Genomic DNA, 56929 nt, shown 5'->3' on the forward strand with positions numbered 1-56929 from the left:
ACTCGCTGGCGCTGCGCCGCTCCTGCCGCGAAGGCGTGTGCGGCTCGGACGCGATGAACATCAACGGCAAGAACGGCCTGGCCTGCACGACGAACCTGAACGAGCTGACGCAGCCGATCGTGCTGCGTCCGCTGCCGGGCCTGCCGGTCATCCGCGACCTGATCGTGGACATGACCAACTTCTTCAAGCAGTACCACTCGATCAAGCCGTACCTGATCAACGACTCGATCCCGCCGGAGAAGGAGCGCCTGCAGTCGCCGGAAGAGCGCGAAGAGCTGGACGGCGTGTACGAGTGCATCCTGTGCGCGTGCTGCTCGACGTCGTGCCCGTCGTTCTGGTGGAACCCGGACAAGTTCGTGGGCCCGGCCGGCCTGCTGCAGGCCTATCGCTTCATCGCCGACTCGCGCGACGAAGCGACGGCCGAGCGCCTGGACAACCTGGAAGACCCGTATCGCCTGTTCCGCTGCCATTCGATCATGAATTGCACGGACGTGTGCCCGAAGGGTTTGAACCCGAACAAGGCGATCGGCAAGATCAAGGAATTGCTGGTGCGCAGGGCGATCTAAGATCGTTTCGACGACGCATGCGTTTGGTGGGCACCCGTGTTTGATGCCCCCGGCATCAAACACCCACCATTCGTATCAAAGACCGCTGACGAACGCGTCGACCAACCGGTTGAATTCCGCCGCGTGCGTCACGTTCATCCCATGCGAGGCGCCCGCGACGGTCCGTTGCGCGGCGCCCGCGATCCATTCCCCGAGCATCGCCACATTGTCGCGATACATGCGCGGACTTTTCGCGCCCGCGATCAGCAAGGTCCGGCACCGGATGCCTTCCGCCGCAGTCCGCATGTAGGCCGGCAGCGGATCGCGGAACTGCTTCGGCAGCGTATCCGCGTTGTCGATCGCCATCGTGCGAAACGCGGCGGGGCTCTTGCGCCAGATGCCCGGCATGCTGACCGAGTCGACGAACATTTCCAGTCCCGCGTCGATCTCGCCGTCGTCGATCAGGTCCGCGACCCGCGCGCGGAGGGCGGTGGTCGCCGGCGGCAAGGCGGCTTCCGGCACCCCGTCGAGCCGCAGCGGGCCGCCCGGATCGGCGAGCGTCAGCGATTGCACCAGGTAAGGATATTCGCGCGCCAGGTGGAAGGCGACGCAGCCGCCGCGCGAATGGCCCACCAGGTGCACCGGGCCGACGTCCATCGCCGTGATGAATTCCGCCAGTTCCGCGACGTGCGTGCTCCAGCCGAACGTGCCGGCGATCGACATGTCGTCGACGGGCCAGTAATGACTGAGGCTGACGGACACGCACTGGAAGCGCCGCGACAGCACGTCCATCTGGGCGTTCCAGTAGCGGTAGTCGCACAGCGAGCCGTGGACGAACAGCAGCGGCGCGCCGGATCCGCGCGTCACGTACGGCATGCGGACGCCCGAGGGGAGGGTGGCGAAGTAGACTTCCGGCGTGGCGAGGACTTGTTGATCGGTGCGTGCGTTCATGGTGGGCTCCTTTTGCGCTACTATGCCGCACGGCGAATCTCAAGAAAATCGCATAATATTGATCGCATCGATCAGATTTTCTGAAACCTATGAAAGCACTCGACCTCGACGTCCTCACCATGATCGTGGCCGTTGCCGACACCGGCAACATCAGCCGCGCGGCCGAAGTCGTGCACCGCTCGCAATCGGCGGTGAGCATGCAGATCAAGACGCTGGAGACGGCACTGGGCAAGCCGCTGTTCGTGCGCGGGCCGCGCAGCGTCACGCCGACGCAGGACGGCGAAGTCCTGCTGACGTACGCGCGGCGTATGCTCGCGTTGCGCGACGAGGCCTGGGCGGCCGTCGTGCGGCCTGACATCACGGGCCGCGTCGTCATCGGCGTGCCGGACGATTACGCGTCGTCGCTGCTGCCGTCCATCCTCAAGAAGTTCTCCGCCACGTATCCCAAGGTCGAGATCCAGGTGGTGGGATTGCCGAGCGTGGCGCTGGCGCCGATGGTGAAGGATGGCTCGGTCGACCTGGTGTGCGCGACGCGCGTGAAGGGGCTGGCGGGGGAATTCATCCGCTTCGAACCGATGGTGTGGGCCGCGACGCCCAGCGCGCGCGGCATCTGGAACGAGAGGCCGCTGCCGATCGCCGTCTTCCTGCCCGGCAGCGTGGCACGCGAGAACGCGATCCGCAGCCTCGAACGGGCGAAGATCCCGTACCGCACGTCGTACGAGAGCCCCAGCCTGATGGGGCTACTCAGCATGGTCGAAGCGGGGCTGGCGGTGGCACCCCTCGCGCGCTGCGCGGTGCCTGCGCACCTCACGTTGCTGGGCCAGGCGCAGGGGCTGCCGGAGATCGACCCGCTGGAGGTGATCCTCGCGCGCAGCACGAAATCGAAGCGGCCGCCGTGCGACTTTCTGGCCGAGAAGATCATGGCCGAGCTGCGGCGCTGACGAGTCGTACCTACTGCACGAGCGGCGTCGCGCTGCCTTCGAGCGTGATGCCCTCGATGTTCGCGCGGCCCACGAGGATCTGCAGGTATTGGTGGACGCCCCGCTGCAGCGCGGCCGCCGTGAGCATCGCGGCGATCTGTGACTTCACCGCGTCGAACGGCAGCAGCGAACCGTCGATGCGGCGCAGGACTTGCACGATGTGCAGGCCGAAGCGCGTCTCGATCGGCCGCGCCGCCAGCTCGTTCTCGCCGAGGCGGAACAGCACGGCGTCGAATTCCGGCACGCAGTCGCCGCGGCTCAGCTGTCCGAGACTGCCGCCGACGGCGCCGGACGGGCAGTTCGAATACTGCGCCGCGAGTTCGCCGAAGCGCTCCGGCGCGGCCTGCAGCGCCGCGATGATGCCTTCGGCCGTGTCGCGCACGAGATCCAGCGGCACGGTCGGCGTCACCTGGAACAGGATGTGGCGCACCTCGACCATCTCGCCGCGCGTGAATCGCTGCGGGTGGTTGCGGTAGTACGTGAGGCACGCCGCGTCGTCCGCCTGCGGCACGGTCACTTCGCGCGTCAGCAGCGCCTCGACGCGCGCGTCGTCGTCGGCGCCTTCGATGCCGAGGCGGTCCGCTTCCTGCAGCAGCACGGTGCGCAGCACGACTTCGTGCACCGACTGCTTGAGGGGATTGGCGGCGTCCCGGTGGTATTGCAGTTCCTGCTCGATCTGGCGGTCGTCGATCTCGACGCCGTTGACGGTGATGCTCATGACGACTCCTTAGCGCGGACGGACCAGCTGGAACGCGCGGCCCAGGTAGGTCACCGCGCCGAAACCGCTCCAGATGTGGACGAGGCGGGTGAACGGGAAGATGACGAACAGCGACATCCCCATGAACAGGTGCAGCTTGAACACGAGCGGCGCCTCGAGGATGAAGCTGGCGGCGTCGCCGCGGAACGTCACGATGTGCTGGGCCCACGTCATCAGGAGGACCATTACGTGGCCGTCGAGGTGGCCGGCCGACACGTAGATCGACGACAGGCCGAGCAGCAGCGTGACGAAGATCCACAGCAGCACGACCTTGTCCTTGAGGTTCGTGGCGGCGCGCAGGCGGTCGTTGCCGAGGCGGCGGGTCAGCAGCAGCAGGATGCCGACGAGGCACAGGGACCCCATCACGCCGCCGGCCGCCATCGCGAACAGCTGCTTGGCGCCGTGGGTGACGCCCAGCGTGTCCCAGACCACCACGGGTGTGAGCAGGCCGACGAAGTGGCCGCCCAACAGGCCGATGATCCCGACGTGGAACAGGATGCTGCCGAGCCGCAGCTGACCGCGGTGCAGCACCTGCGTGGATTCCGAGCGCCATGTGTATTGTTCGCGGTCGAAGCGGATCAGGCTCCCGAGCACGAAGACCGCGAGCGCGATGTACGGGTAGATCCCGAAGAAGAATTGGTTCAGGTAGTTCATGCTGTCTCCTCGTGCGCGGCGGCGGCGGACCGCGTGCCGCGCGGGTAAAAATTGATCGGCTGCGGTCCGAGGGCCTGCGGCTTGAGCAGGGGCTCGACGCCGTCCGCACCGGGGCCGAAGGTTTCCAGCGCCTCGTCCATGTCCTTGATGGGCGGCTCGCTCAAGGCTTCCGCCGCGACCGGCGACAGCGCTTCCAGCACGTCGAACACGCAGGCATACGGGCTGCCGTTGGCGGCCAGCTTGCGGCCCAGGTGCGCGAGCACGTGGACGGCGTCGCCGAGCAGGCGGCCCGCTTCGCCCTCGTCGCCCAGCTGCGACAGGAATTCGAGGAACAGCGGCACGAAGTCCGGCAATTCGTCGCCCGTCATTTCCAGCCCGTGCTTCTTGTACTCTTCCATCAGGTCGACCATGGCCTGGCCGCGGTCGCGCGATTCGCCGTGGATGTGCTCGAACAAGTGCAGCGAATGCGACGGCGTGCGGTCGAACGTCTGCACGTATTCCTGCTGCAGCGTGATCAGGTCGTTCTCGGCCAGGTGCGTCAGCAGCGGCGCCACGCGGGCGCGCATCTGCGGGATCAGGCCGGACTCCAGCTCGGGCAGGGCGGCGACGAGGTCGACCTCCGGATACAGCAGCAGCGCCGACAGGATGCGGTAGTGGGTCATGTCAGGCTCCTTCCGTTTCTTTCTTCTTGCGCGATTTCGGCATCGACACGAAGATCGTCGAGCCCTGTTTCTTCTTGCCGAACAGCGAGGCGTCGCTGGTGCCGTCCGAGCAGCCGTTCCCGAACGAGAAGCCGCACGAACCCTTCTCGTTGAAGCTGTCCTCGGCCATCTCCTTGTGGCTGCTCGGGATCACGAAACGGTCTTCGTAGTTGGCGATGGCCATGATCTGGTACATGTCTTCCACGACGGCCTTCGTGAGGCCCACATGGCGCAGCACGTCCAGGTTCTCGGTCTTGTCGACCGACTTGGCGCGCATGTAGGCGCGCATCGCCAGCATGCGGTCCAGCGCGCGCAGGACCGGCGCCTCCTTGCCCGCAGTGAGCAGGTTGGCGAGGTAGCGCACGGGGATGCGCAGGCTCTTCGTATCCGGCAGGATGCCGTTCATGCCCATCTTGCCGCTCTCCGCCGCTGCCTGGATCGGCGACAGCGGCGGGATGTACCACACCATCGGCAACGTGCGGTATTCCGGGTGCAGCGGGAACGCGATCTTCCACTCGACCGCCATCTTGTACACGGGCGAGCGGCGGGCCGATTCCAGCCACGAATCCGGGATGCCCTGGCGGCGCGCTTCCGCGATCACTTCCGGATCGTGCGGATCGAGGAAGAGGTCCAGCTGCGCTTCGTACAGGTCCTGCTCGTCCGCGACCGACGCGGCCTGCTCGATCTTGTCGGCGTCGTACAGCAGCACGCCCAGGTAGCGGATGCGGCCCACGCAGGTTTCCGAGCACACGGTCGGCTGGCCCGCCTCGATGCGCGGGTAGCAGAACGTGCACTTCTCGGCCTTGCCGGACGACCAGTTGTAATAGATCTTCTTGTACGGGCAGCCCGAGATGCACATGCGCCAGCCGCGGCACTTGTCCTGGTCGATCAGCACGATGCCGTCGTCCTCGCGCTTGTACACGGAACCGGACGGGCACGACGCCACGCAGGCCGGGTTCAGGCAGTGCTCGCACAGGCGCGGCAGGTACATCATGAAGGTGTTCTCGAACGTCGAGTACATCTCCTTCTGCACGTGGTCGAACAGTTTATCCTTGCTGCGCTTGGCGAATTCGCCGCCCAGGTCGTCTTCCCAGTTGGGGCCCCATTCGATCTTGTCCATCTTCTTGCCGGTCAGGACGGAGATCGGTCGGGCGGTCGGCGGCGTCTCGGACAGCGGCGCGTTCTGCAGGCGCTCGTAGTCGTAGGTGAACGGCTCGTAGTACTCGTCGATCTGCGGCAGGTTCGGGTTGGCGAAGATGTTGGCCAGGATCTTCAGGCGGCTGCCCTGGCGCGGCTCGATCTTGCCGTTGGCGTTGCGTTTCCAGCCGCCGTTCCACTTGTCCTGGTTTTCCCATTCCTTCGGATAGCCGATGCCGGGCTTCGTCTCGACGTTGTTGAACCACGCGTATTCCACGCCGTCGCGGCTGGTCCAGACGTTCTTGCAGGTCACCGAGCAGGTGTGGCAGCCGATGCATTTGTCCAGGTTCAGCACCATGCCGATCTGTGCTCTGATTTTCATGTCGATTCCTTCGTTAATTCTTCAAGCACCCTTCGGGGCATGCATCCGCGCCAGCGCGGGCTCGCGTGTGTCCGTCTCGCGCTTCGGCGCACCGGCCGGTTTCGCCGTGGCGGGGTTGGCCGCCTGCAGGTCGCCGTTCGGCCGCGATTCGTCGCGCGTGCCTTCCATCCAGTCGACGTTCTTCATCTTGCGAACGAGGACGAATTCGTCGCGGTTGGAACCCACCGTGCCGTAGTAATTGAAACCGTACGACAGCTGGGCGTAGCCGCCGATCATGTGGGTCGGCTTGGTCACGGTGCGCGTCACCGAGTTGTGGATGCCGCCGCGCTTCTTCGACGTTTCGGCGCCCGGCACGTTCACGATCTTTTCCTGGGCGTGGTACATCAGGGTCATGCCTTCTGGGACGCGCTGGCTCACCACGGCGCGGGCCGTCAGCGTGCCGTTCACGTTGAAGATCTCGATCCAGTCGTTGTCGACGATGCCGGCCGCCTGCGCGTCCTTCTCGGACAGCCACACGTGCGGACCGCCGCGCGAGAGGGTCAGCATGCGGATGTTGTCGGAGTACGTGGAGTGGATGCCCCATTTCTGGTGCGGGGTGATCCAGTTCAGCGCGATTTCCTTGTTGCCGTTCGGGCGGCGGTTTTGCGTCGCGTCCGTCGTCTTGGTGTTGATCGCGGCCTTGTACACGCACAGCCCCTCGCCGAAGTCGCGCATCCAGACGTGGTCCTGGTAGAACTGCTGGCGGCCCGTCAAGGTGCGCCAGGGGATCAGTTCATGGACGTTCGTGTAGCCGGCGTTGTAGCTGACTTCCTCGCTCTCCAGGCCCGACCAGGTCGGCGACGAGATGATCTTGCGCGGCTGCGCCTGCACGTCGCGGAAGCGGATGCTGTCGTGTTCGCGCGGGATGGCGAGGTGCGTGTGGTCGAGGCCCGTGATCTTCGACAGCGCATCCCAGGCCTTGACCGCGACGTGGCCGTTCGTTTCCGGCGCCAAGGTGAGGATCATCTCGGCCGCGTCGATCGCGGTGTCCAGGCGCGGCTGGCCCTGCGACACGCCTTCTTCGAGCACCGTGCGGTTGATGCCGCGCAGGACGTCGACCTCGTGCGACGTTTTCCAGTCGATGCCCTTGCCGCCGTTGCCCACCTTTTCCAGCAGGGGACCGATCGACGTGTATTTCTTGTGGATGTCGCGGAAGTTGCGCTCGACGACCGTCATCGACGGCATCGTCTTGCCCGGGATCGGCTCGCATTCGCCGGCGCGCCAGTCCTTCGGATCGAACGGTTGCCCAAGCTCGCCCGGGGTGTCGTGCAGCAGCGGCGTGAGGATCAGGTCCGTGCGCGTGCCCAGGTGGGCGCCGCCGATCTCGGAAAACTTGGCGGCGATGCCCTTGTAGATTTCCCAGTCCGACTTCGCTTCCCACAGCGGCTGCACGGCCTCCGACAGCGGGTGGATGAACGGATGCATGTCGGACGTGTTCAGGTCGTCCTTCTCGTACCAGGTGGCCGTCGGCAGCACGATGTCGCCGTACAGGCACGTGGTCGACATGCGGAAGTCGAGCACGACGAGCAGGTCGAGCTTGCCCTCGGCGGCCGGGCGCACCTTGACGTCGCGCGGTTTCACGCACGCGTCCTCGTCGCTCATCAGCGCGTTCTGGGTGCCCAGCAGGTATTTCAGGAAGTATTCGTGGCCCTTGCCCGAGCTGCCCAGGATGTTGGAGCGCCACACGAACATATTGCGCGGGAAGTTGGCGGGGTTGTCCGGGTCGTCGCACGAGAAATTCAGCTTGCCGGCCTTGATCTGTTCGACCGCGTACCTGGCCGGGTCCTGGCCCAGGCTTTCCGCGGCGCGCACGACCTCCAGCGGATTCGTCTCCAGTTGCGGCGCGGACGGCAGCCAGCCCATGCGCTCGGCCTTGGCGTTGAAGTCGATCAGCGCCATCTCTTCCAGTTTGCCGTCGGCCGTCGGGCACAGGATCTCCGACGTGCGCAGCTTCTCGTGGCGCCACTGGCTCGTGTGGGCGTAGAAGAACGACGTGCCGTTCATCTGGCGCATCGGGCGGTTCCAGTCGAGCGCGAACGCGAGCGGCGTCCAGCCGGTTTGCGGGCGCAGCTTTTCCTGGCCGACGTAATGGGCCCAGCCGCCGCCGCTCTGGCCGATGCAGCCGCACATCATGAGGATGTTGATGATGCCGCGGTACGTCATGTCCATGTGGTACCAGTGGTTCAGCGCCGCGCCGACGATCACCATCGACTTGCCGCGGGTGCGGTCTGCGTTGTCGGCGAATTCGCGCGCGACGGTCACCACGTCGGCCGCCTTCACGCCCGTGTGCTTCACCTGCCAGGCCGGCGTGTACGGGACGTCGTCGCTGTAGTTCTTCGCGGCGTTCGGGCAGATGCCGCGATCGACACCGTAGTTCGCCATCGACAGGTCGTACACGGTGGTGACGAGGGCCGTGGTGCCGTCCGCCAGCGCGATCGACTTGACGGGCACGTTGCGCAGCAGGAGATCGTCCGCGTCCTTGCCGCCGAAATAGGGGAAGCCGACGGTGACGATGCGGTCGTGGTCGTCGATCAGCGACAGTTGCGGATCGATGGGGTTGCGCGTGGCGCCTTCCTTCTGCTCGAGGTTCCACTTGCCGGACTCGCCCCAGCGGAAGCCGATCGAGCCGCTCGGCGCGACGATCTTGCCGGTGTGATGGTCGATGACGAGCGTCTTCCATTCCGGGTTGTTGGTCTCGTCGAGATGGTTGGCGAGGTGCGACGCGCGCAGGAAGTAGTCGGGGACGAGCGTGCCGTCGCGTTCCTTCAGCATGACGAGCATCGGGAAGTCCGTGTACTGCTTGGCGTAGTCGCGGAAGTAGTCGGACTTGCCCGTCGCGTGGAATTCCTTGAGGATCACGTGGCCCATGGCCATGGCCAGCGCGGCGTCGGTGCCTTGCTTCGGCGCGAGCCAGATGTCGCCGAACTTGGCCATCTCGCCGAAGTCGGACGACACGGCCACGGTCTTGGTGCCCTTGTAGCGCACCTCGGTGTAGAAGTGGGCGTCCGGCGTGCGGGTCATCGGCACGTTCGAGCCCCACACCATCAGGTACGTGGAGTTGTACCAGTCGGCCGATTCCGGCACGTCCGTCTGCTCGCCCCACACTTGGGGGCTGGATGGCGGCAGGTCGCAATACCAGTCGTAGAAGCTCATGGCGACGCCGCCGATGAGGCTCAGGTAGCGCGTGCCGGCGGCGTAGCTGACCATCGACATGGCGGGGATCGGCGAGAAGCCGATGATGCGGTCCGGCCCGTATTTGCCGATCGTGTAGGCGTTGGCGGCGGCGATGATCTCGTTGACCTCGTCCCATTTGGCGCGCACGAAGCCGCCCTGGCCGCGCACGGACTTGTAGCTGGCCGCCTTGTTCGGATCGGTGGTGATGTATTCCCAGGCGGCGACGGGATCGCGGGTGGCGCGCGCTTCGCGCCACAGCTGCATCAGGCGGCCGCGCACCATCGGGTGCTTGACGCGCTGGGCCGAGTAGACGTACCACGAGTAGCTGGCGCCGCGCGGGCAACCGCGGGGTTCATGGTTCGGCAGGCCCGGGCGGGTGCGCGGGTAGTCGGTCTGCTGGGTTTCCCAGGTGATCAGGCCGTTCTTGACGTAGACCTTCCAGCTGCACGAGCCCGTGCAGTTGACGCCGTGCGTCGAGCGCACGATCTTGTCGTGCTGCCAGCGCTGGCGGTAGGCCTTTTCCCAGGTGCGGTCTTCGTTGACGACGGCACCGTGGCCATTCGAAAACGTCTCGCCCGTTTTGCCGAAAAATTTCAGGCGGTCCAAAAAGTGACTCATGGTTTCTCCAACGGCGCGCAGGGCGCGCTCTTGATGTTCGGTATGCAGCTGTGTCCAGTCTAGGGGCCGGGCCGGCTCATGAATATTCGTAAGAAGTCGATGCCGGCCCGGATTAGTGAGTAGTCCGGCTACTCCTTTTGGACTAGCACGGCATCTCCGCGCCCTTGCGGGCGTAGCACCACCAGGTGACGGCGATGCAGGTGACGTAGTAGCCGATGAACCACCACAGCGCGGCGTCGGCGCTGCCGGTCAGGGCGATCGAGGTGCCGTAGCTCTTCGGGATGAAGAAGGCGCCGTAGGCGGCGATGGCGGACGTGAAACCCAGCACGGCGGCCGCTTCCTTGTTGGCGCTGGCGACGGCCTGGGCCTGTGCGCCTTCCGACTGGCCCTTCGCGGCGCGCTGGTGCAGGGTCAGGAAGATCACGGGGATCATGCGGAAGGTCGACGCATTGCCGACGCCCGTGCAGGCGAACAGGATCAGGAACATGCCGAAGAAGCCGGCGAAGCTCCCAAGGTTGGACCCATGCGGCAGGAAATGCAGCACGCCCAGCACGGCGGCGATCATCGCGGCGAACGTCCAGACGGTGACGCGGGCGCCGCCCAGCTTGTCGGAGACGTAGCCGCCGCCCACGCGCGCGAGGGCGCTGACGAAGGGGCCGACGAACGCGTACTGCAACGGGTTCACTTGCGGGAACAGGGTGCTGGTCAACAGGGGGAACGCGGCCGAGTAGCCGATGAACGAGCCGAAGGTGCCCACGTACAGCCAGCACATCAGCCAGTTGTGTTTACGCTTGAAGATCACGGCCTGCTCGGCGAACGAGGCCTTGGCGGAAGCGAGGTCGTTCATGCCGAACCAGGCGGCCAGCGTGCTCACGGCGATGAACGGCACCCACACGAAGCCCGCGTTCTGCAGCCACATCTGCTTGGTGTGCCCGGCTTTCGCCCAGGTCTGCGGCTCGCCGCCGAACAGCGCGAAGCCGATCACGAGCGGCACGACGAATTGCACGACCGAGACGCCCAGGTTGCCCAGGCCCGCGTTCATGCCGAGCGCGTAACCCTTCATCGCCTTCGGGTAGAAGAAGCTGATGTTGGCCATCGACGACGCGAAGTTGCCGCCGCCGAAGCCGCACAGCAGCGACAGCACGAGCATGGTCGGGTAGCTCGTGGTCGGGTCCTGCACGGCCAGGCCGATGCCGACCGCGGGGATCAGGAGGGACGCGGTGGAGATCGCGGTCCATTTGCGGCCGCCGAAGATCGGCACCATGAACGAATAGAAGATGCGCAGCGTGGCGCCGGACAGGCCCGGCACGGCGGCGAGCCAGAACAGCTGGTTGGTGCTGTACTTGAAGCCGATGCTCGGCAGGTTGACGACGACGACGCTCCACACCATCCAGATGGCGAACGCCAGCATCAGGGCGGGGATCGAGATCCACAGGTTGCGGCTGGCGGTGGGCTTGCCGCGACTGTGCCAGAAGGCGGGAACCTCGGGTTCCCAGGTCGAGATGAGGTAACGGCTCACGTTGTTCTCCTTGATGATGAAAGTCGGGGTCAGGCGGCCTTGCGCAGCGGCGGGGCGGCGGCGGGGCTGGCCTGCGGTTTGAACGAGAAATGCATCCAGACGAGCGACACGCACACGGTCCCGTACAGCAGCATGAAGGCGCTGGAGCGGACGCCCGTCAGGTCGAGGACGGCGCCGAACATGATCGGCAGGATGAAGCCCCCGAGGCCGCCGGCCAGGCCGACGACGCCCGAGACGGCGCCGATGTTGTCGCTGAAGTCGTCGGCGATGAAGCGGAAGACGGAGGCCTTGCCGATCGCCATCGCGACGCCGACGACGAACAGCAGCAGGGTGAAGACGACGGGGCCCAGGCCCAGGTGCAGGTCGACGGCGCCGCCGACCGTCTTGACGCTCATGGTCGTCTGCGGATACGACAGGATGAAGAAGCACACCCAGCACACCCACATCACCGCCCAGGTGACCTTGTGGGCGCCGAAGCGGTCGGAAATCCAGCCGCCCAGCGCGCGCAGCACGCCGCCCGGCAGCGAGAAGCAGGCGGCCAGCAGGGCGGCCTGCTTGATGCCGAAGCCGTATTCGCCCACGTAGTATTTCGTCATCCACAGCGCCAGCGCGACGTAGCCGCCGAACACGACGGAGTAGTACTGGCAGTAGCGCCACACGCGCGGATCCTTCAGCACGCGCATCTGGCCGGCGAAGCCCGCGCCGGACGGCGTCTTGTGCGCCGGATCGGAATAGGTGCCGAGCCAGAACAGCAGGGCGGTGGCGACCATCACGACGGCGTAGACCTTGGGCAGGCCCTGCCAGCCGAAGGCGGCGATGATGGCGGGGGCCACGAACTTGGTGAGCGCGGCGCCGGAATTGCCGGCGCCGAACACGCCCATCGCGAAGCCGCGGCGTTCCTTGCCGAACCAGCGCGCGACGTACGGCGTGCCGACCGAGAACAAGCCGCCGGCCAGGCCCACGAACAGGCCCAGGACGAGGAAGTGCCAGTATTGCGTGGCGTAGGCGATCAGCCAGATCGGCACGGCGCAGGCCAGCATCAGCGCGAGGAACACGATGCGGCCGCCGAAACGGTCGGTCCAGATGCCCAGCGGGACGCGCACGAGGGCGCCGCTCAGGACGGGCGTGGCGACGAGCAGGCCGAACTCCGTTTCGTTCAGGCCCAGCTTCGCCTTGATGGGGATGCCGAGCACGGCGAACATCATCCAGATCGCGAAGCAGATCGTGAACGCGAACGTACTGCTGACCAGCACTGCGAGGGGCCGTTTGTCGGTGCCCATATTGTTCTCCTTGAAATCGCCATCGATGAGTGGAAGGGTACGTGGCGGGGTCGTGCCCAGCCATTCGCCGGAGGGGTGTTTCCGGATCGGCAAGCGAGCTAGCCCGGCTAGTCACAAAGGCGTAGGACATCTCCACCGGACGGACGCAACCGTGTACGATGTCGGCTATCCATCACGCCGTTCGACATCCGACCCATGCCGCCCCCGCTCAGCCCTGAACAATTAAGCAACATCATCGACATCGCGGAGAACGCCGTCATCTGCACCGACGAGACGCAGCGGATCATCCTGTTCAATCAGGGCGCCGAGCGGATCTTCGGCTGGACGGCGGCGGAGGTGATCGGCCGGGACCTGGCGGTGCTGATGCCGGAACGCTTCCGGCCCGGCCACGCCGAGCGCGTGACCGGCTTCCGCCACGGCGCGCGCACTGCCCGCCGCATGGGCGAGCGCGGCACCATCCACGCCGTGCGCAAGGACGGCAGCGAATTCCCGGCCGAGGCGACGATCTCGAAATCGGAGGCGGACGGACGCGTGATCCTCACCGCCATCCTGCAGGACATCTCCGAGCGCATGGCCTACGAGCGCGAACTGGAGCTGGCGCGCGACCGCGCGGAAGCGGCGATGCAGGCCAAGAGCATGTTCCTGGCCAATATGAGCCACGAGATCCGCACGCCGCTGAACGCCGTGATCGGCATGACGAGCCTCCTGCTGCACACCGACATCGACGACGAGCAGCGCGACTACACCGAGACGATCCGCTCGAGCAGCGAGGCGCTGCTGGCGATCATCAACGACCTGCTCGACTACTCCAAGCTGGAGGTGGGGCGCCTGGACCTCGAGCGCCACGCGTTCGAAGTGCGGCGCTGCGTCGAGGAAGCGCTGGACCTGCTGGCGCCGAGCGCCAGCGAGAAGAACCTCGACCTCGCCTACATGATCGAGCCGGGCGTGCCGGCCACGATCCTCGCCGACGCGACGCGGCTGCGCCAGATCCTCGTGAACCTGCTGTCGAACGCGATCAAGTTCACCCACCACGGCGAAGTGGTCGTCACCGTGTCGGCGGCGCCGTGCGCGGAGGGCGGCTGCCGGCTGGTGTTCGCCGTGCGCGACACCGGCATCGGCATCCCGCCGCACCGCCTGGACGACATCTTCCATTCGTTCACCCAGGTCGACGCGTCGACGACGCGCAAGTACGGCGGCACGGGCCTGGGGCTGACGATCAGCCGGCGCCTGGCCGAAATGATGGGCGGCGGCCTGTCGGTGGAGAGCGAGCAGGGACGCGGATCGACGTTCAGCGCGGCGATCGTCGCCGACCCGTTCGACGACCAGCTGGCCGAGCACGTGCTGCGCGAGCGCGCCGCCGCCGTGCGCGGGCGGCGTATCCTGGTCGTCGACGACAACGCCACGAACCGCCGCATCCTGATGAAGCAGGCCTTGTCGTGGGGGATGGAACCGCAGGCCGCGGCGTCGGCGGCCGAGGCGCTCGACCTCGTGCGCGACGGCCATCCGTTCGACGTCGCCGTGCTCGACATGCAGATGCCCGACATGGACGGCGCCCGCCTCGCGGCCGAGCTGCGCAAGCTGCGCGACCGCGCCGCGCTGCCGCTCGTGCTGCTGACCTCAGTCGGCCAGCGTCCGCACGGCGCGGAGGGCGACGCCGTGCGCGAATTTTCCGCGTGGCTGAGCAAGCCGATCAAGCCGGCGGCCCTGTTCGAGGCCCTGCAGCAGGTCCTGGGCGAGCGCCGCGCGGCCAGGCCGGCGCGCACGACCACGCCGCGCCAGGCGCCGGCCGCCGGGGACGCGGCCATCCTCGTCGCCGAGGACAACACGATCAACCAGAAAGTCATGCGCCAGCTGCTGCGCCACCTGGGGTGGCGCGCCGACGTCGTCGCCAACGGGCACGAAGTGGTGGCCGCGCTGGAACGCCAGGACTATCCCGTGATCCTGATGGACATGCAGATGCCGGAAATGGACGGCCTGGAGGCCACGCGCCGCCTGCGCGCGCGCTTTCGCGGCGCGCACGCCCCGTACATCATCGCCATGACGGCGAACGCGCTGCCGGGCGACCGCGAACGCTGCCTGGACGCCGGCATGGACGACTACGTGCCCAAGCCGATCGAGATGGACGTGCTGGAGCGGGCGCTGGCCGCCGCGTTCGACCACGTGGCGGCGCGCCGGCGCGGCGGGGAGGTGCTCGATGCCGCCCGCATCGACCAGTTGCGCGCCATCGACGAGGACGCGGCGCTGCTGGAGGAAGTGATCGGCGCGTTCGTGGGCGAGGTGCCGCAGCTGCTGCACAAGCTGGAGCACGCCGTGCGCGAGCACGACGGGCCGCTGCTGGCGGCCACTGCGCACTACCTGTTGTCGAGCATCGATTTCGTGGGCGCGAACCGGATGCGGGTGCCGTGCACGAACCTGGAGCTGATGGGGAAGGCGGAGTTGTTCGACGATGCCGGGGAGCAGATGGCGGCGCTCGCGGCCGCGTATGAAGAGGCGAAGGACGCCCTGGAGGCGTTGCGGTAACGCTTGGTGGGCACCCCGTGCCCACGCGGCGAATGCCACGAACCGTGGTCGTTCAGCCCTGCCGGTCCGACCCGCTGCCCAGGCCCTGCTCGACGGCGAACACGGCCGCCTGCACGCGGCTCGACAGGCCCAGCTTCTTGAGGATGTTCTGCACGTGGATCTTGACCGTGCTCTCGGCCAGGTCGAGCACGCGCGCGATCAGCTTGTTGCTCTCGCCGCGCGCCAGGCAGGCCAGGATCTCGCGTTCGCGCGGCGTCAGCTTGTCCAGCTCGGACGGCGGCGCCGGCGCCTTGGGTTCGCGCTGTTTCTGCAACTGGGCCACGAGTTTGCCGGCCATCGATTCGGCCAGCACGGATTCGCCCGCGGCCGCCCGTTCGATGGCGCGTTGCAGGTAGTCGGCGTCGATGTTCTTGATCAGGTAGCCGCGCGCGCCGGCCTGCAGGGCGGTGGCGAGGTCTTCGCCTTCCTCCGACACGGTCAGCATGATGACGGTCGCCTCGGGCCAGCCCTGCAGGATGAGCTCCAGGGTTTCCACGCCGGTCATGCCGGGCATGTGCAGGTCGAGCAGGATGACGTCGGGCTTGAGCTGCATCGCCCGTTTCACGCCGTCGATGCCGTCCGACGCTTCGCCGACGACGGTGAAGCGCGGATTGCGCTGCAGCAGCGAGCGTACGCCGCTGCGGAACAGCGTGTGGTCGTCGACCAGCAGCACGCTGATCGGCTCGGACGGTCCATCCATGCGAAACTCCATTCGATTCAAGCGGCCCGCCGGTGCGCGCTGGCGACGTGCAGGCGGACCGTGGTGCCGGTGCCGTGCCCGGAGTCGACGGCCAGGTCGGCATTGATGTGCCGGGCTCGCTCGCGCATGATGTGCAACCCCACGTGGCTGTCGCCCGCGGGCGCGGCACTGGCATCGAACCCGACGCCATTATCGCTGATCGATAAGGAAAAGTCTCGGCCGTCACGAACCTGCACGAGCACGCTGTCGGCGCGGGCATGCTTGCGGATGTTCGACAGAGCTTCCTGGACGATGAACAGGATCTGCAACTGCTCCTCGCGGGCGAACGGCGGACCGCCGTTGCCGTCCACGGTAAACTTGGCGTCGACGCCGGTCTGGCCGCGGAACTTGCGCACGGCCTTGCGCAGGGCGCTGTTCAAGTCGTCCTCTTCCAGGCGGCTGCGGAAATTCTGCAACAGTTCGCGCACGTCTTCGTAGCTTTCCTGCACGCCCGCGCGCAGCAGGGGCACGATCTCGGCCGCGTCCTGCTGCTGGCCGGTCTGCAGCGATTTTTCCAGCATCTGCACCTGCAGGTTGAGGAAGTTCAAGCCCTGGGCGATGCTGTCGTGCAATCCGCGCGCCACCATGTTCCGTTCCTCGGAAATGGCCATCTCGCGCTCGCGCGCCGCCAGCCGCATATTCTCGATGGCGGTGCCCAGCAGTCGGCCGAGGGTTTCCAGCAAGCCCATTTCTCTTTCGCTAAAACTTTTTTCGGTGCGGAAATGCAGGCTGAACACGCCCAGGTGCTGGTCCTGGGCGAAAATCTGGAACAGCGACACGGTCGCGAAGCCGTCGCGCGCGCAGCGCGAATCGGGCGGGGCCAGGGGCGTGCGCAGCAGGCGCACGACGGGTTGCCGGTTGCGGACCGCCTCGCCGCACACGCAGTCGCCGGCGGGCATGCAGCGCTCGGCCCGGACCATCTCGTCCGACAGGCCCTGGTGGACGACGAGGTGCACCTTGTCGTTGCCGGGATCGACGAGCCGCACCGAGGCGCCGTCCGCGCCGAAATAGCGCATGATGCGTTCGATGAAGCCCTCGCACATGGGTTCGAGCGTCTGGCGCACCTGCAGGAAGGCGGCGCTGTCGTACAGCAGCGCCAGTTCGCGGTTCTGACCTTCCAGCTCGGACGTCTTGTCGCGCACCTTGTCTTCCAGGCTGCCGTAGACCTGCTCCACGCGGTCGGCCATCCGGTTGAAACCGGTGGCCAGCTGGCCGAATTCGTCGCGGCTGGCGACGGTGAGGCGCACACCGAAATCCGTGTCCGCCATGCTGCGCATGCCCGCGTGCAGGCGTTCGACCGGGTCGACGATCAGGCTGAACATCATGTACAGCAGGACGACGGTGCCGCCCATGCCCAGCGCCATCAGGGCCAGTTGCGAGGAGCGCAGCCAGAACATGCGCACCTCGTTGTCGCGCTCGATCAGGCCGACGACGGTGTCGATCTGCGCCACGTAGCCGTCCACGCCGCCGAGGAACTGGCGTAGCAGGGGCGGCCGCTCGTCGCCGCGCGCCTGCAGCACCTGCAGCGCGAGCGGGCGCAGCTCGCGCTGCCAGCGCAGCGTGGCCAGGTCGAAGCTGCTGCGGATGGCGGCCGTCGGCGGCAGGCCGAGGGGACGCTGCGGGTCGCCCCGCGCGATCAGGGCCAGCTTGGCGTCGATGGCGGCGATCTGCGCGCGCGCGTCGCGGGCATGGTCGCCGCCGGGCGTGTAGACGTCGCGCGTGAGCAGCATGGCCAGCCGGTATTCCTGCTTGCGCACGCTGCCCGTCTCGTTGATCGCGGCGGCCGACCCCTCGAGTTGCCACGACAGCCACAGCGTGGTGCCGATGGCGACCAGCGCCAGCAGCAGGAAGCCGACGAGGGCGCCGGCGATGCGGGTCGACAGGCGCAGGTGGCCGGGAATCGGCGGATAGGCCGGCGCCGCGGCGTCGCTCGCGCCCATTCAGCCCCCCGTCTGCGACATGAAGCGGACGACTTTCTCCGGCTGGGCCGTGAAGTCGTGCCGGTGCGGCTTGAGCTCGATGGCGTGGCGGATCGCCGCTTCCAGCTCGGCGTCGCTGGCGCCGCCGCGCAGCAGTGGGCGGAACTCGAATTTCTCTTCCTGGCCCAGGCACAGGTACAGCGTGCCGTCCACGGCCAGGCGCACGCGGTTGCAGGTGGCGCAGAAATGTTGCGACAGCGGCGTGATGAAGCCGATGTTGCCCCTGCCGTCGCGCGTGGCAAGATAGCGCGCGGGGCCGCCGCCCAGCTCCAGCGCCTGGGGCACGAGGTCGAATTTGTCGCGCAGGCGCGCCTGCACGTCGCCCAGGTCCAGGTAGGCCGTGTTGCGGCCGGTGGCGCCCATCGGCATCACCTCGATCAGGCGCAGCACGAAGCCGTGGCCGATGCAGAACTCGGCCATGCGCTCGATCTCGCCGTCGTTCACGCCGCGCATGGCGACCATATTGATCTTGATCGGATCGAACCCGGCGTCCTTGGCGGCCATGAGGCCGTCCAGGACCTGCGCGTGGCTGTCGCGGCCCGTGATGCTTTGCATGCAGGCGCGGTCCAGCGTGTCGAGGCTCACGTTGATGCGGGCGACGCCCGCGCGCTTGAGCGCGGCCGCGTGGCGCCGCAGTTGGGTGGCATTCGTCGACAGCGACAGGTCGGCGACGCCGGGGATCGCCGCGATGCGCCCCGCGAGGTCGGTCACGCGGCGGCGCAGCAGGGGTTCGCCCCCCGTCAGGCGGATGCGGCGCGTGCCGAGCCGGGCGAACACGCGCAGCAGGCGCTCGATCTCGTCGAAGGTGAGCCAGTCGGCCGGCTCCTCGAAGTCCCGGAAGCCCGTCGGCATGCAATACGTGCAACGCAGGTCGCAGCGGTCGGTCACGGACAGGCGCAGGTATTCGATCGTTCGGCCGTAGCGGTCGCGCAGCATGCGGTTCTCCATTCGGTGCATCGGGTGCCATTGGTAGTCGGCTTCGATTGTAGGGGGCGGGAGCCGCGCTGACAGTCGGCACGACGGAGGACGGCGACTAGTTCTTTCGGACTATGCCTGGCGCCGCATCAGCGCGTCGATGCCGGCCACGGTGCCCGCCATGGCCAGCGCCGCGACGGCCGCGCCGGCCCACGTGGCGAGCCGGTCGCCGGCCGCCCATTCCTGCCAGGCCAGGACGGCGGGCATGAGGGCCATCGGGGCCGTCATCGCGGCCGCCAGCCAGGCGTGGCGGGTGTCAGCCACCGCAGCACCCGCCGCAGCAGCCGCCGGCGCGCTCGCCGCGCGCCTCGGCGTAGCCGGCGCCCGCCAGCGCGGCCGTGATGGCTTCGGTCGACGTGGCGTCCTCGTCGAACTCCACGTGCATCTGGCGGCCGCCCGGCGCGAGGTCGACGCCGCGCACGCCGGGCAGCGCGCACAGGGCGCCGGTGAGACGTTCGATGTCGCCGAAGGCGAGGGGGGCCGAGAACTGGAAATCGTGTTGCATGGTGTTCCTTTCGCGATATGTCATTGAGGTGCCGTCAGACTAGGCCCTGGCGGCACCGCTGTCCTTGAACCGGTTTCAGGTTTTACGACGTCACGCGCAGCCGCCCAGGTAGTGGCATGCCGTGCAGCGCGTGCAGCCGTCCACCTTGTGCAGCGCGCGCGCCCCGCATTCCGGGCATTTGGCGCCGGTTGCCTCGGCCGTACCCGCGGGCGCCGCCGCGCCGGCGGGTACGGCGTGCACCGTGGCGCGCTGCGCGAGCAGCCGGTCCAGCCGCTCGGCGCTCACCTGGCCGCCGTATGGTTCCAGGAAGCCGCGCCGGATGAGCATCTGCTGCAGCATGAAGGCGATCGCCGCCACTTCCGAATCGTGGTACATCGGCACCTGTACACCGTCCGCCCGCGTCAGGTGGCCGCAGCGCACGGGACCTTTTTCCCACACGACGGCGCGCATGTCCGCCAGCGCCTTCGCGATCGAGCCGCCGGCGCGGGCGGCCAGCGACAGCAGGCGCATCGTCGACGTGATCCACTGGTGGCCTTCGCTGCGCTGGTTCGCGGGCATGAAGAATTCGAACGGCCGCTCGATCGCCAGGTCGCGCCCGCCCAGCCGCCCTTCGACGCGCATGAAGCTGATCGTCAGGTAGACCGTCTTCTTGCCTTCCTGCGTCGTGTATTCGACTTTCGACGTGACGGACTCCAGTTCGCCCGGCGGCCGGCTTTCGAAGCGCCGGCACAGCGGATCCACGTCGCCCGGTTCCGCCGGCGCGGCGGCGGCCGGCGGCGGCGCGATGCTCAGGACGCTGCCGGTGACGTCGTTCGGCCGGTACGTCGCCAGCCCCTTGAGGCCCGCGCGCCACGCTTCCGTGTACAAGTCGCGGAAGTCGTCGAACGGGTAGTCGGCCGGGACGTTGACCGTCTTCGAGATGGCGCTGTCGACGTACGGCTGCACGGCCGCCATCATGCGCAAGTGGTCCTGCGCGCTCATCTCCAGCGCCGTGACGAATTGCGGGGGCAGCGCCGAGTCGTCGGACACGTCGTTGCCCAGGTGGCGGTACAGGCGCCAGGCGTGGTCGGCCACCTCGTACACGCGCATGCTGTCGTCCGGCATGCGTTTCTTGCGCTGGTAGACCCAGGAAAACGCGGGTTCGATGCCGTTCGACGCGTTGTCGGCGAACGCCAGCGCGATGGTGCCGGTCGGCGCGATCGACAGCAGGTGCGAGTTGCGGATGCCGTGGCGGGCGATGCGCTCGCGCAGGTCGTCCGGCAGGCGCTGCGCGAACGCGCCGTCCAGGTATTGCTCGGGGTCGAACAGGGGGAACGGCCCCTTTTCGCGGGCCAGTTCCACCGACGCGCCGTACGCGGCGTCGCGCAGTTCGCGCGCCACCTCGGCCGCGAAGGCGCGTCCGTCGTCGGCGTCGTAGCGCAGCCCCAGCATGACGAGCGCGCTGCCCAGGCCGAGGAAGCCGAGGCCGACGCGGCGCTTGTTGCGGCCTTCCTCCGCCTGCTGCGGCAGGGGCCACTCGGTGGCGTCCAGCGCCAGGTCGAGCATGCGCACGGCGACGGCCGCCACTTCGCGCAGGGTGTCGAAGTCGAAGCGCGCCTGCGCCGTGAAGGGCTGGCGCACGAAGCGGGTGAGGTTCAGCGAGCCGAGATCGCAGCAGCCGTAGGGCGGCAACGGCTGTTCGCCGCACGGATTGGTGGCGGACAGGGTCTCGGCGTAGTACAGATTGTTCTCGCCGTTGATGCGGTCGAGGAACAGCACGCCCGGCTCCGCGTGGTCGTAGGTCGAGCGGATCACGCGGTCCCACAGGTCGCGCGCCCGCACCGTGCGGTACACCCAGCGGCCGTCCGGACGCAGGCGGATGGGTTCCGCCGGCTCGGCGGCGTGCGTGAGCTCGAACTCGCCGTCGTCCAGCACGGCGCGCATGAAGGCGTCGGTGACGCCGACGGACAGGTTGAAATTGCTGAACGCGCCGCCGTCCTTGGCGGCGATGAAGGTCTCGATGTCGGGATGGTCGATGCGCAGCACGCCCATCTGGGCGCCGCGCCGCGCGCCGGCCGATTCGACGGTGCGGCACGACGCGTCGAACACCGCCATGTACGACACCGGACCGGACGCGCGCGACTGCGTGCCTTTCACGAGGCTGCCGGCGGGGCGGATCGCGGAAAAGTCGTAGCCGACGCCGCCGCCGCGGCGCATCGTCTCCGCGCTTTCCGCGATGGCGTCGTAGATGCCGGGCGTGCCGGCGGCGCGGCCGCTGATGGCGTCGCCGACGGGCTGCACGAAGCAGTTCATCAAGGTGGCCTTGAGGCCGACGCCGGCGGCCGAGTTGATGCGGCCGGCCGGCACGAAGCCGTGGTCCTGGGCCCACAGGAACAGCTGTTCCATCTCCAGGCGCAGCGGCTCGGCTTCGTGGGCGGCGAGCGCGCGCGCCACGCGCGCGCGCACCTGCGCGACCGTCGTCTCGTCGCCCTTGGCGTATTTTTCGCGCAGTACATCGGCCGACACGTCCTGCGTCGGCATGGCGTTGGCAAACAGGGAATCGCTGGCGTTCATTTCGTCCTCGGGGATAGTCGGACGCCCACTATCCCCGGAACACGCCGCGCGCGCCTTAAACTGGTTGAAGCAAAACGCGTTCGGCGGCCAGCGCCTCCACGTCCCACGCCACCTCGTTCGTGATGCCCGCCGCCTCGAACTGGTCGAACTGGGCGTGGTAGCGTTTGCGCACGCCGTGGTCGGCCAGCTGCCAGTGCAGGTCCGCCTTCACGCCGTGGCGCGCGAGGCAGCTGCGGGCGCATTCGAGCGGACAGCCGTCGATGACGACCACGGGGCGGCCGGACTTGGCAAGCTTGACGAGCGAGGGCACGTCGCCCCCCACGCCGGCGATGCACGACATTTCGGCGACGTCGCGCCGGTCCAGCTCGAGCGCGATGTGGTTGGCCATCTGTGCCGCGCTCGAACAGCCGGAACAGGAATACACGAGGGGGAATGCGTTTCGGTCCTTGCCCATGACGGGCCTCCTTTCAACAGGCGCCGCGGCCGGCGTCGCGGCGGCGCGGTCGCAGCAGTGAGAACAGCGCGGAGGGCGCCAGGCGCTGCGGGTCGAGCAGCGCGCCGTCGATGGCGTCCAGCGTATTCTTGATGAGCAGCCCCAGTTCGGTGTCGCCTTCCATGACGAGGCGGCGGCTGAAGAACAGGGTGTCGGGGTCTTCCTGGCGCGTGGCCAGCAATCGCAGGTCGTGCAGCGTCGCGGCGATCACGAGTTCCGGCGCGCCCGCACCGTGCACGGGCGCGAACCCGCGGCCGCGCCAGGCGACGTCGAACGAGACGCCGGCGTCGAGCACGGACAGGCGCACGCGCCGGCCTTCCAGCGCGCGGCGCGCGTCCGCGTCCAGGTGCGCGGGCAGCACGGCGTTCAGGGCCGTCGTGAACAGCCAGGCGCCGGGCCGGCGCGGCAAGCGCGACAGAATGTGCCGGACCGGGGGCGGCAGCAGGCGGGTGGCGGTGCGCGGCGTCATGCGGCCTCCATGGCCGGGACGGCGGTGACGTCTTCCAGGCCCGGCCGGCCGTGCCAGAAGCCGTTGCACGGTGCGCCCGGCATCAGGTCGGCCATGCGCGCGCGCACGTCGCCGGCGGGCAGGGTGCCGGCCAGCACCGCGCGGACGATGCCGACGATCTCCGCCATGCCCGCCGATTGCGGGCTCAGACGGACGACGTCGACGCCCAGCGCGCCCATGGCGGGCAGCGCGTCGACGAGGTTGTAGACCTTGGCCGACTGGGTCTGGATGCCGTTCAGGACGAGGAACGGCCGGCCTTCCTGCGTCTTCAGCACCAGGCCGTCGGGATGTTCCAGGCAGCTGAAGCGGCAATCGTCCTTGGGCAGGTTGTGGCGGCGCGCCGTGAAGCAGCGCGCGGAAAAGGCGAGCGGCAGGCGGCCGTAGGCGAAGACTTCGGTCGCGAGGCCGGCCGGGCGTTCGGCGGTCATGGCCGCGAGGCCGGCGGCGGACATCTCGAGCGGCGCGACCCAGCGCGTGGCGCCGGCCCGCGCGAGGATCGCGAGCGTCGCCGCGTTGTAGACGTTCAGGTGCGGTCCGGCGACGAACGGGCGGCCGTCGACGTGGTGGACGGCGCCCATGTCGTTGGCTTCGACGAGCCAGCGGTCGTTGCCGGCGATGCGGCGCAGCACGTTCAGGTCCGAGCCGGACTCGATCAGCACCTGGGTCGACAGCACGACTTCCTTGCCGGCTTCGGCCAGCCGGTCGGCCAGCGCGAGCCAGTCGGACAGGCGCAGCTCGTGGCGGCGCGAGCACACGGTCTCGCCGAGGTAGACGATGTCGACGGGCGCGGCGGCCATCGCCTCGTAGAACGCGAGCACGGTGGCGCGCGGCCAGTAGTATTGCAGGGGGCCGAGGGCGATCTTCATGGCGGTCTTTCGTTGCGGGTTCATTTCCAGGGACGGTGGTAGGCGCCGAGCGTGTGCTGGCAGCCCTCGGCCACGTTGTCGAGCGCCGCCATCCAGTCGCGCCGGACGGCGTAGCGCTGGTCTTCGGCCAGGCAGGCGTCGATGGCGGCGCGCCACACCCGCGTCACCTGGGCGACGTAGGCTGGACTGCGCTGGCGGCCCTCGATCTTGATGGCGCGCGCGCCGGCTTGCGCCAGCTTGGGCAGGATCTCGAGCGTGTTCAGGCTCGCCGGTTCCTCAATCGCGTAATACGTTTCGCCGTCCACGTCGAAGCGGCCCTTGCACAGGGTGGGGTAGCCGGCCTGCTCGCCGTCGGCGTAGCGGTCGATGAGGACGTCGTACAGGCGCGCTTCCAGGGCGCGCGGCGTGCGCTGCCAGCGCACCGCCTTCGCCGGCGAGCACACGCCATGTGTATTGGGTGACTCGCCGGTGGCGTACGACGACAGCTGGCAGCGGCCCTCGGCCATCACGCACAGGCTGCCGAAGCCGAACACCTCGATCTCGACGGGTGTGTTGGCGATCACCTGTTCGACCTGGGCCAGCGACAGCACCCGCGGCAGCACGGCGCGCGCGATGCCGAAGTGGCGGTGGTAGAAGGCGATGGCGTCGATGTTGGTGGCCGAACCCTGTACCGACAGGTGCAGCCGCATCTGCGGGTGCACCCGCGCCGCATATTCCATCAGGCCGGGGTCGGCGAGGATGACGGCGTCGATGCCGTGCGTCGCGGCGCGGTCCAGCGCGCGCTGCCACAGGTCGCCGGCCCCGGGTTGCGGGTAGGTGTTCAGCGCGAGGAAGACCTGGCGGCCGCGCGCGTGGGCGTAGCGGATGCCTTCGGCGATGGCGTCTTCGGAGAAATTCAGGCCGGCGAAGTTGCGGGCGTTGGTGGCGTCGCGAAAGCCCAGGTAGACGCAGTCGGCGCCGTGGTCGACGGCCGCCTTGAGGGCCGGCAGGCTGCCGGCGGGACAAACGAGGTCGAGGGAGTGGGAGGTCATGGGAAGCGTGTGAGCGGTAACCCGATGAGGTTAGCGGCGGTGCGTGCGCGCCGCCTTAAACCGGTTCAAGCAAATCGCATGACGTCGCCTTGCGCGTCGAACGCGAGAAAGCGCTCGACCGCGCCGCGGTGCACGGCGTCGACCATCGTCCGCAAGGCCCGTTCGATGCCGGCCGGCTGCGGCGCGGCGCCATGTTCGCCCGCCAGCGCCGCGACGAACACCATGTCCCACGGCTGGCCCGTCGCGCGCGACTCCTGCGCGAGCGCGGCGAAGCCGGTGAGGTCGTCCGGCCCCTTGTCGACGCACATCACGGGCGCCAGCGCGCCGCCGCGGCCGTCGCGGAAGCGCTGCGCCTGGCCGGGCGTGTGCGTTTGCGGCAGTTCGGCCACGGCGAACACGAACAGCAGGCGCTGCGGCTCGGGCCGGGCGCGGGCGGCGGCGAGGAAATCGGCAAAATCGGCGAGTTGCATGGGGTGTCCAGAGCGGAAAGGAAGATGAGATCATTGTAGGAGCCCATTGCGCGCGCGGCAGTCGGCACGATGGAGGACCGCGCCTAGTCATTCCGGAGGATGCCGCGGGCGGCCCAACGTTGCGACAATGGTGGTATCCCGACATTTCGTCACTGGAGCGAGCGTGCCCACCATCGACCCCTGCGCCTTCCTGCGCCGCCTGCCGTTGTTTTCCGACCTCGGCGAGGACGAGTTGCGCGCCGTCGGCGCGGCGGCCACCGAACGCCACGTCGACCGCGGCCGCACCGTGATCCGGCGCGGCGACCCGTGCCTGGGCTTCCATTCGATCCTGTACGGCCAGGTCAAGCTGGCGTTCGTGTCGCCCCAGGGCCAGGAGAAAGTCATCGAGATCCTCGGGCCGGGCAAGAGCTTCGGCGAGGCCGTCATGTTCATGGACAAGCCGTACTTCGTGACGGCGACGGCGCTGGAGGACTGCCTGCTGCTGCACGTCGCCAAGGACGCCATCTTCGCCGAGCTGGAACGCAGTCCCGCATTCGCCCGCCGTATGCTGGCCGGGATGAGCCGGCGCCTGCATGGCCTCGTGGCGGACGTGGAGGCGTACACCCTGCACACGGGCGGCCAGCGCGTCGTCGACTACCTGCTCAAGGAGGCGCCCCCGTCCGGCGCGACGGTGCGGCTCGGGGTCAGCAAACGCCTCGTCGCGTCGCGCCTGAACATCACCCCCGAATATTTTTCGCGCGTGCTGCACGATCTCGTCCGGCGTGAACTCGTCCGGGTGGACGGCCGCGAGATCGAGATCCTCGACGCGGCCGCCCTGCGCGCCTACGAGGGCTGACGGCGCAGCCACGCCCTGTGGCGCAGCACGGGCGCGGCCAGGTCGAGCCCGAGGCGCAGGCAGGCCGCCGCGAGCAGCACGCCGGCGCTTGGCGCCAGCGGTGCGTACCAGCAGGCGCCCAGCGCCGCCGCGACGCCCGCCCCATGCCAGCGGCATTGCGCGCGCAGGCGCTGCGGGCCCGCCAGTTCCGTCATTTTCGGCACCCGCGCATGCGCCGGCGCGCGTTCGCGCAGGTGGTGCCACAGGAGGAAGGGCACGATCCGGTACAGCATGCCGTTCACGGCCGACATGGCGAAGCCCACCAGGAAGCACACGCCCAGTGCCGCGGCGCGCGCGTCGGACGCATCGCCCGGCCACGCGAACAGCCAGGCCGCGGCCACCGACGATGCGAGGGCCAGCAGCCAGTAGCCCGTGCCGGTCGCCGACCGCGTGCGTGCGCGCCGCAACAGCAGGGAGGCGGCCAGGGCCGCCCAGATCGTGAGCACGGCGGCGCCGGCCAGCGCGAACGCGGTGCGCCAGCCGGCGTCCAGCCAGCGGCCCGCGAGCCAGCCGGCCAGCGCGAGCAGCAGCAGGGCCACGCCGCGGCGCTCGCCGGCGGCGGGAAACGGATCGGTCGCCTGGAACATCGGGATCACCTGGAACGACACGGCCATCACGAGCGCGGCCACCCAGCCGGCCAGGCCCAGCGCCGCATGGCTGTCGACGAGGCGCAGGACCGGGACGGCCGGGCCGCCCGCGCGCCACGACGCCAGCGCCAGCCCGGCGCCGGCGCAGCCCAGCAGCGCGACGACGGCGCCGCGCATGCCGCCGGCGATGTGGGCGACGGCCGGCGCGGCGCGCCTGCCGCGCTGCCACAGCGTGGGCAGCAGGCAGGCGAGCAGCAGGGCGAACGCGCCCGCGAGCAGCACGACGGCCGCCGCGAACAGCGGCCCGAGGCCGGTCAGGAAGGCGGTGGCCAGCAGCGCCGCGCCGGCGCCGAGCAGCGGACAGCTCCAGACGGAAGCGAGTCCCGCCGCCCGCAGCGGCAGGCCGGCCACCGCCGGCAGCATCTGCAGCAGCGCGCCCGCCATCGTCATCGTGAGGAACCCCAGCGTGACGAGGTGGACGGCGGCGAGCAGAGGCGGGTTCCAGCGCGACGCGAACACGGCGCCGCCGTGCCAGGCCGCGAGCAGGCCCGCCGCCACGCCGAACCACGGCGCGGCGAGCAGGAACACGAGCGGCACCGCGGGCGGAGGCGCGCGGCCGTGGTCGAGGGCGCGCCGCATCAGGCGTTGCGCGCGATGGTCACGAGGCAGCCGTCGTCGCGCCAGGTGCTGCGCCAGCGGTAGCCGTCGTGCGCGAGGATGCCGTACAGCGGATGGGGCTCGCGCGCCAGCAGCACGCACAGTTCGGCGCCGTCGGCCAGGCCGTCGAGCGCGTCGAGTATCCGCTCCAGCGGTTGCGGGGCGGGCAGGTCGCGCAGGTCGAGTATGGTATTCATGATTGTGCGAGGAGGCTGGACAGCGGGATGCCGTCCAGCGACTCAAGGAAACGGGCCGTCGCGCGGCACAGCGCGCCCTTCAGCGCGCAGGCCGGCGCCAGCGGACAGGCGCGCGCGCGGCCGTCCAGGCAGGCGACGACGTGGAAATCGGGCTCGGTACGGCGCACCACGTCGCCCACCGAGATGTCGGCGGGCGCGCGGGCGAGGCGGATGCCGCCGCTGCGCCCGCGCACGGTCTCGACGAAGCCCGCGTGTCCGAGTTGGTTGACGATCTTCGTCAGGTGGTGGTGCGAGATGCCGTGCAGGGCGGCCACTTCGCCGGTGGTGGCGAGGCGGCCCCCGTTGGCGCCCAGGTACAACAGCACGCGCAGGGCGTAATCGGTGTGTTCGGTCAGACGCATGATCGCTCCCGCGCGCGTGTTCTCAAGCCTTGGTGGACGTGCGGACCGCCCGGGCGGCGGGCCGGCCGGCGATCTCGATCGGCGCCTCGACCGGACGGGCCGGCCGGCGCATCAAGCGCACCACGAACAGGGCGAGGAACAAGGTGCCCAGCGCGAACACGACATCGCCCGGCACGCGCAGCCACACCATGTTTTCCATGAACGCCGAGTGGATCACTTCCGGCGAGCGGGCGTACCACATGCCTTTCGAGATGCTGGCGGCGGCCTGGTAGATGCCGGCCGGGACGAGGGCCATGAACACCATCATCGCCAGGCCGATGTTCAGCAGCCAGAACATGGGCTTGAGCAGGGCGTCGGACCAGGCCAGGCGGTCGGTCAGGCCGCGCAGGCAGAACAGCATCAGGCCCACGCCCAGCATGCCGTACACGCCGAACAGGGCGGCGTGGCCGTGGGCGGCCGTCATGTTCAGGCCCTGCATGTAGTACAGCGCGATCGGAGTGTTGATCGAGAAGCCCAGCAGGCCGGCGCCGACCACGTTCCAGAAGCCCACGGCGATGAAGCACAGGATCGACCAGCGGTAGCTCGCCACCCACGGCGCGGCCTTCGAGCGGTGGTAGTTGCGGTATGCCTCCATGCCGATCATCGACAGCGGCACCACTTCCAGCGCCGAGAACATGGCGCCGATCGCGATCACGGACGTCGGCGTGCCGGTGAAGTACAGGTGGTGCAGGGTGCCCAGGATGCCGCCGAACAGGAACACGATGGTCTCGAGCACGATGGCGGTGTTGGCGCTGGCGGCGCGGATCAGGCCCAGGCGGGTGAACAGCAGGGCGATGACGGCCGTGGCGAACACTTCGAAGAAGCCTTCGACCCACAGGTGCACCAGCCACCACCTCCAGTATTCGATGATCGCGTAGTGAGTGTGCTGGTCCCAGGTCAGCGAGGTGGCGTAGAAGCCGCCGATGCAGACGGCCGACAGGAACACCATGGCGATCAGGCCGCGGCTCTCGGACGGTTTGCGCAGCGCGGGCCAGAGGCCGCGACCCAGCAGGAAGGCCCAGAACAGCAGGCCGACGAACAGCAGGTATTGCCAGATGCGGCCCATGCTGGTGAATTCGAGGCCCTGGTTGCCGAGCCAGAAGCTGAAGTCGACGCCGCGGTGCTGCAGGGTGCCGAGCCAGCCGCAGGCGGTCGAGCCGGCGACGATGAACAGCAGCGCGTAGAACAGCACGTGCACGCCGAGCGCCTGGAATTTCGGTTCGTGGCCGGAGATGGCGGGCGCGATGTACAGGCCCGTGGCCAGCCACGCGGTGGCGATCCACAGCACGGCGAACTGGGTGTGGACGGTGCGGCTGATGGTGTACGGCAGGATGTTGGCGAGCGGGATGCCGAAGAAGCTGGTGCCTTCGACCGAGTAGTGGGCCGTGATGACGCCCATGCCCACCTGGGCCAGGATCAGCGCGACGACGACGGCGAAGTACTTGCGCGTGGCCTTCATCGACGGCGTGGGTTTCAGCTTGAACAGCGGGTCGTCCTTCGGCGGTGTCGGGTCGCCTTCCTCGGGCTGGGCCGAGTGGAACAGGATCATGCCGGCGATGGCGCCGATCATGCCGATGATGCTGGCGATCGACCAGATGCCGGTGCCGGCCGTGGGGGTGTTGCCGACGAGGGGCTCGTGCGGCCAGTTGCTCGTGTACGACAGGCCCGCTTGGCCCGGACGGTCGGTGGCGGCGGCCCAGGCCGACCAGAAGAAGAACCCGGTCAGTGCAAGGCGGTCGTCGCCGTTGGGCAGGGCGCCCGGTGTCATGGCGTACTGGCCGCGCAGCTTGTCGAGCTTCGGATCGTTGCCGAACAGCCCGGCATAGTGCGCCGCCACGGCCTGGACGGCCGCGCTGCGTTCGGCGCCGAGCGTCAGCGTATCGGTGCCGGCGTCGTACGTGTTGCGGCGCAGGGTTTCCTTGACGAGGGCGTCGATGGCGCCGCGCTTGCCGGCGTCGAGCGCGGCGTACGGCTGGCCGTCGTCGCGCCGGGCCAGTTGGTCCTGCAGCGCGAGGGCTTCGCGGTGCAGCCAGTCGGCCGACCAGTCGGGGGCGACGTAGCTGCCGTGGCCCCAGACGGTGCCCAGTTGCTGGCCGCCGGCGGACAGCCAGGCCTGCTGCCCCCGCTTGAGCTGGTCGCCCGTGTAGAGGACGTGGCCCTGGTTGTCGACGATGCGTGCGGGGATGGGTGGCGCCTTCAGGTAGATCTCCTTGCCCACCAACAGCAGTGTGGCAAAGGAGAGTACACAGATGACCGCCAGCCAAGTCCATAGTTTGCGTGTTGCGTGCATGGCTTGTTTTCCTTTTCTGGTAGTTGAGCGGCGGCGCAGTGGGTCGCGAAACCGTGCGCTTGTTCGCATTGTGCGAGGATTTCGGCTATTAGTTGCATATGAAATGCAGCTTTATTTGAAATCCTTGACCCAGTTTAGGAAAGGTCGCGCAAAGGCGATATCGGCAGCGTGGGCTAGGCGCAGGCTAGTCACTTTGGCCGATTGCCGGGCACGGGGTGGCCGCTTAATATGCGACTGAAATACCACTTTAAAGGAGGCCAGCATGGCACTCATGTCCATCGAAGAAGCCCGTCCCGCGCCGGGGCAGGGGCGCGGCGCGCCCCTGTTCTCGCTCGGGTTCCGTCCGTTCTACCTGCTGGCCGCGGCGTTCGCCGCGCTGGCCGTGCCGCTGTGGATCGCGGCGCAGGCGGGACTGGGGCTGCCGGCGCGCATCGACATGCTGTGGCATATGCATGAAATGGTGTTCGGGTTCGCGCTGGCCGTCGTCGTCGGCTTCCTGTACACGGCCGGCTATAACTGGACCAAGCTGTGGACGCCGCGCGGCCCGGCGCTCGCCGCGATCGCCGGCGTCTGGCTGGCGGGCAGGGTGGCCATGCTGGCCGCGCCGCCCGTCGTCGCGGCGCTCGTCGACGCCGCGTTCCTGCCGGTCGCCGCGTACCCGCTGTATAGCGTGTTCAAGCGCGCCGGCAACCGGCGCAACATGTTCCTCGTCGGCCTGCTCGGCCTGCTCACGCTGGCCAACCTGTGCTTTCACGCGGCCGCGCTGGGCTACATCTCGCTCGACCCGCTGCGGCCCGTGCACTTCGCGATCCTGCTCGTCGTCGTGATCGAAACCGTGATCGGCGGCCGCGTGATCCCGATGTTTACCCGCAATGGCGCGCCCGGCACGCAGCCCGTGCAGAACGAGCGCCGCGACAAGTGGGCGCTGGCGCTGACCGTGCTGGCCGGCCTGGCCTGGGCGGCCGGCCTGCCGGCGCCGCTGACGGCCAGCCTCGCGCTGTTCGCGGCCGTGGGCCAGGCCGTGCGCCTGATCGGCTGGCAGCCGTGGCGCACGTGGCGCAACCCGCTGCTGTGGATCCTGCACGTGTCGTACGCGTGGATCCCGTTCGGCTTCCTTCTGCTGGCGCTGGCGCAGTACGGCGTCGTCTCCGGCAGCGCCGCGCTGCACGTGCTGACGGTCGGCGCGCTGGCCGGCCTCGTCATGGGCATGATCACCCGCACGGCGCTGGGCCACACGGGCCGTCCGCTCAAGGCGGGACGCGCCGAATGCTGGATGTTCGCGCTCGTGCAGGCGGCCGTCGTGCTGCGCTTTTGCGCCGCCGTGCTGCCGGCGTGGCGTACGGCCGGCCTGGCGCTTGCCACCGTGTGCTGGAGCGCCGCCTTCCTCACCTACCTGGCCGTCTACGTGCCCTATCTGTCGGCCGCGCGCGCCGACGGCCGCGAAGGATAAACCGCCATGCATCCCACCATCGAATTCGATCCCGACCTCATCGCCCGCATGAGCCGCAACGGGCCCCGTTACACGTCGTACCCGACGGCCGACCGTTTCACGCCGTCGTTCGGCGCGGCCGACTTCGCGGCCGCCGCGCGGCCGGGCAAGCCGTTGTCGCTGTACGTGCACATCCCGTTCTGCGAATCGCTGTGCTACTACTGCGCGTGCAACAAGATCATCACGCACGACCGGAGCAAGGCGGCCAGGTACCTGGGCTACCTGATGCGCGAGATCGACATGCAGGCGCGCCTGTTCGCGGACGGCGCCGTCGTCGAGCAGCTGCACTTCGGCGGCGGCACCCCGACCTATCTCGACGACGCGCAGATGGGCGACCTGCTGGGCATGCTGCGCAGCCGCTTCGCGTTCGCGCCGGACGACGTGGGCGAGTATTCGATCGAGATCGATCCGCGCACCGTCGACGCAGAGCGCATCCGCACGCTGCGGCGCCAGGGCTTCAACCGCCTGTCGCTCGGCGTGCAGGACTTCGACGAGGACGTGCAGCGCGCCGTCAACCGCATCCAGCCGGAAGCGCTGACGGTCGACGCGATCGCCGCCGCGCGCGCCGCCGGCTTCCGCTCCATCAGCATCGACCTGATCTACGGCCTGCCGCTGCAGAACACGGCCACGATGGCGGCCACGCTCGACAAGGTCGTCGCCGCGGCGCCGGACCGCATCTCCGTCTACAACTACGCGCACATGCCGCAGCTGTTCAAGTCGCAGAAGCTGATTCGCGACGCCGACCTGCCGGACGCCGCGACCAAGCTCGCCATGCTGGGCCTGTGCATCGAACGCCTGGGCGCGGCCGGCTACGTCTACATCGGCATGGACCATTTCGCGAAGCCGGACGACGAACTGGCCCGCGCCCAGCGCGACGGCACGCTGCACCGCAACTTCCAGGGCTATTCGACGCACGCGGACATCGACATGGTGGCGTGCGGCGTGTCGGCCATCAGCGCCGTCAACGGGACCTATGCGCAGAACGAGAAGTCGCTCGAACCGTATTACACGCGCATCGACTGCGGCGAGCTGCCGATCGCACGCGGCCTCGCGCTGTCCGCCGACGACCTGAGGCGGCGCGAGATCATCCAGCGCCTGATGTGCGACTTCGCGCTCGACCTGTCCACGCTGGGGGACCGCTTCGCGCCCGAGCTGGCCCGCCTGGCGGAGATGGAACGGGACGGGTTGCTCACGCTGACGCCGGAGCGCCTGGAAGTCGGCCCGAAAGGGCGCCTCCTGATCCGCAACATCTGCATGGTGTTCGACGACTACGTGGGCAAGCCGGCCGAGGTGCCGCTGCAGCGGCTGCGCTATTCGCGGACCGTGTGACGCGGACCGCGCGTCACGCCGGCGCCGGCGCGGGCGCGGACGCGACGGGCGCCAGCCGGCGCAGGCGCAGCCCGATCCACAGGGCGGCGCCGAGGAAGGCGCCCAGCAGCGCCACGACGCCGCCCCAGCCGCCGTGCGCCCACAACACCCCGCACAGCCAGCCGACGAGGCTGGAGCCGAGGTAGTAGAAACACAAGTACAGCGCCGACGCCAGCGCCTGCTGCGTGCGGGCGCGCCGGCCCACCCAGCTGCTGGCGATCGAATGCGAGGCGAAGAAGCCGAACGTGAAGACGGCCATGCCGGCCACGATGACGGCGAGGTTGTGCGCGAGCGTCAGCAGCAGGCCCGCCAGCATCGTGCCCATGACGGTCCACAGCACGTGGCGGCGGCCCAGCCGGTCGGCGCGGCGGCCGGCCCACACCGAGCTGAAGATCCCCAGCAGGTAGAGCAGGGAAATGCCGCCGACGACGCTCTGGCGCAGCCCGAACGGCGCGCCGAGCAGGCGGAAGCCGATGAAGTTGTAGGCGCTGACGAAGCAGCCCATCAGCAGGAACGATAGGGCGAACAGCCAGGGCAGGCCGGCGTCGCCGAAGTGGCGCCGCAGGCCGTGCAACGTGGCCGCCATGCCGCCCGAGGACGGCCGGAAGTTGCGCGACGGCGGCAGGCTGCGCCAGAATTCCCACGCCCCCAAGAGGCCCGCGACACCCATCGCGCCCAGCGCCGCCCGCCAGGACAGGAAATCGGACAGGATGGCCGCCAGCAGGCGTCCGACCATGCCACCGAATGCGTTGCCGCTGATGTAGAGGCCCATCGACACGCCGAGCGACGCCGGCTCGATCTCTTCGCCGAGATAGGCCATCGCCACGGCCGGCATGCCGCCCAGCGCGAAGCCCAGCAGCGTGCGCGCCGCCAGCAGCTCGGCATAGTCGCGCGCGCACGCCGCCAGCACCGTCATGACGGCGGCGACGACGAGCGCCACGACCATCATGGTCTTGCGGCCCAGCCGGTCAGACAGCACGGACGAGACCAGCAGCGAGACGGCCAGCGCGCCCGTCGCGAGCGACAGCGACAGGCTGCTCTGGGCCGGGCTCAAGGCGAAATCGCGGGCCAGCAGGGGCATTAGCGGCTGCACGCAGTACAGCAGGGCGAAGCAGGAAAAGCCGCCGAAGAACAGCGCGCGGTTGGTGCGGCGATGGGCGGGAACGGACGAGGTGCGGCGGAACATGGCGAATCCGGGATGAACGACGTCCCATCCTAGGATTGCCGGAACTGACTGTCCAATATATATTTGTGGCGTTACTTATCGCTTAAACAGATAACATGGAACTCAGGCACCTGCGTTACTTCGTGGCCGTCGCGGAAGAGCTGAGTTTCACGCGCGCGGCCGCGCGGCTGCACATCGGCCAGCCGCCGCTGAGCCAGCAGATCCAGGCGCTGGAACACGAGATCGGCGCCCGGCTGTTCGAACGCAACAAGCGGCGCGTCCTGCTGACGGAAGCGGGCCGGCTGTTCCTGGCGGACGCGCGGCGCATGCTGGCGCTGTCCGAACAGGCCAAGGAGACGGCGCGCCGGGCCCACCTGGGCGAGGCGGGCGAGCTGCGCGTGGGGTTCACGTTCTCGACGCCGTTCACGCCGCTGTTCGCCCAGGTCGTGCGGCGCTACCGCCAGCAGTATCCCGGCGTGCTGCTGACCTTCCACGAAATCGCGACGAAGCCGCAACTGGCGAAGATCGAGGCGCGCGAGCTGGACGTGGGCTTCGTGCGGCCGGGGCCCATGCCGCTGCCGGACACGGTTGCGGTGACCCTGCTGCGCCACGATCCGCTGCGGCTCGTGCTGCCGGCGGACAGTCCGCTCGCGCGCAAGAAGACCATCGCCGTGAAGGATCTGGCGGGCCAGGCGTTCGTCGTGTTCCCGAAGGGCGCGGGCACCGGCATCTACCATCAGATCTTCGACATGTGCCGCGCCGCCGGCTTCGCGCCGGACATCGCGATGGAGGCCGGCGAGCCGTCCACCATCATCGGCCTCGTCGGCGCGGGCTGCGGCATCTCCGTGCTGCCCAGCTCCTTCGAAGGGATCCACATGGAAGGCGTCGTGTATCGTCCGCTGGCCGATCCGGCGGCCACGACGTCGATGCTGCTCGCGCGCCATGCGGACGGCGGCGGCCCGCTGGTCGACGCGTTCGTCGCCATCGCGCAGGCGGCGTCTCAGTCCGCGTAGCTGATCCGGTCGCGTCCCTCGTTCTTCGACCGGTACAGCGCCGCGTCGGCGCGGCCGACCAGGCCGGCCGTGTCACGCGCCGCGCCGGGCGCGAAGCTCACGACCCCGAAGCTGGCGGTGACGGCCAGCGTCTTCCCGTCCCCGATGTCGACCGGTTCGGCCCGCACGATCTCGCGCAACGCGTCGATCCGGCCCGAGTCGGCCGGCAGCTTCAGGCCGGGCAGGACCATGATGAATTCCTCGCCGCCGTAGCGTCCGACCGCGTCGTAGGGCCGCACGGCCGACCTGAGGCGGCGCGCCACCTCGACGAGCACCGCGTCGCCGGCCAGGTGGCCGTGCGTGTCGTTGACGCGCTTGAAGAAGTCCAGGTCCAGCAGCACGAGCACCAGGCCGTCGCCGGAGCGTTCGCACTTCCCGATCTCGCGCTCGATGATCTCCATCGTCGCGCCGCGGTTCCAGCAGCCGGTCAGCGCATCCTTCAATGCCCGGATGCGCATCTCCTCGCGCGATTGTTCCAGCTCGCGCGTCCGGTCCCGCACCAGCGCCGCCAGCTTCGCTTCGCGCCGCCTGGAGGCCCGCAGGCGGAAGCGGTGGAACGCGAAGAACGCCGCCAGCGTGGCGGCGGCGCACGCCCCGTAGAACGGGTCGCTGCGCCACCAGGGCGGCGTGATCGAGAAGGCCAGTTCGGCCGGCGCCGATTGTTCCCCGGTCTCGTTGTCGACGGCGATGAGCTGGAACCGGTAGTCGCCGCCCGGCAGGGCCGGGTAGCGCACTTCCGGCTGCAGCGTCTCGTTCCACCCATCGTCGACGCCGAGCAGGCGGAAGCGGTAGTGGAATCCCTGGCGGTCTTCGTATTGCAGGTTGGCGAGGCGGAATACCAGCGGGTCCGGCGTCCACGGCAAGGCCGCGGCGCCCGCGGACACGGCGCGGCCGCCGCGCAGCGCCGCCTCGATCACCGGCTTGCGGACGGCGCGTTCGAACAGGCGGTCGGGATGCAGGACGTGCGACAGGCCGTTGCTGGTGATGAGCCACATCGAGCCGTCGCGGTCCTCGTAGGCGCCGCGCCCGTTCGCATCGTTCCAGACCAGGCCGTGGGTCTGGCTCACCAGGCGCCAGCGGCTGCCATTCCATACGGCGACGCCCACGTCCAGGCCCGCCCAGATCCAGCCGCGGGTGTCCACATAGATGGTCTGGACGGCGCGGTTGCGCAGCACCGGCGCATCGATGCGTTCGGCCACGGGGACGCCGCGGACATGCAGCCGCCACAAGCCCTCGTACGTGCTCGCCAGCAGCGTGCCGTCGCGCGCGCAAGCCAGGGCCTGGATCTCGCGGTCCCGCAATGCCGCGCCGAACGGCAAGGCTTCCCAGGTCTTGCCGTCGAAGTGCAGCAGGTTTGTCAGGCTCGCGAACCACAGTTGATCGTCCCGGTCCGCACAGCCATCGACCACCTGATCTTCCGCCCGCCTCCAGGCGGCGGGCACGCGCGCCGTCTCCGGTTGTGCGCCGGCGGGCGCCGTGTCGGGCAGGACGCGCACGCCCCTCGCGGTCGCCATCCAGATGCGCCCGCGGTCGGCCAGGATCTGGCGGATCAGCGGCTGCCGCGCGATCAACGTCGCCTGTCCTTGCTCCCGGGCGCGGCGCAGCAGCAGGCCGGAATACGTGCCGGCCCAGAGACGGTCGTGCGCGTCGACGACCATGCTCACCCACTGGTGGCCGTCGAAGGACGCCGGCCCGGCGTCGGCGTGGAACCGGCGCTCTCCCGGCGCCTGCCAGGCATGGCCGGCGCGGGTGCCGACGTGCAGGATCCCGTGGCGGTCGCGCAGTACGGAGATGACGACGTCGTCGGGCAGGCCCTGGGCCGACGTCCAGTTCTCCCAGTTGCCGTAACCGAGCCAATGCACCAGGCCCTGGCCCATGGTTCCGAGCCAGATGCCGTGTTCGCTGTCCCGCAGGATGGCGGTGACGCCGCCGCCGGGCCGCAGGCCCTGCTCGTTGCCGAACGATTCCCACGTTCCCCCTTGCCAGCGCGCGACGCCCGCATCGGTATTGGTGAGCACCCGGCCGTCCGCGTCCACGAGCAATTCGGTGCGCAGCACGTGCTTGCGGACCGGGCCCGGCGTGCGTTCCTCGAAACGGTGCGCGCCCGCCGGCATGGCGAACACGCGCGTCCTGCTGCGGATCCACAGCGTGCCCGCGGCGTCGCGGACGATGCTGGTCCAGGTATCCGGCGGCAGGCCGGCGTCGTGCCCGAGGACGGCGACACGGCCGCGGTCCACGTTGCACAGCGAGCGCTTGCAGGCCATCCACAGGCTGCCGTCGGCGTCGGCATGGATGCTGCCGATGTGTGCAAGCTCCGGCCGGTCACGCATCTGCGCGGCGCTGAAGTAACTGCGGACGCGGGTGGCGGCGCCCCGGCGCGCGATCGCCAGCAGGCGGCCTTCCGTGACGAGGAGCACGTCCCGGTCCGCCGACTCGGCGTTGACCTGGCCCGGCCAGACCGCGATCGGCTTGCCCTCGTACAGGATCGGCGTCAGGCGCCCGCCATCGATGCGGTAGAAATTCTCGCGCGTGCCGACCCACATGCCCGCGTCGCGGCTGCCGAACACCGCCGTGACGTCGGGGTCCGCCAGGCCCTGTGCCGCGCCGAAGCGGCGGAATGCGGCGCCGTTGAAACGGAACAGACCGTTTTCCGTGCCGGCCCAGAGGTAGCCCGCGGCGTCCTGCGCCAGCGCCGTGACGGCCAGGTTGCCCAGGCCTTCGTCCTGGCCGAAGTGCTTCAGTGATAACTGTTGGGCCGACGCTTGCGTTACCAAACAGGCAAGGACAAGCGCCGAAAGACGATGAGCCGGCGTAGGATTCATGTGGGAAGATCGAAATGGCGTTCCTTTTTATTATTGCACAATGGAAACCATAATTGCTCGTCTTATATGCTGCGGTGCAGCGCAACCAACTATCGTATGTTTTCAATTTATAGAATACAATTGCGTCACTGTATTCCAAGTCTTTGCAAAAGGATCGTCATGCCCAGCACCACCCCAGCGCAGGCCGGCAGCCTGCTGCTCATGTCGCGCGAGGACAACTGCCTCATCGCCCGCGTCGACCTCAAGGCCGGCGCCGTCGTCGCCATCGACGGCCGCACCGTGACCCTGCCCGGGGACGTGCGCCTCGGCCACAAGGTCGCGCGCCGCGACCTGGCGCCCGGCGACAAGGTGCTGCGCTACGGCGCGATCATCGGCACGGCCACGGTGCCCATCGCCATCGGCGCGCACATCCACACGCACAACCTGGAAAGCGACTACATTCCGACCTACACGCTGGAGCAGGACGGCCACCATTTCATCGGAAGCAAAGCACCATGACCACCTCCACCGAATTCGCCCTGACGGGTTATCCGCGCGCGGACGGGCGCAAGGGTATCCGCAACGTCGTCGTCGTCGCCTACCTCGTCGAGTGCGCGCACCACGTGGCGCGCCTGATCGTCAATGCGTTTCCCGGCCAGCCGGTGCACCTGATCGGCTTCCCGGGCTGTTATCCGAACGAATACGCCGACACCATCATGCGCCGCGTGCTGACCCACCCGAACGTGGGCGCGGCGCTGCTCGTGTCGCTCGGCTGCGAGAGCTTCGACAAGAACGGCGTGGCGCAGGCGGTCGCGGACAGCGGGCGCCCCGTGCACACGGTCACGATCCAGGACGTGGGCGGCACGCGCGCCGGCGTGAAGGGCGGCGTGGAATGGGTGCAGTGGGCCGTCGAGGACCTGGCGCGCCAGGAGCGCGTGCCGATGCGGATGGACGAACTGGTCGTCGCCACGATCTGCGGCGGCTCCGACAGCACGAGCGGCATCACGGCCAATCCCGCCGTCGGCGCCGCGTTCGACCAGCTGATCGGGGCGGGCAGCGCCTGCATCTTCGAGGAGACGGGTGAGCTGGTCGGCTGCGAATTCCACATGAAGCGCCGCGCCGTCACGCCGGAACTGGGCGACGAGATCGTCAGGACGGTCGAGAAGGCGTCGCGCTACTACACGATCATGGGCCACGGCAGCTTCGCGCCCGGCAATGCGGACGGCGGCCTGACCACGCTGGAAGAGAAATCGCTGGGCGCCTACGCCAAGAGCGGCGCGTCGCCCATCGTCGGCATCCTGAAACCGGGCGACGTGCCGCCCACGGGCGGCCTGTACCTGCTGGACGTGGTGCCGGACGGCGAGCCGCGCTTCGGCTTTCCGAACATCTCGGACAACGCCGAGATCGTGGAGCTGATCGCATGCGGCGCGCACGTCACGCTGTTCACGACGGGACGCGGTTCGGTGGTGGGGTCGGCGATTTCGCCCGTCATCAAGGTGTGCGCGAACCCGGCCACGTACGAGCGCCTGGCCGACGACATGGATGTCAACGCGGGCCGCATCCTGACGGGCCACGCCGGCATCGAGGACGTCGGCCGCGAGATCGTGGAGCTGATCGCCGGCGTCGCGAACGGCGCGTGCACGAAATCGGAAGACCTGGGCCACCAGGAATTCATCCTCACTTATAAACAGTTCGAGCCGATCGGGCCGGGCTGCCTGCCGTTGAAGGCGGCCTGACATGGACGTCACGCAAACGCGGCAACTGCCGGGCGGCGCGCTCGCCGTCACGACCCTGGGCCTGGGCTGCGCGCAGCTGGGCGGCCTGTACGATCCGATGACCGAGTCCGACGCGCTGGCGCTCGTCGACGCCGCCTGGGATCTCGGCATTCGTTATTTCGACACCGCGCCGTACTACGGCTTCACCCTGTCCGAGCACCGCCTGGGCGCCGCGCTGCGCGCGCGGCCGCGCGACGCCTACGTGATCAGCACCAAGGTCGGCCGCCTGATGCGGCCCGACCCCGGCGTGCGGCCGGGCGAGTGCGGCTGGGCGGCGCCGCTGCCGTTCCGCCCGCACTACGACTACACGTACGACGCCATCCTGCGCTCGCACGAGGACAGCCTGCAGCGCCTCGGCATGGACCGCGTCGACATCCTGTACGTGCACGACATCGGCCGCGTCACCCACGGCGCCTTGCACGCGCATTACTGGCAACAGCTGACCGAGGGAGGCGGCTTCAAGGCGCTCATGCGGCTGCGCGACGAGGGCGCGATCAAGGCGTTCGGCCTCGGCGTCAACGAGTGGGAAGTGGTGGCCGACGCGCTGGACGTGTGCGCGCTCGACTGCGTGCTGCTGGCCGGCCGCTACACCTTGCTGGAACAGGCGTCGCTCGCGCCCCTGATGGACCGCTGCGCGCGCGCCGGCACGGCCATCGTCATCGGCGGCCCGTTCAACTCGGGCATCCTGGCCGGCACGAACAAATTCAATTACGAGGACGCGCCCGCCGACGTGGTCGCGCGCGTGCGCGCCATCGACGCGGTCTGCCGCGAATTCGGCGTGCCGCTGCAGGCGGCCGCGCTGCAGTTCCCGGTGGCGCATCCGGCCGTGGTGTCGTGCATCCCCGGCGCCCAGAATATCGACCAGCTGCGCCGCAACGCGCAGTGGTCCGCCCAGCCGCTGCCGGCCGCGCTGTGGGCGGCGCTCCGTGACGCCGGCCTGCTCGACCCCGCCGCGCCCGTCCCGGCGGCATGATCTTTCAATGTAACCGTACCAAAGGAATCCCATGAAATTGCTGCGATTCGGCCCGAAGGGCGCCGAGAAACCCGGTCTGCTGGACGCGAACGGCGTGATCCGCGACCTGTCCGGCGTGCTGCCCGACCTGACATCGGCCCAACTGGCCGCCGGCGCGCTGGCGCGCCTGGCGGACGTCGACCCAAGCGGCCTGCCCGCCGTCGACGGGCCGGTCCGCTACGCGCCCATCGTCGCCGACATCGGCAAGCTGATTTGCGTCGGCCTGAATTACTCGGACCACGCGGCCGAATCGGGCATGGCCGTGCCGGCCGAACCCGTGCTGTTCATGAAGGCGACCAGTTCCATCATCGGCTGCAACGATCCCGTCGTCCTGCCGCGCGGCTCGGTCAAGAGCGACTGGGAAGTGGAGCTGGGCGTCGTGATCGGCAAGCGCGCGCGCTACGTCGACGAGGCGAGCGCGCTCGACTACGTGGCCGGCTACTGCGTCGTGAACGACCTGTCCGAGCGCGAGTACCAGCTGGAGCGCGGCGGCCAGTGGGACAAGGGCAAGGGCTGCGACACGTTCGGCCCCGTCGGCCCGTGGCTCGTGACGGCCGACGAAGTGCCCGATCCGCAGAACCTGGACATGTGGCTCGAGGTGAACGGCAAGCGCTACCAGACCGGCAATACGCGCACGATGGTGTTCACGGTCGCGCACCTGGTCAGCTACATCAGCCGTTTCATGACCCTGCAGCCGGGCGACGTGATCAGCACCGGCACCCCGCCGGGCGTCGGCCTGGGCCAGAAGCCGGATCCGGTCTACCTGGAACCGGGCGACCGCATGCGGCTGGGCATCGCCGGTCTGGGCGAGCAGGAGCAGACCGTCCACGCCTGGAACGAGGCGTTGATCGACGGCTGATCGTCGGCTGATCGACTTTACAAAAAAACGTACAGGAACGGAGACATTGCAGACATGACGGACCCCTCGACGCGGCAGTACCGGTTTTCCCTCGTGATGATCACCACGCTGTTTTTCATGTGGGGATTCGTCCATAACCTCGATCCCATCCTGATCCCGCACCTGCGGCGGTCGTTCAGCCTGACGGTGCTGCAGTCCGCGCTCGTCGATTCGGCCGTGTTCATCGCGTACTTCGTGATGGCGCTGCCGGCCGGCATGCTGATCCACCGGGCGGGCTACAAGGCCGCCATCATCTGCGGCCTGCTGCTGTTCGCCACCGGCTCGATGATGTTCATCCCGGCCGCGAACACGCAGCAATACATCGTGTTCCTGGCCGCGCTGTTCACCATCGCGTGCGGCCTGACGATCCTGGAGACGGCCGCCAATCCGTACGTGACCCTGCTCGGCGACCCGGGCCGGGCGGCCCAGCGGATCAACCTGGCGCAGTCGTTCAACGGCCTGGCGGCCACGCTGGCGCCGATCATCGGCGCGCGCCTGATCCTCGTGCACGGCGCGAACGACCAGCAGCTGGCCGCCATGCCGGCCGCCGCGCGCCAGGCGGCGCTGGCGGCCGAAGCGGCCAGCGTGAAAGGCCCGTACATGGTGCTGGGCCTCGTCATCCTGGCGATCGCCGTCGTGTTCTACTTCCTGAAACTGCCGGAGGTGGCGTCCAGCAAGGCCGGCAGCGGAGCGGCCAAGGGTTCGATCGCCGAAGCCCTGCGGGTGCCGTCGATCCGCCGCGGCGCCGTCGCGCAATTCTTCTACGTGGGCGCGCAGGTCTGCGTGTTCAGCTTCTTCATCCTGTACGCCACCCGGTCGGCGGGCGTGTCGCCCGTGAGGGCCGCCGATTACCTGGGATGGGGCTGCGGCATGGCGTTCATGGTCGGCCGCTTCGTCGGCACGGGTCTGATGCGCGTCGTGGCGCCGGCGCGGCTGCTGTGGCGCTATGCGCTGATCTGCATCGTGCTCGCGGGCGTGGCGATGATGGCGCAAGGCCTCGTCAGCATCGCGGCCGTGATCGGCATCGCGTTCTTCATGTCGATCATGTTCCCCACCATCTTTTCGCTGGGCCTGTCCGGCGCGGGCGAGCACGCCGACATGGGCAGTGGCCTGATCATCATGTCCATCGTCGGCGGCGCTTTGCTGCCGCTGGTGTTCGGCTTCGTCAGCGACGTCACGCACAACGTGCAGTTCGGCTACGCCGTGCCGCTCGCGTGCTTCGTCGTCATCGCGTGGTTCGCGCGCACCGCGCTGGCGGAAGACAGCAGCAAAGCCCGCGCCGCCGCGCCATCTTCCATGGGAGTCACCAAACGTGTTTGAACTGAAGGACAAGAAGGCCGTGATCACGGGCGCCGGTAGCGGGATCGGTAAGTCGATCGCCATGCTGTTCGCGCAGCAGGGCGCGCACGTGCACGTCGTCGACCTGGACGAAGCCGCGTGCGCGCAGGTGGTCGGCGAGATCCGCGAGGCGGGGGGGCAGGCGTCGGCCCACGCCTGCGACGTGTCGCGCCAGGCCCAGGTGGAGGCGCTGATGCAGGCGATCGGACCGGTCGGCATCCTGATCAACAACGCCGGCATCGCCCACATCGGCAAGGCGGACAACACGAGCGAAGAGGATTTCGACCGTGTCATGAGCGTCAACGTGAAGGGCGTCTACAACTGCCTGCACGCCGCGATCCCGCAACTGCGCGCGAACGGCGGCGGCGTCATCGTCAACATGGCGTCGGTCGCGGCCTGGGTCGGCATCAAGGAGCGCTTCGCGTACTCCACGGCCAAGGGCGCGGTGATGGCGATGACCCTGTCGGTCGCCAAGGACTACCTGGGGGACGGGATCCGCTGCAATTCGATCTCGCCGGGGCGCGTGCACACGCCGTTCGTCGACGGTTTCCTGGCGCGGAACTATCCGGGCCGCGAGGCGGAGATGTTCGAACAGCTGTCGAAGACCCAGCCCATCGGCCGCATGGCCAAGCCGGCGGAAGTGGCCGCGCTGGCGTTATACTTGTGCAGCGACGAGGCGGCCTTCATCACCGGCACCGACTACCCGATCGACGGCGGCTTCATCACCCTGAACTCATAAGCCCGCCCGATGATCATCTCTTCCGCCACCGACTACCGCGAAGCGGCGCGCCGCAAGCTGCCGCCGTTCCTGTTCCACTATCTCGACGGCGGCTCCGGTACCGAAACCACCTTGCGCGCCAACGTCGACGACCTGCAGCGCGTGGCCCTGCGCCAGCGCGTGCTCAAGGGATCGGAAACGCTGGACCTGTCGGCCGAGTGGTTCGGCGTGAAGCATGATCTGCCGCTGGCACTGGCCCCGATCGGCCTGGCCGGCATGTATGCGCGGCGCGGCGAAGTGCAGGCGGCGCGGGTGGCGGCGGAACGGCATATCCCGTTCATCCAGTCGACCGTGTCCGTGTGCCCGCTGCACGAAGTGGTGGCGCAGTCGTCCCAGCCGATCTGGTGCCAGCTGTACGTGCTGAAGGACCGCGGCTTCATGCGCGACTACCTGCGGCGCGCGCGCGAGCTGGGCATCAACACGCTCGTGTTCACCGTCGACATGCCGGTGCCCGGCGCGCGCTACCGCGACGCCCACTCCGGCATGAGCGGCCGCCACGGCCCGCTGCGGCGGGTGCTGCAGGCCATGCTGCATCCGCGCTGGGCGCTGGACGTGGGCCTGTTCGGCCGGCCTCACGACCTGGGCAACATCTCGACGTACCGCGGCCATCCGACGGGGCTCGCGGACTACATCGGCTGGCTGGCCGCCAACTTCGATCCGGGCATCGGCTGGAGCGACCTGCAGTGGATCCGCGACGAATGGCAGGGGCCCATGATCATCAAGGGCATCCTCGACGCCGGCGACGCGCGCGACGCGAAATCGTTCGGCGCGGACGGCATCATCGTGTCCAACCACGGCGGGCGCCAGCTGGACGGCGCGCTGTCCACGGCGAAGGCGCTGCCGGCCATCGCCCAGGCGGTCAAGGGCGACCTCACGATCTTCGCCGATTCCGGCGTGCGCACGGGCCTCGACGTCGTGCGCCTGCTGGCACTGGGCGCGGACGGCGTGCTGATCGGCCGCGCTTTCGTGTATGCCCTCGCCACGAGCGGCGCGGCGGGCGTGCGCAACCTGCTCGCGATCCTGGAAAAGGATATCCGGACCAGCATGGTGCTCACCGGCGTGAAGTCGGTGCGCGACATCGACCCGTCCTGCCTGGCCTGAGCGAATACCGGGAGGAGTGCGGCACGGCGCCGCATTTCGCCCATGATTGTCCTGAATTTATAGAATACAAAGGAAAAAAATGGAACAGATGAAAAGCGTCGTATGCGTGGCCCCCGGCGAACTGCGCCTGGGGCACGGGCCGGTCCCCGTGGCGGCCGCCAATGAGGTGCTGCTGCGCGTGCGCCGCATCGGCGTTTGCGGCACGGACATGCACATCTTCCGCGGCACCCAGCCGTTCCTGGCCTATCCGCGCGTGATGGGGCACGAGCTGTCCGGCGAAGTGGTCACGGCGCCTGCCGGATCCGGCCTCGCGGCGGGCGACGAAGTGTTCGTGATGCCGTACCTGTCGTGCGGCGAATGCGTCGCCTGCCGCAAAGGCAAGACCAATTGCTGCACCCGGATCCAGGTGCTGGGCGTGCACCGCGACGGCGGCATGGCCGAGTACCTGGCCGTGCCCGCGCAGTTCGTGCTCAAGACGGAAGGCATCTCGCTGGACGACGCGGCCATGCTGGAATTCCTCGCGATCGGCATGCACGCGGTGCGCCGCGGGGCCGTGACGGCCGGGCAGCGCGTGCTGGTCGTGGGCGCCGGGCCGATCGGCGTGGCGCTGGCGGTGTTCGCGGCGCTCAAGGGCGGCCAGGTCACCGTGCTCGACGCGCGCGCCGACCGCCTCGGCTTCTGCAAGGACGTGCTGCGCGTCGCGCACACCGTGACGGCGGGCGAGGGCGACCGCGAGGCGCTGTCCGCCATCACGGACGGCGACTTCTTCGACGTGGTGTTCGACGCCACCGGCAACATCAAGGCCATGGAACGGGGCCTGGACTTCGTCGCGCACGGCGGCACGTACGTCCTGGTGTCGATCGTGCCGGACCGGTTGTCGTTCGCCGATCCTGAGTTCCACAAGCGCGAGACGACGCTGCTGGGCAGCCGCAACGCGACCGTGGACGACTTCCGCGAGGTGATCGCGGCGGTGAAGGCGGGCCTGGTGCCGACGCGGGCCATGAACACGCACCGCGCCACCCTGGACGAGTTCGTCGACACCCTGCCGCGCTGGATGGACCCGGCCAGCGGCGTGATCAAGGCCATCGTCGAGGTTTGAATGGCGACTCTTCCCGCAGCGGCACCGACATCCGGTAGAATGGCGGATCGTCCACACGGACCGGACTCCGGACTTCATGGCCAGACCTCCCACCATCTTCAAGCGCAGCGCGAACCTGCTGCTGCAGTACATTGCCGACCATGTGGTGGTCGGCGAACCGCTGCCGACCGAGCAGCACATGGCCGAAATGGGGGAGGGCAGCCGCACGGCGATCCGCAGCGCGCTGGCGCACTTCCACGAGTGCGGCCTGATCAGCGACCTGAAGGAACGCCGCCTGCTGCGCAAGCCGCTGCCCACGGATTACTTCGAGCTGGACGAACTGCGCACGGGCGCGGACCGCATTCGCGAAGTGCTGATGGAGCGGATCTACCGCAGCGACCTGCCGCCCGGCGCGGAGTTCTCGGAAACGGAACTGGCGCGCGCGGCCGGCACGAGCACGATCAGCGTGCGCGAATTCCTGATCGGCTTTTCGCATTCGGGCCTGATCGAGAAGAAGCCGCGCGGCGGCTGGCGCCTGTGCGCGTTCGACCGCTCGTTCGCGATGGAGCTGGCCGACATGCGCCAGATGTTCGAGTTCGCCGCCATCGACCGCTTCGTCGCGCTGGCGCCGGAGGATCCGGCGTACGCGGAGCTGCAAGGGCTGATTGCGCGGCACGAGCAGCTGGGTTCCGTGATGCCCACGCATCACAAGGATTTTCCGGCGCTCGACCGGGACTTCCACGCCTTCCTGATGGGGCAGTTGAACAACCGCTTCGCGCTGGGCTTCTTCGACCTCGTCTCGCTCGTGTTCCACTACCACTATCAATGGGACAAGTCGCAGGAAATGGTGCGCAACGAGTACGCGGTGCACGAGCACCTGGACATCCTGCGGGCGCTGGCGCGGCGCGACGTCACCGAGGCGCGCGAGGCGATGCGCATCCACTTGAATTCGGCGCGCAGCACCTTGCTGCAGGCGATCCGCGTCCGGGAAATGAAGGCACGCTGACGCCCGCCCGGGCGGGGGAGGGCGCATGATGCTCGTCGACGCCCACCAGCACTTCTGGCGCCTGGCCGACCGCAACGGCGCCTGGCCGCCGCCGGAACTCTCCGCCATCTACCGCGACTTTTTTCCCGACGACCTGGCGCCGCTGCTCGCGCGCCACGGCGTCGCCGCGACCGTGCTCGTGCAATCCATGCCCAACGAGGACGACACCCGCTTCATGCTCGACCTGGCGCGGCGCCACCCGTTCATCAAGGGCGTGGTCGGCTGGACCGACCTGAAGGCGCCCGACGCGCCGGCGCGCATCGCCGCGCTGGCGGCCGATCCGGCGCTCAAGGGCTTGCGTCCCATGCTGCAGGACATCGCGGACGGCGACTGGATCGCCGACCCCGCGCTGGGCCCTGGCGTGCAGGCCATGCTGCGCCATGGACTCAGCTTCGACGCGCTGGTCCTGCCGCGCCACCTGCCCGCGCTGCTCGCATTCGCCGAGCGCCATCCCGAGCTGCCGATCGTGATCGACCACGGCGCCAAGCCGCTGATCGCGGACGGCGTGCTCGAGCCATGGCGCGGCGACATCGCGCGCCTGGCCGCGCTGCCGCAGGTGTGCTGCAAGCTGTCCGGGCTCGTCACGGAAGCTGGCCCCGGCTGGGGCGTCGAACGCCTGCGCCCGTACGTCGCGCACCTGCTCGCGAGCTTCGGCCCGCAGCGCCTGATCTGGGGCAGCGACTGGCCCGTGCTGAACCTGGCCGCCGACTACGCCGGCTGGATCGCCGCGTGCGCGTCGCTGCTGGACCATCTCGGCGAGCCGGACCGGCAAGCCATCTTCGGGCTGAACGCCCGCCGTTTCTACCGTATCGATTGAGGAGACACCATGCAGAGAATGGGAATGATGATCGGCATCGCGCCGGACAGGATCGCGGAATACAAGGCGCTGCACGCCGCCGTGTGGCCGCAGGTGCTGGCGCGGCTGACCGAGGCCAACGTGCGCAACTACACGATCTTCCTGCGCGAGCCGGAGAACGTGATGTTCGGCTATTGGGAATACCACGGCACCGACTTCGAGGCCGACATGCGGCACATCGCGGCCGATCCGGAAACGCAGCGCTGGTGGACGTTCTGCAGCCCGTGCCAGGTGCCGCTGGCGAGCCGCGCGCCAGGCGAACACTGGGCCATGATGGAGCCCGTGTTCCACATGGACTAAGAACCTATTATGGGTTGATATGGGCTTATTGGAACCGCCAGGCTGAACGGTATCGACCCCGAAGCCTGGTTGCGCCACGTGCTGACGCATATCGCCGATCATCCCGTGAATTGTGTCGACGACTTCCTGCCCTTGAACTGTGCCGCCAACCTGGCCGGCCGAACTCCGCTTCCCGGCGGTGTGACGAGCATGATCTCGTATCGATCTCGATAACTCGACACGGTGCCGGGAAGACGCTTACGCAGAGCTCGAGAATGCGGCTGGCAAGCTAACTTTGCGATCCTGGTTTTTTTTGGTACGGCGACCGTCAGCCCTTGGTGTCGACCGGCGCGGCAAGCCCTTGCACCACCACATGACGCGTCACGCTAGCGCTATGCCCGGCCTTGTCGGTAACCTTGAAGGATACCTCGTAGATTCCAGGTTTGCTGTAAACGTGGCTGGCGTTCGCGCTGCCCTCGCCATTGCGCTCGATGGCATTTTGCGTCGGGTCGCTGCTGCCGTCGCCCCACGACCAGCTGACGGTGTGCACCGCGGAGGTATTTTCGTCAGCCAGACTGGCTGAGACCAGGTAGGGCGAGCCGGCAGCCACCACGGCTGGCGCTTCGATCGGGCCAACTGCGGCGCCGCAACCGCAGCGATTCGGCTTGAGCAGCGCCAGCCCGGTGTTGGTTTGCACGACGATGGACCCGTTATCCGAGATCGCCAGCGCCGATTGCAGCACCATGCCCCTGGGCAGGTAGCGAATCCGCTTGTTCAGGTCGATCATCCCGCTGGCGTAGGTCCACACGAAGGCGTGGAACACCGCCGGGTCCTTCAACGCCGATTCGCCGACCACCTCACCGTAGTTGTTGGCGGCCAACGCGCGTGCAATCTGTCCGCCGGGCAGGGTGCCGATGTCCTTCATGCCGTAGCTGTGCGTCCAGGTCATCGCGTGATCGCGGCCGAGAGTTTTCTGGAGGGACCCGGCGATGCGCCCGCGCGAGCTCATGCCCAGTACGCTCGAGGTGACGCCACCATCGGTGCCGAGGTCGCGGATGCCGCCGGAGCGGGTCCACAGGAACACATGGCTCCTTCCGTTGGCGATGCTCGCGTTGCCGGCGATTTCCCCGAGTTCGTCGACCGCGCGGGCCTCGGACTGGTTGCCGCCGCCCAGCGTGTCGATGTCGATCAGCCCAGTCGCGGGTGTCCAGGCGAAGGCATGGACGACGTCCGGCGAGAGAACGGCATTGCCGGCGATGAGGCCCGCATCGTTGATCGCGATGGCAAGCGATTGCCCGGTCCCGAGCGATCCGAGGTCGCGCTTGCTGCCAGGGCCCGTCCACCGCACCGCATGACCGGGCAGGGTGATAGTGGGGTCACGGTACGAGTCACCGACGGCGACACCGTAGTTGTTGACGTCGAGCGCCTCGGCAAACGGAGCGTCGTCCAACGGCAGCAGATCGAAGAGGCCCGCCTCCTTGCTCCAGATGAAAGGGTGGACCAGGCCTGTGTTGCCGACCGGGCTGGTGCCCACGACCTGTCCCTTGTCGTTCAAGCCGGTGGCGGTGCTGTTCAGCGAGCGGTCCAGGCCCGGGATATCGATGATCGTCGTGCCATCGTAGAAGAAGGCAGCGGCGCCGATGTTGTACGCCACTTGTCCGTACTTGTTGATGACCGGGACGCGGATCACTTGACCGGTGCCGAGGTTGACGACGCTGTAGGTTGGCGCCGGAGCCATCGTCGCCTCTTGCATTGCCGCCGCGCCGGACCCGGGCTGCGTCGAGATGGTCTGCGCGCAGGCCAATCCGGACAACAGCAAAGGCAGCACCAACAGCGGGAGGGGCCGGGTCAGGCATTGCAGGGTATGGTGCGGCATAGATCCTCCATGTGGAAGCTGCGTTTGTGGTCAGGTGAGTGTGTTACGTGCTCTTTTCAGCCCTGCTGGCCGGGTGCCGTCATCCCTTGCACCACCACCTTGCGCGTCACCGTCGCCCTGTGCCCGGACTTGTCGCTGACCTGCAGCGTCACCCGGTAGGTGCCAGGCTTGCTGAAGACGTGGCTGGCGCTCGCGTTGCCATCGCCCTTGCGCTCGATCGCATTGCGTGCGGGCTCACTGCTGCCGTCACCCCACGACCAGCTGACGGTGTGCACCGTGGACGTGTCCTCGTCAGACAGGCTGGCCGAGACGAGGTAGGGCGAACCCGCTGTCACGACCCCGGGCGCCTGGATCGGGCCGACCGCAGCGCCGCATCCGCAGCGCCCGGGCTTGAGCAGCACCAGGCCACCGATGGTGCGGACCACGATCGAGCCGTCGTCCGAGATCGCGCTCGCCTGCTGCAGCACCATGCCCTGCGGCAGGTTCCGGACCCGCGTGTTCAGGTCGATCATGCCAGTCTGCGCGGTCCAGATGAAAGCGCGGTATTGCGCCTGGCCGTTCAGCTGTGAGTCTCCCACCACCTGCCCGTAGTTGTTGGCCGCCCAGGCCCGCGCGCTGCCGCCGCCTGGCAGCGTGCCGATGTCCAGCATGCCGGTGGCATGTGTCCAGGTCATCGCGTGCTCTCCACCGCGTGTGAGCAGCTCGCCCGCGATCCGTCCGCGGGTACTCATGCCCAGCATGGTCGCTGTGTCCGCGCCGGCGGCGCCCAGGTCGCGGATGCCCGCCGTGCGGGTCCACAGGAACACGTGAGTCTCCAGCGGGGCCACATCCGCGTTACCCGCAATCTCGCCGAATTCGTCGACCGCGCGCGCTTCGGACACGGTGCCGCCAGGGAGCGTTCCGATATCGATCATGCCGGTCGCGCGTGTCCACGCGAATGCGTGCAAGATGGTGCCGTGGAGGTAGGAGTCGCCCGCCACAAGCCCGGCATCGTTGATCGCCTCCGCGAACGACAGTCCCTTGCCGAGCGCCCCCAGGTCGTACCTGCGGCCCGGTGCCTTCCACAGGACCGCATGGCCCGGCAATCTCCCGGCCGGGTCCTGCAGCGAGTCGCCTGCCGCGACGCCGTAGTTGTTGATGTCCCGCGCTTCGGCAGTCGATGCGTGGTCAAGCGGAAGCAGGTCGCGCGTGCCGGTCTGCTTGCTCCATACGAACGCATGGATATTGCCGTTGTTGTCACCGACAGCGGCGGCGCCGACCACTTGCCCTTTGTCGTTGAGATTGATCGGAGCGACGAGGCTTGCGCCGGCGATGCCGGGAATCGGGATGATCCGCGACCCGTCGTAGAAGAATCCGGACCGGTCGATCCCATAGGCGACTTGCCCATACCGGTTGATGGCGGCGCGACCGACGGCGCCTTCGCCGAGGTTGACCACGCTGTAGCTCGCGGCCGGCGCCATCGTGGCCGCTGGCGACGCCGGGGCCGGCGCGGTGGATGCCATTTGTGCGCTGGCCAGCCCGAACAACACCAAGGGCGACAGCAGGAGCGCGCGCCGCGGGTTGAAGCCCTGCAGGACATCGTGCTTCATAGCTCCTCCAAGTGGAAACTGCATGACCGGTATCTGCCTGTTCAGTGACGCGAACCGCAGGTGCCTGGACAGCTGACCTCCAAAACAGTGCCGGCAGTTGTGCGGCCATGCGCCGTGCATGAGCCCACGCGACTCAATCTAGGCAGGGAAGCCGGACCAAACAAGCCGTGCGCCGACGAGTTTCTTGCGCTGGATCGAAGCTTCGTCAGAGTTGTCGTTCATGTCGGCATTTCGTTGCTCTGGAATACAAAGTTGGCCGTTCGCCAGACCGCGGCCAAAGCCGGCTTCGATTTTTCCCGCTACGCCACAACCATGACCGCTGATGACGTCAACGTTCCGATCCGCGGCTTGTTGAGTCAATGGCGAGGATACGGAAAGGGCGGGGGGGACGAGGTGATGTTAGATCGTGAAGGTCTGGGCGAAGGACTGTATCAAGAAAGCGTCGCCATTCGACCGACAGAAAAAGACGGCGTATTAACGATCATCTTTTGCCACAAAGAGGTCGGCCAAATCAACCTCAACGCCGCTAAAATGGCGACCAGGTAGTGTCACCCATGTCTCTAGACATGTGTTACCGATGTCCCTGTGCTAAACAGGGTGCCCACCCTAGTGTGATAGGCTCCAGGCGCCTGCGGATCCGGTCAGCCGTCGCTGCGCAGCGCCGCGATCGGATCCAGCGCCGCGGCCTGGCGCGCGGGGTAGACGCCGAAGCCCAGGCCGACCGCCACGCACGCCAGCACGGCCGCCAGCAGGCTCAGAGGCGACCAGGCCACCGACCACCCGGCCAGCGCGGCGATGCTGTAGGCCGCCACGGCCCCCACCACCAGCCCGAGCGCGGCGCCGCTGACGGCGATCACGAGCGCCTCGGCCAGGAACTGTTCCACCACGTCGCGGCGGCGCGCGCCCAGTGCCCGTTTCAGGCCCACTTCCCGGCGCCGTTCGAGCACGTTGGCCAGCATGATGTTCATGATGCCGATGCCGCCCACCAGCAGCGACACGGCCGCGATCGAACTCATGACGATGGTGAAGATGCGCTGCGTTTGCTGGTTCTGGCGGTACAGGCCCATGGGCACGATGAGGTTCGTGTCGTCCACGCCGCCGTGGCGCCGGTCGATCAAGGCCTGCAGCACGCGCGCCGCGTCGTCCGGCGCCACCTTGCCGTCCAGGCGCACGCTGATGCCGTCCACCTCGTCCTCGATGCGGCGGAAGCCGAACCGGGCGCGCGCCGTTTCCCACGGCACGAACAGGCGATCGTCGTCCAGCCCCAGCTTGACGCCTTCGAATTCCGACTTGGCGAGCGTGCGGTCGGCCAGCACGCCCACCACCTGCAGCCAGACGTGGTTGACCTTGACCCGCTGGCCGATGGCCGGCGCGCTGCCGAACAGCGTGTGCGCGAGGCGCGCGCCCAGCACGCACACGGGCGCCAGCGTGGCGGCGTCGGTCCGGGTGAGCCAGCGTCCGGCCTGCAGCCGCAGGCCGCCGTGCTCCGCATAGGCCGGCGAGACGGCGAACGCGCGCCCGCTCACGACCCGGTCGCCGACGATCATCTGGTCGACCTTGATTTCCTTTTTCAGCGCCACCGAACGGGCGCCCGGCACCACGGCCAGCGCCGCTTCGGCGTCCGCCGCGGACAGGCCCAGCGAGCGGGTGCGGACGTCCTTCAACTGCTCGGCGTCGATGCCCTTGCTCTCGACGAGCACGTTGTTGAGGCCCAGTTCCGCCACCAGCCGCAGCGCCTCGCGCTTGCTGCCTTCGCCCACGGCCAGCATGGCGACGATGGCGCCCACGCCGAAGATCATGCCCAGCAACGTGAGGCCGGTGCGCAGTTTGCGCCGCCGCAGTTCGGCGACGGCTTCGAGTATCAGGGCGCGGTTCATGTCTTGGCTTCTTTCGGAGGCAGCAGCACGATGCGCGCGCCGGGCGCGAGGCCGCTCTTGATTTCGCTGCGGACCGGGCCGCGCAGGCCCAGTTCGACCTTGTGCTTCACCGGATGCCCGCCGTCGTCCGTGTACACGGCGTAGGCGGCGCCGTCCTGCACCAGCGCGATGTTCGGCACCGTCAGCGCGGACGCCTTGGACACCAGGCGCACGGTGCCGTGCAGCGCCTGGCCCGGCCGCAGCCCCAGCTTGCGCGCCGTGGCGGTCGCGATGGCGGCGTCGAAATCGCTGTACTTGACGGGCGATTCGCGCGAGATCGTGCTGGCGCTGTTGCCGACCCGCGTCACCAGCAGATCGAGTTCGGTGCCCGTGCCGGCCAGGCGCACGCGCACCGGCAGGCCCGGCTTGAGGCCGTACGCCTGGCCCTCGGGCACGCTGAAGTGGGCGACGAGCTGGTCGAGGTCGGGCAGGGTGCCGAACGGCTCGCCCGCCATCTGGTTGGCGCCGACCTGCGGCTTGGCGCCGTCCCAGCGCGCCGCCAGCATGAACACGCCGTCGTGCGGCGCCACCAGTTCCAGCGATTCCAGGCTCTTGCGCTGTTGCGCGGCGTTCTGCAGCACGCTGTCGCGCTGCGAGTGCAGCACGGCGTCCTGCGCGGCCGTGCGGGCCTGCACCTGGCCGCCTTTCCAGTCCAGGTAGGCGCGTTTCTTCGTGAGGAAGCCGACGTCGGCCAGCGCGTCGAGGATCTTGTTGCGGGCGAAGACGGACAGGTCGACGCCGGCATAGCGGCGCGACAGGGCCAGGTCGTCCTCGACCTTGGCGCGGTCGCCGGCCAGGACGCCCCGTTCGACGGCCGCGTTGTCGCGGTTGGCTTGTTCGGCCAGCGTCTTGCGCAGCAGTTCGACGTCGGCCTGCGACAGTTCCGCGCGCGCCTGCGGCGCGTCGAAGCGGGCCACCACCTGGCCTTTCGTCACGCTGCTGCCGTCCGGCACCATGTCGACCAGGATGCGGCTCGTCCAGCCGCTGCCGGGCACCGTGAGCGGCGTCTTGGCGGCGGCCTGGATCTCGCCGTCGGCTTCCAGGGTTTCGGTCCAGGCCCGCGCGGCCAGGATCTCGGCGGGGCCGGCCGCCGGCGCCGACGCGGCGCCGCAGCCGGACAACAGGGCGGCGACGGCCAGGCCGAGCGCCAGCGCGGCAACGGTGCGGGGAGGGGACATCGGGTCTCTCATGGCTGGGGCGTGGCTGCGGCGATCTTGCGGACGGCGCCCGGCAGCAGGTCCACCTGGACGGCGGCGCCGGGCTTGACGTCCGTGGGCGGCGCGTCGAATTCGAGCTGGACGTCGCGCACGACGGCCGCCTGCGCCGCCGATTTGCCATGGAAGGCGCGGCCCAGGCCCGTGACGTGCGCCGCGAGCGCCCGGCGCGCGCCGGCGACGGTGACGCGCGCCGCCTGGCCCACCTGCACGCCGGCCGCCTGCGCTTCCGGCACCTTGGCGTCGACGCCAAGCCGGTCCGGATCGGCCAGTGTCGCGACCGACAACCCCATCCAGACCTGGCTGCCGACGGAAAATTTCGTGCCGTTGAAGCTGACGCGGTGCAGGACGAGGCCCCGGCGCGGCGCGAGGAAGGTGAGCGCCGCCTGGCCCTTGACCAGGTCGGCGATCTGGGCCCGCAGCTGCGCCACCTCCGACTGCAGGCTGGCGCGTTCGGCCAGGCGCGCGTGCCGCTGCGCCTCGAGCTGGGTCTGCATCAGCTGCGCCAGCCGGACCTTCTCGCCGCGCTCGATCACGAGCTTGTCGTAGTCGACGCGGCGGATCAGTTCCTTGGGCTGGCTGGCCTTGCGCTCGGCCTTTTCGGCCTCGCTCTGCGCCTCGGCCTGCGCCAGCACGCCCGCGCGGTCGGCCTCGAGCTGGTCCAGCTGCAGCTTCTCCAGCGCGCGCTGGCGTTCATTGAGCGTGCCTTGCAGCCCGATCAGGCGCGTCGCCACCTCGGCCGATTCGAACACGGCGATGGGTTGGCCGGCCTGCACCATCGCGCCTTCGGGCGCGAGGAAGGCGAGCTTGTATTGCCAGATGTACGGGATGGACGGCGGCCCCACGGGGATGGAGCGGCGCGACGCGATCTCGCCTTCGATCGTCAGCGCGGCGGGGGCCGGCGCCTTGGCCGGCAGCGCGAACGCCGTCGTCACGCCCTTGGCCAGCGGCTCGACGAGCACGCTCATGCCCGCCGTCAGCGGCAGGCCGTGATGCTCGGGCAGGTTGATCGTGGCGCGGAAATAGCGCCCCAGGCCCCAGCGGGGACGCGGTTCCGGCGCGCTGGTGATGGTCGCCACCTTGCCGGTCAGCGCGACGCCGGGCAGCGCGTCGAAGCGCAGGCCGACCGCCTGGCCGTCGCGTAGGTAGGGCCGGTCCGCTTCCAGCACCCAGGCCGTGACGACCATGCGGCCGTCGCCCAGCACCGTGCCGGCCGCGTTGCCGGGCCAGGCCGAGGAGCCCTCGTCCAGCCGCTCGCCGTTGAACGGGTTGTAGCCGTGCACGACGACGCCGTCGCGCGTCGCGCGCACCTCGGCCAGGGCCAGTTGGGCGATCTTGAAGGCTTCGTCGATCTGCAGTTTCTTGACTTCCAGCGCGCCGTCCTCCTTGCGGCGGGCGACGGCCGCGCGGGCATTCGCGAGGCCGTCCCGCTTGATCGCGAGATCGCGCGTGGCGCGGTCCAGCTCCGCCTGGTGGCGGTCGTAGTCCAGCGCGCCGATCTGCTGTTTCGGCAGCGCCGCGTCGACCTTCGCCTTGGCCAGCGCGGCCTGCGCACTGACCAGCTGCTTCTCGGCTTCGACGGCGGCCACTTCCAGCTTGGCCGTTTCGCTGTCCGCGTTGGCGCGGGCGTGCTCCAGGTTCATCCTGAGCTGGTCGATGTTGGTGGCGCCGCCGGCATCCGTGCGCAGCACCACGTCGCCTTTCTTGACCGGTGTGCCTTCCGCGACGAAGGTGCGCAGGACGATCGGCGCGCTGTTCGACGGCGGCACGAAGATCGTTTGCGAATCCAGCGCTTCGACTTCGCCGGTCAGCAGGACGGGGCGCGCGCCGGCGCCGGCG

49 protein-coding genes and 1 pseudogene (1 of these 50 cut by a window edge) are annotated in these 56929 nt (G+C 68.7%); 20 read left to right on the top strand and 30 right to left on the bottom strand.

Annotation, left to right across the window (positions count from 1 at the left end; genetic code table 11):
* On the top strand, positions 1-566 hold a 566-nt coding region (locus ISF28_RS09860; RefSeq protein ID WP_198117005.1), incomplete at its 5' end, for a succinate dehydrogenase iron-sulfur subunit.
* A gap of 75 nt (positions 567-641) precedes the next feature.
* On the opposite strand, the gene ISF28_RS09865 is transcribed toward ISF28_RS09860, so the two are convergent.
* Positions 642-1496 (bottom strand): alpha/beta fold hydrolase, encoded by an 855-nt coding sequence (locus ISF28_RS09865; RefSeq protein ID WP_198117006.1) that lies wholly within the window; start codon positions 1494-1496, stop codon positions 642-644.
* An 89-nt stretch (positions 1497-1585) separates the two neighbouring features.
* Here ISF28_RS09865 and ISF28_RS09870 point away from each other — a divergent pair, with 89 nt between their 5' ends.
* On the top strand, positions 1586-2437 hold the full coding sequence (locus tag ISF28_RS09870) for a LysR family transcriptional regulator (RefSeq protein WP_198117007.1): 852 nt from the start codon (positions 1586-1588) through the stop codon (positions 2435-2437).
* A gap of 10 nt (positions 2438-2447) precedes the next feature.
* Here ISF28_RS09870 and ISF28_RS09875 read toward each other — a convergent pair whose 3' ends face one another.
* The 7 genes from ISF28_RS09875 to ISF28_RS09905 all read right to left on the bottom strand — a co-directional run bounded on the left by ISF28_RS09875 (position 2448) and on the right by ISF28_RS09905 (position 12737).
* Entirely contained in the window at positions 2448-3194 is a 747-nt protein-coding gene (locus ISF28_RS09875; protein ID WP_198117008.1) for a peptidylprolyl isomerase, read from the bottom strand.
* 9 nt (positions 3195-3203) lie between these two features.
* Positions 3204-3887, bottom strand: coding sequence for a respiratory nitrate reductase subunit gamma (narI, locus tag ISF28_RS09880; protein ID WP_198117009.1), 684 nt, complete (start codon positions 3885-3887; stop codon positions 3204-3206).
* Positions 3884-4549, bottom strand: coding sequence for a nitrate reductase molybdenum cofactor assembly chaperone (gene narJ, locus ISF28_RS09885; RefSeq protein WP_198117010.1), 666 nt, complete (start codon positions 4547-4549; stop codon positions 3884-3886). Before narJ ends, narI begins: the two co-directional genes overlap by 4 nt.
* A 1-nt stretch (position 4550) precedes the next feature.
* On the bottom strand, positions 4551-6107 hold the full coding sequence (gene narH / locus ISF28_RS09890) for a nitrate reductase subunit beta (RefSeq protein ID WP_198117011.1): 1557 nt from the start codon (positions 6105-6107) through the stop codon (positions 4551-4553).
* 21 nt (positions 6108-6128) lie between these two features.
* The gene (locus ISF28_RS09895) at positions 6129-9938 is read right to left on the bottom strand and encodes a nitrate reductase subunit alpha (protein WP_198117012.1); all 3810 of its coding nucleotides are present in this window, start codon (positions 9936-9938) and stop codon (positions 6129-6131) included.
* Positions 9939-10080: 142 nt separating this feature from the next.
* Complete coding sequence (locus ISF28_RS09900; protein ID WP_198117013.1) at positions 10081-11457, bottom strand: NarK family nitrate/nitrite MFS transporter; 1377 nt, start codon at positions 11455-11457, stop codon at positions 10081-10083.
* Between the two features lie 29 nt (positions 11458-11486).
* On the bottom strand, positions 11487-12737 hold the full coding sequence (locus ISF28_RS09905; RefSeq protein WP_198117014.1) for an MFS transporter: 1251 nt from the start codon (positions 12735-12737) through the stop codon (positions 11487-11489).
* Between the two features lie 195 nt (positions 12738-12932).
* Here ISF28_RS09905 and ISF28_RS09910 point away from each other — a divergent pair, with 195 nt between their 5' ends.
* Positions 12933-15257 carry a response regulator gene (locus ISF28_RS09910; protein ID WP_198117015.1) on the top strand — a complete coding sequence of 775 codons (2325 nt, stop codon included), beginning with the start codon at positions 12933-12935 and terminating at the stop codon, positions 15255-15257.
* 52 nt (positions 15258-15309) lie between these two features.
* Here ISF28_RS09910 and ISF28_RS09915 read toward each other — a convergent pair whose 3' ends face one another.
* From ISF28_RS09915 to ISF28_RS09965, 11 genes are all read right to left on the bottom strand, one after another.
* Positions 15310-15996: a response regulator gene (locus ISF28_RS09915; RefSeq protein WP_198117016.1), complete on the bottom strand. Its 687-nt coding sequence runs from the start codon at positions 15994-15996 to the stop codon at positions 15310-15312.
* Positions 15997-16013: 17 nt separating this feature from the next.
* On the bottom strand, positions 16014-17975 hold the full coding sequence (locus ISF28_RS09920; RefSeq protein WP_198117017.1) for a type IV pili methyl-accepting chemotaxis transducer N-terminal domain-containing protein: 1962 nt from the start codon (positions 17973-17975) through the stop codon (positions 16014-16016).
* Complete coding sequence (gene moaA / locus ISF28_RS09925) at positions 17976-18950, bottom strand: GTP 3',8-cyclase MoaA (RefSeq protein WP_198117018.1); 975 nt, start codon at positions 18948-18950, stop codon at positions 17976-17978.
* Positions 18951-19061: 111 nt separating this feature from the next.
* Entirely contained in the window at positions 19062-19253 is a 192-nt protein-coding gene (locus ISF28_RS09930; RefSeq protein ID WP_198117019.1) for a hypothetical protein, read from the bottom strand.
* A complete protein-coding gene (locus ISF28_RS09935) occupies positions 19246-19494 on the bottom strand; it encodes a heavy-metal-associated domain-containing protein (RefSeq protein ID WP_198117020.1) in 249 nt (82 codons plus the stop codon). The genes ISF28_RS09930 and ISF28_RS09935 overlap by 8 nt, the downstream gene beginning before the upstream one ends.
* A 90-nt stretch (positions 19495-19584) precedes the next feature.
* Complete coding sequence (locus tag ISF28_RS09940) at positions 19585-22047, bottom strand: adenosylcobalamin-dependent ribonucleoside-diphosphate reductase (RefSeq protein WP_198117021.1); 2463 nt, start codon at positions 22045-22047, stop codon at positions 19585-19587.
* Positions 22048-22102: 55 nt separating this feature from the next.
* Entirely contained in the window at positions 22103-22501 is a 399-nt protein-coding gene (locus ISF28_RS09945) for a putative zinc-binding protein (protein ID WP_198117022.1), read from the bottom strand.
* 13 nt (positions 22502-22514) lie between these two features.
* A complete protein-coding gene (gene ubiT / locus ISF28_RS09950) occupies positions 22515-23009 on the bottom strand; it encodes a ubiquinone anaerobic biosynthesis accessory factor UbiT (protein WP_198117023.1) in 495 nt (164 codons plus the stop codon).
* Positions 23006-23914: a ubiquinone anaerobic biosynthesis protein UbiV gene (gene ubiV, locus ISF28_RS09955; RefSeq protein ID WP_198117024.1), complete on the bottom strand. Its 909-nt coding sequence runs from the start codon at positions 23912-23914 to the stop codon at positions 23006-23008. The genes ubiT and ubiV overlap by 4 nt, the downstream gene beginning before the upstream one ends.
* 20 nt (positions 23915-23934) lie before the next feature.
* Positions 23935-24945 (bottom strand): ubiquinone anaerobic biosynthesis protein UbiU, encoded by a 1011-nt coding sequence (gene ubiU, locus ISF28_RS09960; protein WP_198117025.1) that lies wholly within the window; start codon positions 24943-24945, stop codon positions 23935-23937.
* Positions 24946-25010: 65 nt separating this feature from the next.
* Entirely contained in the window at positions 25011-25415 is a 405-nt protein-coding gene (locus ISF28_RS09965) for a ribonucleotide reductase subunit alpha (protein WP_198117026.1), read from the bottom strand.
* A gap of 127 nt (positions 25416-25542) precedes the next feature.
* On the opposite strand from ISF28_RS09965, the gene ISF28_RS09970 reads away from it, so the two are divergent.
* On the top strand, positions 25543-26250 hold the full coding sequence (locus ISF28_RS09970) for a Crp/Fnr family transcriptional regulator (RefSeq protein WP_198117027.1): 708 nt from the start codon (positions 25543-25545) through the stop codon (positions 26248-26250).
* Here the strand turns inward: ISF28_RS09970 and ISF28_RS09975 are convergent.
* Genes ISF28_RS09975 through ISF28_RS09990 form a run of 4 tightly spaced genes read right to left on the bottom strand, consistent with a single transcriptional unit; the run spans position 26238 to position 30460 of the window.
* Complete coding sequence (locus ISF28_RS09975; RefSeq protein WP_198117028.1) at positions 26238-27515, bottom strand: hypothetical protein; 1278 nt, start codon at positions 27513-27515, stop codon at positions 26238-26240. The genes ISF28_RS09970 and ISF28_RS09975 overlap by 13 nt on opposite strands.
* Entirely contained in the window at positions 27515-27730 is a 216-nt protein-coding gene (locus ISF28_RS09980; RefSeq protein WP_198117029.1) for a DUF2249 domain-containing protein, read from the bottom strand. The genes ISF28_RS09975 and ISF28_RS09980 overlap by 1 nt, the downstream gene beginning before the upstream one ends.
* Positions 27727-28131, bottom strand: coding sequence for an RrF2 family transcriptional regulator (locus tag ISF28_RS09985; protein WP_198117030.1), 405 nt, complete (start codon positions 28129-28131; stop codon positions 27727-27729). Before ISF28_RS09985 ends, ISF28_RS09980 begins: the two co-directional genes overlap by 4 nt.
* Positions 28132-28153: 22 nt before the next feature.
* Positions 28154-30460 (bottom strand): nitric-oxide reductase large subunit, encoded by a 2307-nt coding sequence (locus ISF28_RS09990; RefSeq protein WP_198117031.1) that lies wholly within the window; start codon positions 30458-30460, stop codon positions 28154-28156.
* 262 nt (positions 30461-30722) lie between these two features.
* Here ISF28_RS09990 and ISF28_RS09995 point away from each other — a divergent pair, with 262 nt between their 5' ends.
* Positions 30723-31910, top strand: a complete 1188-nt coding sequence (locus tag ISF28_RS09995) for an NnrS family protein (protein WP_198117032.1) — start codon at positions 30723-30725, stop codon at positions 31908-31910.
* A 6-nt stretch (positions 31911-31916) separates the two neighbouring features.
* Positions 31917-33278 (top strand): oxygen-independent coproporphyrinogen III oxidase, encoded by a 1362-nt coding sequence (gene hemN / locus ISF28_RS10000; protein ID WP_198117033.1) that lies wholly within the window; start codon positions 31917-31919, stop codon positions 33276-33278.
* Between the two features lie 13 nt (positions 33279-33291).
* Here the strand turns inward: hemN and ISF28_RS10005 are convergent, their stop codons facing one another.
* The gene (locus tag ISF28_RS10005; protein WP_198117034.1) at positions 33292-34503 is read right to left on the bottom strand and encodes an MFS transporter; all 1212 of its coding nucleotides are present in this window, start codon (positions 34501-34503) and stop codon (positions 33292-33294) included.
* Positions 34504-34598: 95 nt separating this feature from the next.
* Between ISF28_RS10005 and ISF28_RS10010 the strand changes: the two genes are divergently transcribed.
* Positions 34599-35495, top strand: a complete 897-nt coding sequence (locus ISF28_RS10010; protein ID WP_198117035.1) for a LysR substrate-binding domain-containing protein — start codon at positions 34599-34601, stop codon at positions 35493-35495.
* Here the strand turns inward: ISF28_RS10010 and ISF28_RS10015 are convergent.
* Entirely contained in the window at positions 35483-38308 is a 2826-nt protein-coding gene (locus tag ISF28_RS10015) for a ligand-binding sensor domain-containing diguanylate cyclase (RefSeq protein ID WP_198117036.1), read from the bottom strand. The genes ISF28_RS10010 and ISF28_RS10015 overlap by 13 nt on opposite strands.
* 207 nt (positions 38309-38515) lie before the next feature.
* Here ISF28_RS10015 and ISF28_RS10020 point away from each other — a divergent pair, with 207 nt between their 5' ends.
* The 12 genes and pseudogenes from ISF28_RS10020 to ISF28_RS10075 all read left to right on the top strand — a co-directional run.
* Complete coding sequence (locus tag ISF28_RS10020; RefSeq protein WP_198117037.1) at positions 38516-38854, top strand: UxaA family hydrolase; 339 nt, start codon at positions 38516-38518, stop codon at positions 38852-38854.
* The gene (locus ISF28_RS10025; protein ID WP_198117038.1) at positions 38851-40071 is read left to right on the top strand and encodes a UxaA family hydrolase; all 1221 of its coding nucleotides are present in this window, start codon (positions 38851-38853) and stop codon (positions 40069-40071) included. The genes ISF28_RS10020 and ISF28_RS10025 overlap by 4 nt, the downstream gene beginning before the upstream one ends.
* A gap of 1 nt (position 40072) precedes the next feature.
* Positions 40073-41083 (top strand): aldo/keto reductase, encoded by a 1011-nt coding sequence (locus ISF28_RS10030; RefSeq protein ID WP_198117039.1) that lies wholly within the window; start codon positions 40073-40075, stop codon positions 41081-41083.
* 31 nt (positions 41084-41114) lie between these two features.
* Entirely contained in the window at positions 41115-41981 is an 867-nt protein-coding gene (locus ISF28_RS10035) for a fumarylacetoacetate hydrolase family protein (protein ID WP_198117040.1), read from the top strand.
* A 54-nt stretch (positions 41982-42035) separates the two neighbouring features.
* Positions 42036-43340, top strand: coding sequence for an L-fucose:H+ symporter permease (gene fucP, locus ISF28_RS10040; protein WP_229518983.1), 1305 nt, complete (start codon positions 42036-42038; stop codon positions 43338-43340).
* Positions 43333-44097, top strand: coding sequence for an SDR family NAD(P)-dependent oxidoreductase (locus ISF28_RS10045; protein ID WP_198117041.1), 765 nt, complete (start codon positions 43333-43335; stop codon positions 44095-44097). Before fucP ends, ISF28_RS10045 begins: the two co-directional genes overlap by 8 nt.
* A 9-nt stretch (positions 44098-44106) precedes the next feature.
* Positions 44107-45237: an FMN-dependent L-lactate dehydrogenase LldD gene (gene lldD, locus ISF28_RS10050; protein WP_198117042.1), complete on the top strand. Its 1131-nt coding sequence runs from the start codon at positions 44107-44109 to the stop codon at positions 45235-45237.
* A gap of 88 nt (positions 45238-45325) precedes the next feature.
* Entirely contained in the window at positions 45326-46336 is a 1011-nt protein-coding gene (locus ISF28_RS10055) for a zinc-binding alcohol dehydrogenase family protein (protein WP_198117206.1), read from the top strand.
* Positions 46337-46412: 76 nt separating this feature from the next.
* Positions 46413-47321 (top strand): GntR family transcriptional regulator, encoded by a 909-nt coding sequence (locus tag ISF28_RS10060; RefSeq protein ID WP_198117043.1) that lies wholly within the window; start codon positions 46413-46415, stop codon positions 47319-47321.
* Between the two features lie 25 nt (positions 47322-47346).
* Positions 47347-48177 carry an amidohydrolase family protein gene (locus tag ISF28_RS10065; protein ID WP_198117044.1) on the top strand — a complete coding sequence of 277 codons (831 nt, stop codon included), beginning with the start codon at positions 47347-47349 and terminating at the stop codon, positions 48175-48177.
* A 9-nt stretch (positions 48178-48186) separates the two neighbouring features.
* Positions 48187-48516 carry an L-rhamnose mutarotase gene (locus ISF28_RS10070; RefSeq protein ID WP_198117045.1) on the top strand — a complete coding sequence of 110 codons (330 nt, stop codon included), beginning with the start codon at positions 48187-48189 and terminating at the stop codon, positions 48514-48516.
* Positions 48517-48534: 18 nt separating this feature from the next.
* Positions 48535-48729: pseudogene (locus ISF28_RS10075) on the top strand (transposase domain-containing protein); the annotation flags it as partial.
* 94 nt (positions 48730-48823) lie between these two features.
* On the opposite strand, the gene ISF28_RS10080 reads toward ISF28_RS10075, so the two are convergent.
* A complete protein-coding gene (locus ISF28_RS10080; RefSeq protein ID WP_198117046.1) occupies positions 48824-50371 on the bottom strand; it encodes a PKD domain-containing protein in 1548 nt (515 codons plus the stop codon).
* 56 nt (positions 50372-50427) lie between these two features.
* Complete coding sequence (locus tag ISF28_RS10085) at positions 50428-51960, bottom strand: PKD domain-containing protein (RefSeq protein WP_198117047.1); 1533 nt, start codon at positions 51958-51960, stop codon at positions 50428-50430.
* 114 nt (positions 51961-52074) lie between these two features.
* Here ISF28_RS10085 and ISF28_RS10090 point away from each other — a divergent pair, with 114 nt between their 5' ends.
* Positions 52075-52506 carry a hypothetical protein gene (locus ISF28_RS10090; protein WP_198117048.1) on the top strand — a complete coding sequence of 144 codons (432 nt, stop codon included), beginning with the start codon at positions 52075-52077 and terminating at the stop codon, positions 52504-52506.
* 95 nt (positions 52507-52601) lie between these two features.
* Here the strand turns inward: ISF28_RS10090 and ISF28_RS10095 are convergent, their stop codons facing one another.
* The 3 genes in view from ISF28_RS10095 to ISF28_RS10105 are tightly spaced (at most 8 nt apart) and all read right to left on the bottom strand, a layout consistent with a single transcriptional unit that may run on beyond the window.
* Positions 52602-53837 (bottom strand): ABC transporter permease, encoded by a 1236-nt coding sequence (locus ISF28_RS10095; RefSeq protein ID WP_198117049.1) that lies wholly within the window; start codon positions 53835-53837, stop codon positions 52602-52604.
* Positions 53834-55054: an efflux RND transporter periplasmic adaptor subunit gene (locus tag ISF28_RS10100; protein ID WP_229518984.1), complete on the bottom strand. Its 1221-nt coding sequence runs from the start codon at positions 55052-55054 to the stop codon at positions 53834-53836. The genes ISF28_RS10095 and ISF28_RS10100 overlap by 4 nt, the downstream gene beginning before the upstream one ends.
* An 8-nt stretch (positions 55055-55062) precedes the next feature.
* Positions 55063-56929, bottom strand: partial view of an HlyD family secretion protein gene (locus ISF28_RS10105; RefSeq protein ID WP_198117051.1) — the 3' portion only. 116 nt of this gene lie beyond the right edge of the window; 1867 of the gene's 1983 nt are visible here — the last part of the coding sequence; its start codon lies beyond the right edge, outside the window; it ends in the stop codon at positions 55063-55065.

This window comes from Massilia rhizosphaerae, from assembly GCF_016093545.1.
Taxonomy (GTDB): Bacteria; Pseudomonadota; Gammaproteobacteria; order Burkholderiales; family Burkholderiaceae_D; genus Telluria; species Telluria rhizosphaerae.

Excerpts from the sequence above, each read along its gene's own strand:
- ISF28_RS09865 (WP_198117006.1), bottom strand. The coding sequence starts at position 1,496 with ATGAACGCACGCACCGATCAACAAGTCCTCGCCACGCCGGAAGTCTAC.
- ISF28_RS09870 (WP_198117007.1), top strand. The coding sequence starts at position 1,586 with ATGAAAGCACTCGACCTCGACGTCCTCACCATGATCGTGGCCGTTGCC.
- ISF28_RS09875 (WP_198117008.1), bottom strand. The coding sequence starts at position 3,194 with ATGAGCATCACCGTCAACGGCGTCGAGATCGACGACCGCCAGATCGAG.
- narI (WP_198117009.1), bottom strand. The coding sequence starts at position 3,887 with ATGAACTACCTGAACCAATTCTTCTTCGGGATCTACCCGTACATCGCG.
- narJ (WP_198117010.1), bottom strand. The coding sequence starts at position 4,549 with ATGACCCACTACCGCATCCTGTCGGCGCTGCTGCTGTATCCGGAGGTC.
- narH (WP_198117011.1), bottom strand. The coding sequence starts at position 6,107 with ATGAAAATCAGAGCACAGATCGGCATGGTGCTGAACCTGGACAAATGC.
- ISF28_RS09895 (WP_198117012.1), bottom strand. The coding sequence starts at position 9,938 with ATGAGTCACTTTTTGGACCGCCTGAAATTTTTCGGCAAAACGGGCGAG.
- ISF28_RS09905 (WP_198117014.1), bottom strand. The coding sequence starts at position 12,737 with ATGGGCACCGACAAACGGCCCCTCGCAGTGCTGGTCAGCAGTACGTTC.
- ISF28_RS09910 (WP_198117015.1), top strand. The coding sequence starts at position 12,933 with ATGCCGCCCCCGCTCAGCCCTGAACAATTAAGCAACATCATCGACATC.
- ISF28_RS09915 (WP_198117016.1), bottom strand. The coding sequence starts at position 15,996 with ATGGATGGACCGTCCGAGCCGATCAGCGTGCTGCTGGTCGACGACCAC.
- ISF28_RS09920 (WP_198117017.1), bottom strand. The coding sequence starts at position 17,975 with ATGGGCGCGAGCGACGCCGCGGCGCCGGCCTATCCGCCGATTCCCGGC.
- moaA (WP_198117018.1), bottom strand. The coding sequence starts at position 18,950 with ATGCTGCGCGACCGCTACGGCCGAACGATCGAATACCTGCGCCTGTCC.
- ISF28_RS09935 (WP_198117020.1), bottom strand. The coding sequence starts at position 19,494 with ATGCAACACGATTTCCAGTTCTCGGCCCCCCTCGCCTTCGGCGACATC.
- ISF28_RS09940 (WP_198117021.1), bottom strand. The coding sequence starts at position 22,047 with ATGAACGCCAGCGATTCCCTGTTTGCCAACGCCATGCCGACGCAGGAC.
- ISF28_RS09945 (WP_198117022.1), bottom strand. The coding sequence starts at position 22,501 with ATGGGCAAGGACCGAAACGCATTCCCCCTCGTGTATTCCTGTTCCGGC.
- ubiT (WP_198117023.1), bottom strand. The coding sequence starts at position 23,009 with ATGACGCCGCGCACCGCCACCCGCCTGCTGCCGCCCCCGGTCCGGCAC.
- ubiV (WP_198117024.1), bottom strand. The coding sequence starts at position 23,914 with ATGAAGATCGCCCTCGGCCCCCTGCAATACTACTGGCCGCGCGCCACC.
- ubiU (WP_198117025.1), bottom strand. The coding sequence starts at position 24,945 with ATGACCTCCCACTCCCTCGACCTCGTTTGTCCCGCCGGCAGCCTGCCG.
- ISF28_RS09965 (WP_198117026.1), bottom strand. The coding sequence starts at position 25,415 with ATGCAACTCGCCGATTTTGCCGATTTCCTCGCCGCCGCCCGCGCCCGG.
- ISF28_RS09970 (WP_198117027.1), top strand. The coding sequence starts at position 25,543 with ATGGTGGTATCCCGACATTTCGTCACTGGAGCGAGCGTGCCCACCATC.
- ISF28_RS09975 (WP_198117028.1), bottom strand. The coding sequence starts at position 27,515 with ATGCGGCGCGCCCTCGACCACGGCCGCGCGCCTCCGCCCGCGGTGCCG.
- ISF28_RS09980 (WP_198117029.1), bottom strand. The coding sequence starts at position 27,730 with ATGAATACCATACTCGACCTGCGCGACCTGCCCGCCCCGCAACCGCTG.
- ISF28_RS09985 (WP_198117030.1), bottom strand. The coding sequence starts at position 28,131 with ATGCGTCTGACCGAACACACCGATTACGCCCTGCGCGTGCTGTTGTAC.
- ISF28_RS09990 (WP_198117031.1), bottom strand. The coding sequence starts at position 30,460 with ATGCACGCAACACGCAAACTATGGACTTGGCTGGCGGTCATCTGTGTA.
- ISF28_RS09995 (WP_198117032.1), top strand. The coding sequence starts at position 30,723 with ATGGCACTCATGTCCATCGAAGAAGCCCGTCCCGCGCCGGGGCAGGGG.
- hemN (WP_198117033.1), top strand. The coding sequence starts at position 31,917 with ATGCATCCCACCATCGAATTCGATCCCGACCTCATCGCCCGCATGAGC.
- ISF28_RS10005 (WP_198117034.1), bottom strand. The coding sequence starts at position 34,503 with ATGTTCCGCCGCACCTCGTCCGTTCCCGCCCATCGCCGCACCAACCGC.
- ISF28_RS10010 (WP_198117035.1), top strand. The coding sequence starts at position 34,599 with ATGGAACTCAGGCACCTGCGTTACTTCGTGGCCGTCGCGGAAGAGCTG.
- ISF28_RS10020 (WP_198117037.1), top strand. The coding sequence starts at position 38,516 with ATGCCCAGCACCACCCCAGCGCAGGCCGGCAGCCTGCTGCTCATGTCG.
- ISF28_RS10025 (WP_198117038.1), top strand. The coding sequence starts at position 38,851 with ATGACCACCTCCACCGAATTCGCCCTGACGGGTTATCCGCGCGCGGAC.
- ISF28_RS10030 (WP_198117039.1), top strand. The coding sequence starts at position 40,073 with ATGGACGTCACGCAAACGCGGCAACTGCCGGGCGGCGCGCTCGCCGTC.
- ISF28_RS10035 (WP_198117040.1), top strand. The coding sequence starts at position 41,115 with ATGAAATTGCTGCGATTCGGCCCGAAGGGCGCCGAGAAACCCGGTCTG.
- fucP (WP_229518983.1), top strand. The coding sequence starts at position 42,036 with ATGACGGACCCCTCGACGCGGCAGTACCGGTTTTCCCTCGTGATGATC.
- lldD (WP_198117042.1), top strand. The coding sequence starts at position 44,107 with ATGATCATCTCTTCCGCCACCGACTACCGCGAAGCGGCGCGCCGCAAG.
- ISF28_RS10055 (WP_198117206.1), top strand. The coding sequence starts at position 45,326 with ATGAAAAGCGTCGTATGCGTGGCCCCCGGCGAACTGCGCCTGGGGCAC.
- ISF28_RS10060 (WP_198117043.1), top strand. The coding sequence starts at position 46,413 with ATGGCCAGACCTCCCACCATCTTCAAGCGCAGCGCGAACCTGCTGCTG.
- ISF28_RS10065 (WP_198117044.1), top strand. The coding sequence starts at position 47,347 with ATGATGCTCGTCGACGCCCACCAGCACTTCTGGCGCCTGGCCGACCGC.
- ISF28_RS10070 (WP_198117045.1), top strand. The coding sequence starts at position 48,187 with ATGCAGAGAATGGGAATGATGATCGGCATCGCGCCGGACAGGATCGCG.
- ISF28_RS10080 (WP_198117046.1), bottom strand. The coding sequence starts at position 50,371 with ATGCCGCACCATACCCTGCAATGCCTGACCCGGCCCCTCCCGCTGTTG.
- ISF28_RS10085 (WP_198117047.1), bottom strand. The coding sequence starts at position 51,960 with ATGAAGCACGATGTCCTGCAGGGCTTCAACCCGCGGCGCGCGCTCCTG.
- ISF28_RS10095 (WP_198117049.1), bottom strand. The coding sequence starts at position 53,837 with ATGAACCGCGCCCTGATACTCGAAGCCGTCGCCGAACTGCGGCGGCGC.
- ISF28_RS10100 (WP_229518984.1), bottom strand. The coding sequence starts at position 55,054 with ATGTCCCCTCCCCGCACCGTTGCCGCGCTGGCGCTCGGCCTGGCCGTC.